We start from the raw sequence: 42,479 nt of genomic DNA, 5'->3' as shown, positions 1-42,479 counted from the left end.
TGGCATCATTTTCTGAATGATGGACTCTTTGAACTCTTCTGAATAGCGGGCCATTGATCACTCACTGGCCGCCCCCTGTTTAGGTTTTTAAATTCAGGAGAGGCGACAACTATGTTGGCACAGGGGGATTTTTATTTGCTTTATTTAGGTATTTGGGTGTCCTTCATTTCCTCAGGGTGTCCTTTCCTTTATTTCTTTTCTTTTTGGGTGTCCTTTATTTGCTTTATTTAGGTATTTGGGTGTCCTTCATTCTCTTCATTTCTCCTTGTGGGCTTTGCAGCAGTTTTTGAGAAATTACTTATTTCTCCCTTGGGTGACCAGTTTGATCAGACGGCTGGCGGTCAGGTGTGTGCAATTTTTTTGAACGGGCTTGACCATAGCGGAAGCGGATAAGATGATGGGTCTGAGGTCAAAAATAGTTGTTCAATCGTGCGGTTACAGTTTTTTTAACCTGCTGTGATGCTTGGGAGTTAAGGGCTTTTAATAAAGGGCGGGAATTGCTGCTTGCCAGCTCTAGCCTACAGATTTTTTGTCTCGTACATAAGTAAACATGTAAAGAGTCCGCTTTAACTGATAATGTTGCTCAAAACTCGATATTCTATGGTAAAAACCGGAGAAACTTCCTCCCGGTATTGTTACATTGAGCTGGCCTGAGAACTCTTATTGGACCCAATAATTGACCATGAAACCCATTCGTCTTCTTGATAACCGACTGGCTAACCAGATCGCTGCCGGTGAGGTGGTGGAACGTCCGGCTTCAGTCGTCAAAGAACTGCTGGAAAACAGTATTGATGCCGGTGCCAGGCGTCTGACGGTTGAAGTGGAAAATGGCGGTGTCAAATTGATCCGTATCCGTGACGATGGTCATGGCATACCCAGGGATGAGTTAGCACTGGCACTCTCCCGCCACGCCACCAGTAAGATATCTGAACTGGAAGACCTGGAAGGTGTGGCTACCCTCGGCTTTCGCGGGGAGGCACTTGCCTCCATCAGCTCAGTTTCCAGACTCACCCTGACGTCTAATGTGGCAGAACAGGCGTCAGGCTGGCAGGCCAGAGTGGAAGGACGGGATATGGAAGCGCAGGTTATGCCCGCACCGCATCCGGTGGGCACCACCATAGAAGTCAAAGACCTGTTTTTTAATACGCCGGCCCGCCGCAAGTTTCTCCGTACTGAAAAGACCGAATTTTCTCACCTTGAAGAGGTGGTTAAGCGCCTGGCTCTGTCCCGCTTTGATGTGGGCTTTACCCTTCGCCACAATCAGCGCAGTGTCCATCAGCTTCGTCCTGCGGTGACCCAGGCGGAAAAAGACCGCCGGGTAGCTGCACTTTGCAGTCCCAAATTTATTGAACATGCAGTCATTATTGATGTTGCCGCCTCTGGCCTGAAACTGTACGGCTGGGTGGGGCTGCCTACGTTCTCCAGAGCCAGCGCTGATCTGCAGTACTTCTTCGTTAATGGTCGTGTTATTCGGGATAAGCTGGTGGCTCACGCTGTCCGTCAGGCCTACCGTGATGTACTTTACAGCGGGCGTCATCCGACATTCGTCCTCTACCTGGAGTTGGATCCGGCCATGGTGGATGTCAATGTGCATCCTACCAAACATGAAGTCCGTTTTCGGGATGGCAGAACGGTTCATAACTTTCTGTTCAGTACTTTAAATCGTGCCCTGGGTGAAGTTCGCCCGGAAGATCAGCTACCACCCACGGTTTTGACCAATCCGCCTCAACCCCCGGCATCGGGTATTGATGCCGGTGAGTTTCAGGGGCAGGAAGCCATCCAGCTTGCAACCACCCCGACAGCATCCGGCAGTTCCGTGCATTATGCCAATCAAAGCCCCGGCGGTAGTGGCAATCATGACCGACGCCCTGCTTTATCAGAATCGCCATCGCCCGGGCAGGTTAAACGACAGATAGAAGCCTATAGCCAGCTATATGCCACCTCTGCAGAGCCTGTAAATGCCAGTCAGGCTAAAGCTGTGGGTGACCATGCGGTACAGGAACCAGGCGTAGCATTTTCCGCTCAGGTGCCGGCGCAGCCGTTGCCGGAACATGATTCTCTGGCACCGCCTCTTGGCTATGCCATTGCCCAGCTGAAAGGAATATATATTCTCTCGGAAAATGACCAGGGGATGATTCTGGTGGATATGCATGCCGCTCACGAACGGATTACCTATGAGCGCATGAAGCAGTCCTATCAGGAGCAAGGGATTCGTGCCCAACCATTGCTGGTACCTAAATCCGTATCGGTGAGTGAACGTGAGGCAGACTGCGCAGAAGAAAACAGCGAATACTTTTCCCGTCTGGGACTGACCCTGGAGCGGATGGGGCCGGAAACTCTGCTGGTGCGTCAGATACCGGTGATGCTGCAGAATGCCGATGTTGAGAAGCTATTGAGAGATGTACTCTCAGACTTGATGCAACACGGTACCAGCGACCGCATTGAAGCCCATATCAATGAAATACTGGCCACCATGGCCTGTCATGGGTCGGTGCGGGCCAACAGAAAACTGTCCATTGAAGAGATGAACGCCCTGCTTCGGGATATGGAGCAGACAGAGCGCAGCGGACAATGCAACCATGGTCGTCCAACCTGGACCATGCTCACCATGGATCAATTGGATAAGTTGTTTTTGAGGGGGCGTTAGGAGGCTTTGGCCATTACCAATACACGACTGTAGCAGTCCAGAGCACACTCGCCGCAGCCACTGCAGAGACCGAGGTCTATCACCGGCTTATTATCCGCAGCAAAGCTGATTGCCTGTTCAGGGCAGGTTTCCTCACAGAGGTTACAGTACATCCCCAGTTCTGCCTGGCAACTGCCAGCAAGTTGGGGAATCACCTGCCGCTTTTTCCCTTGTTCACGGCTCAAGGCTCCCGATGGGCAGGCATCAACGCACTGTCCACAAAAGTCACAACGACCGTAAGAAAGGTCCATTACAGGACGACCAGAAAGAATCTCTTCTTGCTCATCGGATTGTCCCAGCACTCGCATTGGGCATTGCTCAATACACTGATCACACTGGGTACACAGTGCCAGAAACAGTGTGTTATCTACTGCCCATGGCGGCCGTGGGTAGCGGCTATTGGGGATCACCTGCTCGGGTTCAGGGGCGAAACGCCGGAAAAAAGCCCGCCTTGCCGGGGATACCAACTCGTCTTCTGTTCTCTGTATATCGGGCACGACTTAACCAGAAGCCTGTATGCTTGAAAATTGTGACCCAACATACGCTGTTTGAAGAATGATTAAACCGGTATTTATACGTGACACTTTGCGTTCCGTTGCCTTGTTTGGCTCACATTGACAGCGTGTCCATTTGTCAGCTATTGCAGTGATAAATCGGGCCAATTGATCATCTTGCAAGTTTAAGGTGAGGCTTTGTTATTCCAGACAGTCTTATACTTCCCATTGGGAGAAGTGACTACATCAAAGTCCGGTGATGAAAATAATGCGGGCAAATATAATTCTTTGATGATCTTATTATAAATAAAATTACCTTCATATATAGAAAAGAAAGAACAGTTTTCTCCATAAAGGGTAATGTTGTCAGGTTTTATGCCTCTGTCTTGCAAGTCTTTGTAAATTCCATAGGCAGCACAAAAACAATCAGGATGAATGCTACTTGGTCGATTAGTTTTTATATTTTGTGGTCTCAGTTCTACTTTACCAACTTGTTTTGAATTAAAAAGACATGTAACTCTTACGCCTTGAACCGGGTTTTCAAGGTTTAACGGCTGAAAATTATATTGATGGCCAATATCATTATTAATGATAACTCCACTAAGCATAAATAACTCCTGCACCTATTGATTATTGCTCAATTATTTTAACCAGTTATTTACCGACGCTGCGTCAGTCGACGAGTGAGAATATCCGGCGGGCATTTTCTGTGGTTGCAGCAGCAATCTCTTCTCCATCCACACCCAGCACCTGGCTCAGCGCATGGATCACATAGGGCAGATTGGCCGGTTCATTATCACTTTGTCCTTTGCCACGACCACCACTGCGGTGATCTGGCTGTCGGGGCATAACCAGATAAGGTTTTAAAAACGGTGCATCGGTCTCAACCATCAGCCGGTCACGCAGAGCCTCCCAACCGACAGAGCGCAGCGCACCCACCAGATCTTTATTACGCGTGTTGCCGATCCAACCGGTAATCCCGATGGAACAGCCCAGATCAAGATAGGCCTGCAGCTGCTCACTGTTACCGGTGAAGCAATGAACGCAGGCCATGGCTGGAGAAGGCAGTTGATTTATGTGGTCTGTCAGAATTTCAATGAATTGCTTATGGGCACCCCGCTCATGCAAAAACAGCGGTTTTTTCAGTTTTACCGCAAGCTCCAACTGCTCCCTGAACACGTCTCTTTGGACATTTTTGGGAGACCACTCTCGCACAAAGTCCAATCCACACTCCCCTACTGCAATACAGTGGTTGCCACCCCGTGCAATTATTTTTTCCATTTCCGGCATGCCACCATCTTGCTTAAAATTACTGGCTTTGTGTGGATGGCATCCCACTGTGTAATACAAAGAGCATCGGGAGGAATCGGCAGACGCACAGGCTCCAGTGGCTCTGGTAGAATGCGGAGATTGCTTCAGCCATTTACCCACTGCTCTCTGCGCCTCTTTTGATAAAGAAATAGAAGTGCCCGTTATCATGATGCGACCTACGCCTGACCGGAAAGCATCGGCAATAACCCGGGACAAGTCATCAAACCTGTGTCCGACGAGATTGGCTCCGATATCAACCAATGGCGTCTTATATCGGGGCCTGAACTCCGCACGCGTCAAATTCGCCTTGCTCAACTCTGGTCGGGCAGCTAGCTGAAAATCAGAAGAATCACGGCCTCTGGCAGTGACATCAGGTGATGCAGCTGTCTTGGTTGAGCGCTGGCAATGACGGGACTTCAGGCCCTTGTCGGGCCTGACCTGCTGCTCCTGGACGGCATGATAGTGCGGTTTGTCCAGGTATCGGGATGCACCTGAAAAAGGCTTATCAGAAGCACCTGAACGCCTCTTCTTTTTGTTATTTTTCCGGGCTTTTGACGCACATCCTTCTTGCCAGACTTTCAGATCCGGTTCGTCTGCAGCCACCTGCTTACCTTTGCCGCTAACGTCATGAGAGGAAACGGGATTGGATGACGTGATCTTGGCCGGAAACATATTAGTCAGCTCGCTCCTGTCTTACATCATTAGACGTTACCGTCAGCATTTTCACGGCACACAGGCACTTTTAACTTGAACGATCAGGCTAGTGAACGGATACGACAATTGCCACTGTACACGACAATATTCATGGTGTGTTATCCCATCTGGCCAGGCTAAGAAAACGGCAGTATCAGTATGGAACTGGTTAATGCTGATAATAGTTCAAACGGTATTGATACCTGTTTAACCCAATAAGCACTGCGCATTATGGAGTCATGAATCCATGAATATCTGCTCTGGTGTGTATCGTTGCAGTGCAGATATCCCCGATTTCCGGCTTACCCGCATAGAATAACGCCTTACAAGCATCGCTTTTTTTCTATAAATAATTGAATTATCAATTTAAAAAACCTTGGCACTAACTTTGCTGAAGCATCAATGGAATATCTATTAACTGACCTCAAGGAAAGGGATTTATGGCTTACTTAGAGCCCAGCGAGTTTGTGACCAAAATGGTGGACTCTGGAGAGTCCAAAGTGTTCATGTCCAATAAAGACACCCTGATCCGTGCATTTATGGCAGGGGCTATCCTGGCACTGGCGGCAATGTTTGCTATCACCGTGACCATTAAAACCGGTTCACCGCTGGTCGGTGCCATGCTGTTTCCGGTGGGCTTCATTATGTTGTACCTGATGAAGTTTGATCTATTGACGGGTGTATTTACCCTGGTGCCATTGGCTTATCTGGATAAGCGTCCGGGTGTTACAGCACAACGGGTTTTTAGAAACTGGGGAATGGTGTTTGTTGGCAACTTTGCGGGTGCACTGACGGTTGCTTTCTTTATGTCGTTTATCCTCACTTACGGCTATAGCATTGACGGAGGGGCTATTGCAGAAAAGGTCAGCAGCATCGGCGAGTCACGCACCGTCGGTTATAAAGAACATGGTGTTTCAGGCTGGATCACTATTTTTATCCGGGGCATGCTCTGCAACTGGATGGTATCCATGGGTGTTGTTGGTGCCATGATCTCCACCTCAGCGACCAGTAAGATGATGGCCATGTGGATGCCCATCATGCTGTTCTTTTTCATGGGCTTCGAGCATTCCATTGTCAATATGTTCCTGTTCCCCTTCTCCATGATTATGGGCGGTGATTTCACGGTGTCGGAGTACCTGATCTGGAATGAACTGCCAACCGCACTGGGTAACCTGTTTGGTGGCCTGTTTCTGGTTGGCTTGCCACTCTATTTTACCCATGTGAAAACCGGCTCTGCCCATCAGCCAGTATAAATAGTTAACCAACTACTCAGACCCTCAAAACCTGCCGCTTTCAGAGCTGGAAGCGGTGCTCATCATTCAGTTTTAATGGCAAATACAGTTTTGAACTTATAGTTAATTAAAAGGTCTTAATATTAAGGTACTATTACAAATTCAGGGTAGTTTCAGGGCATGTTTAATTCTCATATATCAATGAGCAATGGTTTTCCTCCTTCTTTACATTTTAACAGAGGAGAAAGTACTTTAATCACAGGTCCAACCCAGACCGGTGTTTTCAATACGCCAACTCCGGGTTTATGTCAGTCTGGACCAATGCCAATGGTGCCAGGGCAGAGTATCACTACTCAATTACAACAAAGGAATATCAGCGCAACAGAAACAACACACTGCAATATGAATCCGTTAATGCATTCCGCCCCTGCGGATGACAGGCAATTCACGAATCACCCCCAGCTCCGTAAAGAAACGCCCCCCATGCTGACGATTGCCGGGATACCGTATAGTCCAAATTCACAGTGTTCCCCAGGGTATCCATTCAGTTGCCCAGATCAAAGTGCGTCATTTTTGCCATCACAACCAGTTTCCGGCCTGCGCCCTGATAGTCAGGACCCTTTATTGTCGTCCGGTGTATTCATCAGATCCAATCGTCCCCCATTAATGCCAGACGCCTCTCCAAAAGCAACGGCTCCCCGTTTACCAAGTCAACGACTGGCTCATTTCTCACCCCCCCCTGTAGAGGCTAATCTGCCCCAACAGGTTTCCCGGGTTTCGCTTCAGCTGCCTCTGCCTCCAAACCACCCTCTGGTTGCGCGGCTCAATGCTGCAGTGTCAAGTGCACCAGCGAGTCCCGCTTTGACCTTCAGACCGACCCTGAATATCGGTAACCCCGATGCATCAGCGGTGCCCCCCCGCAACCCTGCAAGAAAATCCCCGCGGCTATTGTCATCTGTAGCACAAGCCATTTCTAACAGCGTCATTCCTCAGCTTAAAACGCAGATAACCAGCACGGTCAATACTATAATGCCTAAAGTAATGCAGGAACTACTGGGGGAACAAATCAAAAGAGAGGTAACCAATGCTGTCAAAGCTATGGTCCCTGAATTACAGCAACAAATAAATCAAGTTGTTTCATCATCCATAACAGCAACTATTCCAGGCATGCAAACCCGTCTTGTAGAATCGGTTTCAGAAGCAATCAGGTCATCATTGGAAACCAGGCTGGAGGAAGCAAAACAGCAACTTCGCGAACATACCGATAAAATGCTGGCAGAAACCACTGAAAAGCACATTAAGAAGGCATTTGAAGAAAATTTTGCTCAATACCAGGCACAGCAGAAAAAAACTAAAGCAAGTTCTTCAAATTCATCAAGCCGGGTTCTGGAAAACCTGAATGGCCCTCCTCCTCTGAAAAAAATGCGTACTTCAGGTGAATCGATTCCTGTTGCTGATCTTCAAGTTAAGAGAGGCCAGATTGATGTAACAAAATTAAGCAGCGAAGTGAGTCAGGCCATGGGTATAAAACCACTGAACAACATTGAGTGTCCTGTCGGAAAGGTTCTACAACTGGCAGCTCGGTTAATTGATGGTGATAAAGAATCACTGCTCCGGGCAGCAAAGCCAAAAGCAAAAAGACCACGCTCCAACCTGAATCATCAGGAACGAATAAAATTAGAAAAAGATAGAAAAAAAAGAATGCAGAAACAAATCGATTCAGGGATACAGGAGCTTGGAAACAGCGTTAGACAATTTTCACATCTTAAAGAAACAAGACTGGGTTACGATAACACCCCTGGTGAAATTATTAAAGAAGCATGCTCTATCCTGCGTGATAAAAATAAAAATAAAAATACTTTGGAAGTGTCGTCTATTAAAAGGGAAGGTTTACGCAGTACCGGAAAAGGTATAACTCTCAGTGAATATCACAAAAACCTTAAGGCATTATTAGCTAAAGAAAAGAGTGAACGGGAAGATATCGGTTCTTTGAAAAATAGTGAAGCAGATATACCGCTGGCATCAAAAGAATCGTCATAAAAGAATAAACAGGGAAATAAACAATAAATTTTCTGAATTTCAGCCTTAACCCAAATTTTCTGCCAAACCCCGAAGGGTTGACTATAACCCTGTGCAGCGACTCTTTCGGGATTTAATCCATGCAAAACACGCTAAATACGTCAAAAGTACCACTAACAGAGCCCCCCGGCATCAACGGAGCAACCGTTTGCCAACACTGCCACAATGACAAACTATCAATGTTTTTTCTACTCCGGTGGACCGGGCCTCACTGATGCCGGACACTCCCACAGCCAATGAACCAACACCTGTAGCAATACCCGGCAATCCCGATAGCCCCGCACACCGCCACAGGCATTTCTACCTCACACTCCCCCCGGGCTACCAGTATCTTTACCAAGCTCCCAGCCAGCAACGGGGTTAAGCCTTCAACCTCAAGCTTTGCTTTTTTTCCCGGCACCAGCATAACTTTCTCTTGCTGGCGATCATCGTCAGTAAAGTAGGGACGCGTCTCACTGATCACGTCAATACCCCGCTTTTTCAGCACCCTCAGGGCATCCGGAGAAGCCAGCGTTTCTTGCGTCAAGGTGCCAGTATTCATTTGTAACCCCCGGCGCTTCAACCGCTGCACCTCTTGCTTCAATGCTTGCTGTGTTGCCGGGCTCAGCAGCGACGGGTCGTGTTCGTATTGCATCTTTTCCAACAGCGTCATTCTCTGTGGAATCACCACCTGCCGGAGGTCATGCCAACTGTTATGAATACCATAAGTGACCCCCTTTTTCTGATCAGACCTGCAGGCTTGATGCCCGGGGTCTGAACAGACAATAATTCCGGCCTGCTGAGCAATTTTGCGCCGCACATTGTCATCAATAAAGCGTTTCATTCTCTGCACTGGCTCAGCTGTCCATTCAAAGCGCCCGGAGATCTTTGCGCCATTGAACAGACCGTAAACTTCGGTATATTTTCTTTTGCGCTGATCGTCGGGCTTCCCGGTTACCTGCACCAGATCAGCCGCACCATGCATGGCGGCTTCCAGGTGCCGTTGAAATTCAGTCTTGTTGCCAGACCCGGAGGTAAAATCACAGGACAACTGCGGCGGCAGGTCCAGACGTGTAGCATCAAAACTCCAGGGTTGAGCCTTCATCACTCTGGGAAACTCAGCACCAACCCCGAAAACACGGATAATATCCATACGATCCGCAAAGCGTAATATGCGCAGATACCAGCGCAGGTCCTCAGGCAGGCCCTGCTCATCTTTACCATTGACATCATTTTCCTTGCTGGCCATTGCCAGGGCCATAGTATCCAACAGCTGTTTCGGATAGTGCCGGGCCAGGTCCCTTGTGAAGTAATAAGCAGACCTTGTTTCTTCCGCTGATTTGCCGACATCCTCGGCAGCAGCGTCATGATAGATAATCGCCAGGGACAGGAGTTCTTTTTCTTCCGGGCTAAGGTAACGCTGCTCAAATTTCTCCAGCAATTCCATATACCACTGCCCATTATTCCTGGCCCGCAGGACATGACTGCAGCTGTGCAAGGGTTTCCACACGGTTGGAATGGTCTTTCTGCCAAGGCTCTGGATTACCCGTTCCGGTCCGGGACGGCGGTAATAGTGCTGCAATACCGTCAGGATGGTTTTTTCATTATCGCCGACATCATCAGGCAAGACCGGCGGTTGGTTGAACGCGTTCACCATAAACTGTAATGCCGCTGGTGTTTCAGCTACCGCAGGTGTTTCGGCTATCGATGTTGTCACCGTTGTACTGACATGGTCCGGCAGATCGAGAGATTGTTTAAGCTCAGCGATTTCCAGATGGGCTTTTTGGACATGTTCTGGCCAATTCTGGTAGAAAGAATACGTTTCCCGTTGCTGCCAAAGTTGTTCAAGCCATTGGATATAATCATCCATAGAAAAATCATCAATCACCTTCATGCCGTCACGGTAGCTGGTAGAATACCCCTTTATATTGTCCAGAACGTCTTGGCCAAGGTATGCCTCGTAATGAAACAGGACCAGTAAGTGGGACTGGATGATGTCGAGAGTTGGAGAGTTAAAACCAAACACATAATTTACTACCTCTTCCAGTTGGCTCTGCCGCTGCTGTGGACTGTATCCCCGGCAGATTCGGTCAAATTCAACGACACTTCCCGGGCAGCCAGTTAAAGGTATTCTCCTGAGATGTTTCAGGGTCAGATATTCAAATGGACCAAAGGCAGCCACCAGATAATTCAGTATGCCCGCTGGCACTATCGGTGCTAAATTACTATTACCCATCTGGTAAATGAGAGGGAAATACCCCTCCAGACTGGTGCCGCTTTGCAGAAGCAGCCGAAGAAAGCGATATACCTCTGCTTCATGTTCCCGATTTTGTTCCTGCCCCGTCTGATCGTATCTGATCACTTCGGAAACCAGCAGCTCGCCCAGCAAAGATTGAGATTCTCCTTTATGAAAAAAATGCTGGTGAATTGGGAATCCACTTTTTTTTAATTCCAACAGCTCACGGTAACTGTCATCACAGGGATCCCTCACCAACTTTAAGGCCCGTTGCCATTTGCTTTTAACATCCCATGAGACGGTTAATTTTGCTGACCTGAGCACCTCTGCGTGCACAGGCATTGGTAGCAAATTCAATATGGGTTACGCACAACATAAAAGCATTTGATATCTGCTACGTCATAGTTGATGGTCACCAGTTCCGGGAAAGATAAGGGACCTGAATCATAGTGTTTCTGTTTCGGCAAACTGAACAACCCGTCTTTCCCCTGATGTCCTGAGGTAAAGCAAGGATCATAAACCCGCCAGAAGACTTGTTCAGCATCCTCCAGGCATTTTTCCAAAAGTGATCTGAGATCCGGCAGCAGTTTTGCCTCCAGTTCATCAGGATCTACACCATGCAGCACGTCGTCAGTATTGGCATCACGTTTGTAGGTATAAAGACAAGTTGGATTAATAATGCCCACTGTCATTTCACCAAACCTGTATGGCAAATCACCGGTAGGCACACCCGGCAGGACGAGGCTAAATGGCCTTGGTTTACAGCGAGGTCAAAGGAGTACACACCCACCCTGCTGGTTATCCCTGAGCCGTGAGAAACCGGGACCGAGAAACCGGGACAGCCATCTGTTTCTGGAAAGTTTGGTCAACCTGTATGCCTTGAGGACATCATAACCCGAATCGCAGCAGAACATGATGAAGGTGGGGTGTGCCCGAACCTCAGGTCCGGGTGATGTTTAGCCCCTCCCCAAACGACAGTGTTGCCAGGGTATGAACAACGGCTTGAGTGGCATTTGAAATCACATCAAGGTCAATTGCGTCAAATTTATCGCCCGGCCGGTGAAAGTAGAATGCATCTTTCCCGGTAGTGACGGTCACCGCCGGTATATTGTTTTTGTAAAACGCACCGACATCGGTAACGCCCGGGCTTGGCTCATCCCGGTAATAGGACAAACCACGGTCCTTGAGATAATCGACGTACAGCTCTGTCAGCTGTCCGGTACCCTTGGGGCTTGTCCCTGAGATGGCTTTTTCAGGATCGCTGATGGTGAGGAATTCTGGATGTACATCCCATTTGTGATCCGCTCTGGTGCCCACCATCTCCAGGTTCAGATAGCATTCAATACGAAACGGGTCCGCTTGCTGATGGCAAGGATCTTGTGCGGTCAGGTTCCCCGTCACATCTTTGTACCCCTCATTGTGCAAAAAGTAATGGGACCCAAAGGCAAGACCACTGCTAGTACGGCGACTGTCGTAGTTGCGCGGTGATTGCTCTTCACTGCCCCAGAAACAAAAGAGCACCGGGTTATTGGGCTTTAGTCCGGACTTTTTGAAAATCCGAATCGCTTCCAGAAGCGCCACAACACTGGAGCCATTGTCATTGGCACCAGGACTTTGCCAGACAGTATCCAGATGAGCACCAGCCACCACAACGTTACTGGATTTGCCGGGAATCAGGGCGCATAGATTACAGCTGTTATTGTTCGCAGGATTACAGCCTTTATCCAGGGCAGATTTTGGGGTCGCAGAATTTAAATCAAACGTTCTGCGAAAATCGCGTTTCCTGGTGCCGTAAGAGAAATCCTGTCGGAAAGAAGCGACCCCCATCCTGTCGAGAAAACGCTCCAACTGTTTGACCACTTTTTTGTATTGCCCTTTGGAGAACTTATGAACATTATCTCTGGGTCCAAACATCAGTATTCGCTTTAACCGCCGCCCCAGATGCCGGGTATCGACCTCTGCGGTAAACTTGTTGGCAATGTCGGCAATGGCATCAGTGGGGGTTTGTTCTTGGTGGCATGAGGGCTTTGCTGTTGTCGCACTTTCCGTTGCTATCGTTGTCGTTGCCGTTGTCTTTGCGTGATCAGTGACAGAAGTGGTCGTTGCCGTGGTTACGGGATCAACGGCCGGGGTGGTCGTTGCCACTGTAGTTGTCGGATCAGTGGGAGAGATAGTCGATTCGCACGAGGCTGGCCCTTCGGCTTTGTTCTGCCCGTTGAGTTCACACTCGCCCGAGGCATAGGAGAAAGGAAAGGAGTGTTGGGTATCTGTCAGCTTGATCTGATACGCAGGCGCAATATCCACCCCCTTGAACTTGACCTCCATGGAATCAGAACCATCAGCGATGCCAAACTGGGCATGATAACCGCCACCACCGTATAAGACCCGGTTATTATTCCCGATCCTGGTGAACGTTTTTGCCACCAACTGGCCATCTTTCCAAACCTTGACCACACTGTTACCGGGCACTTTGTCGGAAAAATCATTTAACTCAGTTTCAAAACCCATATGCAGCCATTCGCCTCTGGAGTAGGGCGTTGCATAAATATACTTGACGTCCTGATTGCCATCGCAGCAAAGGGCCCGATTGAACACGTGGCATCACCGGCAAAAGGAGCGTCACAGGGGCTGTTATCATCAAACGCGTCGTAAGAAGCGCGCACCTTGACGGTAAAATAGAGCTGGCCGTCATGAGGCTCAATATTCATGGTAAAGGGTGAATGACCAGCCTGCTCAAACTCCATGCCATCGTCCACCAGCGATTGATAGGTGCGTGCCGAACTCCCGGGCTGTATACACGACATGGTATTATTTTCATTGCGGTACAACCGTCCATCATGGTGTGGCACCAGCCGGAAAACCGTTGCACTGACCGGCTTGTCGGCCTTGATCTTGATGCTCATGGACCCGGAGTAGATTGATTCGCTGAGCCCGGCGCACAGATTACTGTGCTCACCGGTGAGTTTCGACAATTCAGGATTGAGCCCAGGCATCGAAGGCAGACCATTTTCTCTATAAAAACAGTTGCTCAGCTCCAGGTTCTGCTCGGGCTACCCGGCACTCTTGGTGGTGTCTAAGGCAAACCGGTACATCACCTGTCCATCTTTGGCCATTTTTGCCTGAACACCTCCCGGCTGAGGGTTGCCCACTCTGGCAAAATCACCGCCACCGGTCAGTTGGTCGGAGCGCTGTGCCTGGTCAAGGCTCCCGGCCATATTTACCTCTGTCAATTTTCGGGAAATCTTGGCTGCCGAACGCCGCTGTCAGCCACTGATACTGGGAGCATCTGCCCCGGACTCTTCCAGGCTTGCCACCAGGCGCTGAAAAGCGGACTCACCGCCATCCTTTGAGATCTGCCTGAGCAGCTCTGCCCGCCCGGGGTCACCACTGGCGATGTGTTTGGCAGGATCGCAGGCGGCATCGCCAACACGAGGGCCGTGTGCTACCGACCTCGTGCCAAAGGCACTGACAGCTTTGCTCAGACCATTAAAGCCATTAGCGCGTTCATAGGCCTGTGGCGGCATTGGGGGAGTAAAGGCGTGATGAATCATCATTGTCTACCAGGCTGTAATTAAGGAATCGTCCTGAAATAACTTCCTGATTTCCGGCTGCGCTCTTCGACAGAATCAGAACCCAGCCCGAATGGATTTCGTCGTGGAAAACAAGAAATTCATTTTCCCGACCTGCCTGTGGGACACAGAAATAGTCATGCAGTTCCTTGAATTTTCAGACATTTTAAAAATAAAAATAACTTTTATAGAAGATTAGTCTTAACTGGTTCATTAAATAATTTTCAACAAGAGAGTACTCCTATGGATAGTTCAAATAACTTACTTCAATTCAGTGCTGCTTTTTTAAAACCTTATCCTTGCCAATCAAACTCAGCGGATCGAACAAAACCATCTGAGGTCAGTGAACGACTACAGTCGTATCATGGCATGACTGTGGAGACGGCAGACCTTCCTCATCTTTTTACCAATACTCAGTCAAACCAGATACACCAGGGCAACGGTACTTTAGATAGGTTAGATGAATATGCCATAGCAGCTCTGACACTGGATGAGCCCGAAGACATTTCCGGAACTGATTGTCCTGTGAGACCACCATCAGGTGACAAAGAGCGAACCGTCAGCGATGCGATCAATCATATCGACTTCTACAGCATGGTTGAGGCTGAACTGCGTGCCCGTCAACAGCAGGCGTGTCAGACCGAAGCCAGCCAGGTAGCAGAAACCGTGGGGGCCGAGCCGATCAAATGGGCAAATAAACGGAATGAACTGCTGGAACAACTCAACGTAGTCCGTCGCAACGGGGCCGATGACAAAACCGTTGCTGATCTGTTTACTGAAGTACTCGCCGCAGGCCATCTTGCCAGACGACAGGCTCAGTTAGAAGAAATAAAAGCCTGCATGGACTCGGGATATGTCACCAGGGAGCATTACCATCGTTCGCAACAGGCTTTTACCGCTGAGCTCGAAAGGGTGTTTCGCAGAGAGTCCGCTGAGCCCGATTATCAGGAGCTACTTAGAGAGAGAGCCAAGTATTGCCAGCAAATTTACAGAAAACCAGACATTATAGGGTGAGTTCCCAGAACTGCTTTGGATCTCTATTTTGTGACAGCCTCCGGAGCGTGGGAGGGAGGCTGTGCTGGTAAGGGGATTAGTGCTTTCTATACGCCAAAGGCTGTTGATCGCCTGTCGATTGAAAGGGCGAGTTGTTTAGAAAGCCCTTTAAACAGACACAAAGTTGCTCTGTTCGCTGCCGATCAGCACTGGGCTGCTCCGTCAGTTTCCTTGTTGCCAAATTAAGCGCCGACTTGATAATAACCCGGGGATTTCTGTTCGCTTTCCCTGACCAATAGTTCACCACCATTTTGGCAATATCCGGATGCTCAAGAGCTACATCATACAGAAATACCTCCGGTTCGGAGTTGATATCAACATCAATGTTGATCAGTTCACAGACCACCTTGCGGTGGCCACGGCGTGCCGCATCGCTCAGGCATCGGCCAAGGGGACCCGCCATCTTCTGGTTGCCCGCGAGTGTCTCGAAAAGTCGCTGATTTCCTCCATCAGCAGCACGAACCAGCACACTCATTATGCGGTCATGCTGTTCAGCCACAATTTGCCAAAGCCTTAACCGCACCGATTCTTGTGCTGTCAGTTGCTGGTCACAAATAACGTCGTCAACATTGTCAGTGATCGAGACAATGGAACGCACCAATTGTGCAAAGCTATTTTCAGCGAACAGAACGGCGGCCAGCAGCAACGGATGCACATCTCCGCCAACATCCGCAGCGTTCAGTTTAATCCCGGCCCTGACAAACTGTTGCAACTTGTTACGGTCTGCACGCTCCACAATCTGGATCAGACTCGGAGTAGCCCGGACACCCAGTTGCCAGAGTTCTCGCAACAGATCGGTATTTCCCGTTTGTGCAACACCAAGCAGGAGGTCGTTACTGCCATTGAGCCGGGAGAGATCCCATTGAACATGTTTCATCCCACGCACAGCGTCCAGCAGCAGCTTGACCATTGGCTGCCGATCCAGACCAATGGCCAACACCAAAGCATCGGTCAATACCCTTGAAAGATCTCTGTTGATGTAACCACCGGACTGTTGGCTCGATGCAGCAGGGCTGTTGGCAGTCGGGCCTGAACGTATCAGGAAATCCAGAATGGACCGGACACTGTCATGGCAGTTCCCCTGTATCGCCTGAGAGAGGAGAGAGCCCCTGGTGTCTTCTGTGATATCAAGATCAGCTCCGGCGCGAATCAATGCCCGGATAACAGCTTCATTCCTTTCCAGATGAGCCCGATGCTCCTTGGTAGCATCATCACAGGATTTTATCCTCAAATCACCATGACCCGGCGGCTCCTCAACACGATCCCGCTGCCAGCCTCCCTGTCGGTTAAGGGCGGGGGAACCTTCCGGCTTTCCCTTTCTGTTCTCATCCAAAATGATCTGTTTTACTGTCAGCACGCTCTCCAGATCATTACGGACTTGTTTGCTCATGGCCAAAATCGACAACAGGATAGTCCTGAGACCAGCAGCTCCGGACTCACGCTCAACATCCACCAGCGATGAGAGCACTGGCTGATTGTTCACCTCACTGAAAATCAGTGCCTTAACCTGACTGTTTCTTGCTTCAATATCATCAAAAGACGATAGCAGTACTGACAGGGCTTCCGTTTCCCGGGCTTGTGCCGCAAGTTTAATGTCATTAGCGGGATCAATACCATTGTGAATGAGCATTTTAACCTTCTCTTCTTCCTTGCGTGCTGCCGCTATGAGCAAACCCGACGCCGACCAGCAACGGCTTTTATCCATACCGGCCTTGAGAAATTCATCAACCACCTTCAACTCGTTATCGCCAAGCGCCATGGCAAAGGCAATCTCAACGCTGATGGTTTTTTGCATGGCGAAGACACTGACCACCTGACGCTGTTCGCTCACTGCGGCCTGATGGAACAGTTGCCGGAACTTTGTGCCACCAAGGTCCGCCATACCCAGCAAATGCCTGAGCATTTCAACGTCTGCCCGACCAACCGCTGCGGTTACTTCACTTTCAATATCTACGCCACCTGTCGCTTTGATCAGCTGGTCAGCGATCGATTTATAGCCTTTTCGGACAGCAATGGAAAAGGCGGTTTTCCCTTCCATATTCTGCAGATCAGCTATTGCCCCACTCTCCAGCAATAGCTGAACCATCTGCAGGTCTCCTCTGTCGGCAGCAGCGTGCAGCAAAGGCAAGCCATTGCAGTCAGTGATATTAGGATCGACCCCGACAGCCAGCAGCGTTGCCAGCATTTTGTCATCGTTATTCTTAAGGGCTTCAGAAAGAATGATCACTGTTTTACCGACATCCATTTTATCTAACAGCTGTCTGATAGCCGGTTCACCGTAGCCAGGTTGATCACGTAAATAATTGATGACCCGCTGCATCTCACGGAACATTTGTCCTGTTACCGGGTAGGAAGCCAGCAGTGATCGCAATTCCGTTTCAGTCCCTTCCCTGGCCGACCGGACAATAATATTGACTCGTTTGTCAGGCCCCAGGGCGTCATGTAAGATACTGACCACCCCGGCATGGCTATTGCGTGTGGCTATAACCAGTGGCGTGTCAGCCTGATCATCCCCGCCATTGGCATCAATGCCGGCATTGAGCAGGGCCAGTACCAGCCCTTCATCACCACTTTGCGCAGCCAGCCTTAAATAATGACCACCGTCATCTATATTCCTGGCCAGTAATTGTTCAAACAGTTCCAGTTGACTTTTAGAAACGGCCAGCACCATGGCGTCCAGCAAACTCGCCCCTGATTTGAGCAACGCAGCAATGGCAGGTTCATTATGCGCACGGACACAGATGCACAGCGCGTCTGCCAGCGTCACAAACGCTGTCAGTTCCTGCAAGGCGGCACGGTCTTCTTGTTGCGCAGCGAGGATTATGGCCTCAACGAAATGGCCATCCCTGATGATTTTGCGAAGCTCAGACGATTCCTTAAAATCACGGAGCAGCCTCCTGTTCCCTGCCTCTGCAGCCATGAGAACAATCTTGCCACCACTGAATCCGAGGTCGTACAGGAAGCCTATCGTTGCCGGGCTGTGGTCATCCTCAATGGCATTTTTGGCTGCCGAGTAGAGATCAACGCCAGCGTCCAGCAGCAATTTCGCCTTTGGCTTGTCCTTTCGTTCAATTGCCTGGAGCAGGTGCAAATCGGCAAGCCCCGATTTATCGCTCCTGACCAGCATTGCCAATGTGCTTTCATCCTTGTCTTTCAGGGCATGCGTCATTGACAGTCGAAACATGTTCTGGTCAACGGCAATCTTCTTAAAACACGTTTCATGATTATGTTCAGCAGCCACCAGAGCCGGAGGTACAGCTCCACAATAATAAACACTTTCCTGCGGAGTGCGAAGAGTAGCCGGGGCTTGCCGTGCGATCTCCTGAAGCATGTTCTGATCACCAATGACACAGGCCTGAACCGCCAGTGGCTCTTGAACTCCAGAATGCAAATCTTCGAGATTGCGTTTCAACCCCTGACGAACCAGAGTCGGCAAATCAGGAATATGGTCGTCACTGCCCCTGCTATTCGCACCATTTTCTGAGCTTGCTGACGAGCTCGTTGAGCCACTTGCCATTGTTGTTGTGCTGTAACTGCCCCCCCATTGTCCAGACTGATCGTTTCCAGATGAGCTTGATGAGCTTGCTTGCCCACTCTTAATATGCTTTTTCAGATAGGCAGCAATTTCCGGATTACAGTAATCGGTACTGCCGCTGTTGCTATAAACCAGGGTGTTCACATTAACGGCAGGCAGGGCATTCTGTTTGCAAAGCGCACAACTCACAAAAGCCCGGTTTGGTTTGACGGGAACCTCAGTGGCATTCCTGCCAGAACCGCTTCTACGATCTGATTTCCACTTTTGCATGCAACTGGAGTGAATGATTTTTTTGCAACAATGGGTCACGACAAAATCATTAAACTTACCTTCCAACTCTCCGAAGCATAAATGGCATTGTAGCTCCAGATTGGTAGCTCTAGTTTGTGGTGCACTGACTGGATCCACATATGACTCCACTGTTGTTGTTTAATTTGTATCAACGCACTTTGTGACAATTTCTAATATTCAAAGTTCATTATCCCTACCACTTTAGTTTCGTTTAAGCCTGAATGATTATTCCGCTTACCTTTAGGTACCATGGCACCCTGATTGAGGAGTTTGTCTTCCGGGAAAATATGGGCGTTTTCTTTCTGACTATCTTGGGTACCGATGATCAGGGCTTGATCAGGCGAAGCTGATAACAGTTATTGTGCGTTCAGGAGTCCGGAATTTATGAATAACCTATCACTCAGTCAGCAGGCAGCATCAAATGCAAATATTTCTACACCAATGCTGGATTCAATCAGGTGAGAAAGCGAAACCGGGTAAAGGACGTTAAAGGAAAGATAGCAAAAGCAGTGTCAGGTGCCAGAAAGCGGGCACAAGACAAGGGCAACACCAAAACAGAATCGTCAGCACTGAAACAGCCATTGAAACAACTCCGGGAGGCTGGTGAACAGGGACTCAAGAAACATGGAAGGAAAAGCTGGAGCAATGGGGTATTGAACGCATTGATAAACCCTCCCCAGCACTTCAGGAACAACCAGCAACGGGTCAACTGGCTGAATAAACAGGCCACCATAAGTAGTTAGCCAAATGGAATCGAATATTTCTGGCTAAGTGAGCAGTTACTATCCAAGGCGCAACGCAGGCAGCATAGTCGTAGCCCCGGTGCATGGCGTGGCACGGTTGCAGGTGGTTAATGGTGTTGTTTCCAGGGGGACTGCCGATATTGATCAGTACATGATGGCTACTGCCGTCAGTGGGAAGAAGCTGGTTTGGGGAATCAGTGTGCTGGTCTGATTTACCAGATAGAGAACAATGCCATCATTGAAATGGTGCCCGGTCAGGCCAGAGCATAGAGGTGATTTATGTTACTAAGCAAACACCATGATAGTCATGTCCGCTACTGGCTATTGGCTGCCATGACAGGAATATGGCTGTCATGCCAGGCGGTCCATGGCAACGCAGCGGGCAGGCAAGTTGACCAGGAGTTCAGCAAGATAGAAGTTGAATTTCGCAATGAGTCAAGTGGCCTGATCTGGGCCTACCCCTGTGAAACCTGTCTGCCAAAACGTTTGGTCTTTGACCAGCGGTTGCAAGTGGGCAGGCTTGGCGCTGGTAGTCAGAAGGCAAGCTTACAGGACTTGCGGGACTTGCCGGACTCCCGGGACTCCCCGGGGCAGCCTGCGTTGGTGATCTGGATTGAAAATACAGCTCAAGCCTTGCAGGTTCTGTTGATCACACCACCGCAGAGTTCGACACCGGAGTAAGGAACTGTCCTGGAAAAATTTTCCCGGTTCCGTTCGGACTGAGCCCGAAGAAGTTCGGTGTCTCTCCCCCTTCGACTGCTCAGGGTAAACGGAACAGGGAAGTTATCAAAGGGCAATTTCCATGTTAGTCAATTGTGGCTATTGCCTGAAAAAATATCACCCGTCGTATATATGAACATTGGCCAGAGCACGAGTTGGCATAACAGCAGAAACAGTGGATAACAATGTCAGGAATGTTAAGCAACGATCATTCAAAATATGAATGTTCAGAATACTCGCAGACAATCTCTCGATGGTTATGGGCGTCAGGGTGTTTTCTGCTCTCCTTGATTTTATCTTGTGAACTGGCGGCAAATGATATTGATCTGTTTGTTGCCGACCTTCCCACTGGAGCCCAGCCCAATGTGATGCTGATTATGGATACATCGGCGAGCATGGGCACGAGGAACTTGGAATGTGGTGGTGTTTTTGGGTTTTGTCAATATTCTGGCCCCTCCCGCATGGATATAGCCAAGCGAGTGGCCAAGGACTTTATCAGTGATGCACAGAATATCAACATCAGTGTAATGAGATTTAACTATGATGAGGGTGGTCGCGTTATATTCGCATCTGAAGATATTGACACTGGCCGACAGGGAGCTATGAATGCCATTGATAGTTTGAGTCCCAATGGCTTTTCACCAATGGCTGAAACGTTGTATGAAGCCTACCTTTATTTTTCGGGGCAGCAAACAAAATTCGCGTGGAACCCCCTGGGCATCGATTTCAATGCCTATTCGATTCCAGGCCTGCAGTATCGTTCCCCCATTGTCACAGAATGCCAAAAGAACAATATCATCTTGCTGACTGATGGCGCACCTTCCTATGATACCAGTGCTGATGTTGACATTGAGCGGAAGGTCGCGGGTAAGACCATGCCGGATCATTTGCACCACGATTGCCACCAATGCCTTAATGAAATTATCTGGTATATTGCCAATCAAGATATTCACAGCGGTTTTAATGGCGACCAGAACGTCTTCTTAAGCGTTATTGGCTTTGGTGAAATGGATCAATGGTCGTCAGATGTACTGGCCAATTCCGTCAGTGCCGGTAACGGGAAGTTTTACCGGGCCGAGGATGCCAGCCAGCTGAGTCAGGCGTTCGCCGATATTATGGTTCGGGTCAATTCGGAATCCACCTCATTTGCCGCACCGACCGTCCCCGTCAATGCTTTTAACTCCCTTGAGTCCACCGATGAGCTGTACTACACCGTTTTTGCCCCTAGCTCCGGGCCAGACTGGACGGGCAATCTGAAACGTTACCGTTTGGGTGATGATAATCAGATATACGATGCCAACGGGAATCTGGCCATTGATCCCGTGACTGGCTTTTTTTCTGACAATGCCCAGAGTTTCTGGAGCGCTGCCCCGGATGGTAAAGTCGTTACAGCCGGTGGGGCTGCGTCGCATTTGGATCCGGAGCGACCGGTTTATACCAATTTATCTGGCGACAGGGATGTAGAGCTGTCAAGCGGTTCGAATAGGGTCCACGAACACAATGTTCCTTCTTTTCCTGACGGAACTCTGGGCGTCGCTGGTGTATTTAAGAAGATGACGCTGCTGCAGTGGGCACGGGGCCTTGATATGGATGACGACGATGGCGATGGTGTATTTTTTGAACCACGGTTCAGTATGGGTGACCCTATTCATACTCAGCCGGTCATTGTTACTTATAACCCCTGGGGGGGGAACGGTAATGTGGATCAAACCGTTTTTTTTACCACCAATGATGGTTTTCTCCATGCTGTGGATGCCTCCAGTGGGTACACTGCTTTCTCGTTCATTCCCAAGAAATTGCTGGGCAACCTGCGAATGTACCGGGAGGGGACGGTTCGCCCGGCGATATCCGGTGCGCCAACATCGGATTCACAGTGTGTGTGGAATTACCAGGTACCCGGTGCCTGTGTGCCGGCCCGTTATTGTGAATACAGGTTTCAGTGGGGAGATTTAAACCTGAGCGAGAGTTGTCGTGTTATCCCCCCGACACCCACGAACGATGATGAATGCGATTGGGATTGGTCAAAATCAAGGTGTGCACATCCTGAGTATTGTAAATGGCATTACAACGGTAACTTAGTTGGCGACTCTGTTTGTGATATCAGACCCAGGCATGAATGGCCACCTCCACCACCGGAGCCCGACCCTGGCAGAGCCAAAGTATATGGCATGGATGGACCGATAACTGCCTTTTTCAGGGACTGGAACGGCGATGGCAACATAACGGATGGTCATGGGCATGCCTACTTATTCCTGACCATGCGCAGGGGGGGCAGTAATATCTATTCTCTGGACGTCACTAACCGGAATGCCCCGAAGCTTAGATGGGTTATCAAAGGGGATGTGGATTCCAATAACAAGGCTGACGACGATCCATCCAGGAATCCCGACTTTCCGGAGCTGGGGCAAACCTGGTCAAAGGCACAGTTAACAAAGGTCAAGTGGCAGGGGTCTGAACGGTACGTGTTACTGTTTGGCGGTGGCTATGACGAAGATGCTGACCAGCAAGTGAAAATTGAGGAAAACGACATAGGCCGGGCAATATATATGGTCGATGCCTATACCGGTGAAATGCTTTGGCATGCCGGCAAAAACGGTAAGCTGAGCATCCCGGAAATGAAATACAGTATTCCGGCAGATCTGACATTGGTTGATATTAACCAGGATGGCCTGACCGATTACTTTTATGCGGTGGATATTGGCGGTCAGGTGTTCCGTGTTGATATCAATCACGATAACGCCGGGTCCTGGAATTTCGCCAATGGTGGTCTGATCGCCCAATTGGCAGGCCAGTCTGAAGTGGATGCCCGGCGGTTTTTTGAGGCACCCACCGTGGCCATTGACAGCAAACGCGAATATCTCAATATCGCCATCGGCAGCGGTACCCGCCCCGACCCCATGAATACGGTGGTGGAGGATCGTATGTATGTGCTTCGTGACCGCAATATCTTTAACAAGCCGACCACTTACCGGTATGTCAACGGTGGGGTCATTACTGAGTGGTCACTGTACGATGCGACCTCCAACATCATTCAACACGGTAAACAGTGGGATAAAAATGCGGCACTGGGCTCTTTGAGTGGAGCTGCTGGCTGGTTTATGAGACTGGAAGATCCCGGCGAGAAAATCCTGGGCCGGGCCTCACTGATCAATGGCATGCTGTTGTTTACCTCTTTTGTTCCGCAAGTTTCCTCGAACAGCTGTAGTCCGGGAGTCGGGCTCAATTATTTTTATGCCGTGAATATTGAGGATGGTACTAGCGTATTGAATGTATCCGTTATTGAGAATATGGGTTCGCACGGTCGAAGAATGATACTGAGCAATCGTTCAATGTCCCCTCAGCCCTCTGTGATCTCCAAGGGCGGAGAAATGAAGGTGTGCATCGGTTCTGAATGCCTTGTCGGTCAAGACCGGCGTTTGGAACCGGCCAACTTGAAACGTATAAAGCGAAGTTTCTGGAGAGAAAACCGGTGAACAGTAGAGGGTGTACACTGACTGTTTAGTACGAACAAACCATAAAAAAACTCACCAGAGCAGCCATATACAGCGGGCTTCTTCAGCGGGTAACAAGAACCAGCAAAACCTGAAAAGCCCTGTATAGGGATTTTCAGGCTATTATGCATATAACTTCAGGTGTCCTGCATTTACTCGCCTACACAATAATTATATTGATCACATAGGCGAGATAAGCAGGTCATAGAAGAAGATACGACCACACAGTTCAGCCGTGAGCACCAGGACGGTACTCAACCCTGCCAGACCTGCCGCTGAGTTATTACCACGAGTGGCAGCCATCACCCAAACACCCAGACCGGCAAACAGCAGAGCGAGACGGGCCAGAATCAGACGACCGTGGTAGTCAAACAGACCCAGCGGGTTAGCAGGCAGGTCAACCTGACCCAGCCAGAACAGGTACAGCGGGTAACCCACCAGCACCAGACCCAGGGTGATAAAGCCCAGGGTGGCCAGTGCACGATCAGCGTTTTTCTGGAAAGCACCCAAAGAGGCCGACTGACTTCTCAGCATCAGTGCCGCTGCCGGGATACCCACCACAAAAGCGGTCATAACAAACTGGAAGATGGTCCAGCCGCTGTTCCAGGCGGGCACCGTGGCCAGGGTGTAAACATTGGCAATGGCCAACAGTAACAGCACGCCCAATACCATGGCTCCGGCCAGTACCAGCTTCTGCAACTTTGCCAGGATACCGAAGTGCACCATGGCCGCATAAGTGAAGACAGCACCACCAAACAGCGAAGTGGTGATGATCTCAACACTCAGTGCAGACAGATGTTCCAGACCAAAAATGACATTCATGGCTCGCAATGGCTGACCCAGGTGGGTCATGGCCGCAGCGCCGGAGACACCCAGCAGCACCAGAACCACCATCAGCAGTTTATTCAACAGCTGCTGACGGTTGGCATCACTGTTCGCCATCAGCAGGCAGGCCAGTACCAGGAACAGGCCAACGGTGCCCTGTGCCAGCACCGTAAAAAATACCAGTGACAACTCATGCATGGTTATACCTCCCGTGTGTTCATAATGCGTCCGGTCTTGTCGCCGGAAGGTTTGGCATGACGGCTCGCCTTCATCACCAGCGATGGCTCAGTCAGAGAAGAGTCCGGCAGTGGCGCAATATCCGCTTCCGTGCCGTATTTGGCACGCAGTTCTTCGATCGGACCAAAATCCAGGGCACGCAGCGGGCAGGATTCGATACAGATCGGCTGCTTGCCCTGCTCAACCCGGTCGAAACAGCCATCACACTTGGTCATGACTTTCTTCTCGGCATCAAACTGCGGTGCGCCGTAGGGGCAGGCCATTTCACAGTAACGGCAGCCAACACAAACGTCGGCGTTAACCACCACCAGGCCGTCCTGGTCACGCTTATGCATGGCTCCGGTTGGGCAGGCCTTGGTACAGGCGGGCTTGGCACAGTGGTTACAGCTGATGGAGGTGTAATAGGCAAACACATCCTGGGCATAGGTGCCGTCTTCGTTCTGAAGCCAGCTACCACCGCCGTATTCATAGACCCGGCGCCAGTTCACGCCGACTTTCAGGTCATTCTCATCTTTGCACGACAGTTGACAGGTTTTGCAGCCCGTACACTTGGCCGTATCGACATAAAATCCCAACTGTTTCATCGAACTTTATTCCTATCCTGCTATGCTTTCTTGCCGCTATGGCATTTGGCAATTTCAACCAGATTGGTGTGCATCGGGTTACCCTTGGACAGCGGCGTACTGCGCTGAGTGGTCAGCACGTTGAATGAGCCACCACGGTCAACACCGTCTTTACCCGGTGCGTACCAGGCACCTTCTGCCAGGGCAGCAACACCCGGCATAATCCGGGGGCTGACTTTAGCCGGAATCCGGGTCTCGCCACGGTCATTCCAGACTTTCAGCATGTCGCCATCTTTGATTCCCCGGGCCTGTGCATCTGCCGGGTTCAGCCATACGGCATCCGTCACTGCTTCACGCAGGAAAGCGACGTTATGGTATGTGGAGTGCACACGGCCCTTGGTGTGAAAACCAATCAGCTGCAACGGATACTTCTCAGTCAAAGGATCCAGATGGCTTTCCCAGGTGGTGACATACTGTGGCAACGGTGTCACCACATCCCCTTCCGGCAGCTCCCATTCAGCGGCAATGGTCGCCAGTTGTTCGGAGTAAATTTCGATTTTTCCGGATGGGGTACCCAGAGGATTGTTCACAGGATCCTTACGGAAATCTTCCAGAGCGATACGAATATGCTTCGGTGCCAGCTGTTTGTAGGGTCCGTCACGACGCAGGTCTTCCAGTGTTGGCACCTGAGGCTGTTCTTTACGCATCTGTTCGTACAGTTCCGCCACCCACTGCTCATGGGTCTTGCCTTCTGTGTACTGAGCTTCCAGACCAAAGCGCCTGGCAATACCTGCACAGATGTCGTATGCACTGCGGCACTCGTACATCGGGGCAATAGCAGGCACCAGCGGAATCACCGCCCCCAGACTGCCCGAGGCATAGCCGTTGCTGGCCACTTCATAATTTTCAATGGTGGTGATATCCGGCAGCAGAATGTCCGCGAACCGTGCGGTGGGTGTCATATGGTTTTCAAACACCAGGATAAACTCACACAGGCTCTCATCAGACAGGATCTCTTTGGTCCGGTTGATATCAGAGTGCTGGTTAACCGTGATATTGCCCGCATATTGCCAGATGAATTTGATCGGATTCTTCAGTGACGTGCCGCCCTGCAGAGCATCGGTCTTATCCGTCATTTCATGGTGACGATGAATCGCATCCGTCCATTTGAAGAATGGAATCGCCGTCTTAATCGGGTTGGTACCCATGGGCAGGGTTTTCACCGGGAAGCCATAGTTGCCTGGCATTTCGCCGGTGTTGGTGCCGGCAAGGCCAATATTGCCGGTCAGAATTGGCAGCATGCAGATGGCACGGCTCGCCTGTTCACCGTTGGCCTGACGCTGAATACCGGTACCCTGAATAATGTAGGCAGGTTTGGCCCTGCCAATTTCCCGGGCCAGCTGAATGATTTTTTTCGCTGGAATACCGGTAATTTTTGCCGCCCACTCCGGGGTTTTCTCGATGCCATCCGCACCCTGGCCCAGAATGTGCGCTTTGTAGTGGCCATTCTTCGGTGCACTGGCTGGCAGCGTTTTTTCATCGTAGCCAACACAGAACTTCTCGAGGAATGCTTCATCCACCATCTTCTCGTTGATCAGCACCCAGGCCATGGCTTCTACCAGGGCAGCATCGGTCCCCGGGCGGATTGGAATCCACTCAGACTCTTTGCCCAGCATGGTGTCGGTATAACGCGGGTCAATGATAATGGTGCGCACATTTTTGCTGTTCACCGAGTTGATGTGCTCGTAGATTTCCCCACCGCCACTCATGCGGGTCTCTGCCGGGTTGTAACCAAACATGACCAGCAATTCTGCATTGGCGATTTCACTGGTAAAACTACCGAACGCCGCTGGACGTCCACCGCCGTAAGTAAACGGCAGAGCACGTTGAATCTGTCCCCAGCTGTAATTACCGTAGTAAGGCAGAAAGCCACCGAGCATATTCAGCAGGCGCTTGGAGGCAAAAGGACCGTCGGTTTTATAGCCCTGGGTTCCGGAGCCATACTGATAATAGATCGCATCGTTTCCGTAAGTATCGATGGTGTACTGCAACTGTCTGGCGATGGTATCCAGCGCCTCATCCCAGCTGATGCGCTCAAAGCGGCCTTCCCCACGCTTGCCAACCCGCTTCATGGGGTATTTCAGACGATCAGGGTTGTATACCCGTTGCTTGATGGAGCGACCGCGCAGACAGGCGCGAATCTGATGATCACCGTATACGTCATCGCCCCGGTTATCCGACTCAACATGGGTGATAATGCCATCTTTGGTATGCACCTGGAGAGGACAGCGGCTGCCACAGTTCACCATACAGGCAGACCAGGTCACCTTGTCTTCAGCGGCTTTTGCCTGCGTTGAATCCGTTGCCATGGCTTTCAGAGGCAGTGCATTGCCAGCGACAACAGCGGCACTGCCCGCAGCAGTTCCCCACTTGATAAACGTTCTTCGCTTGATGACAGACGACAGCGCACTATCGAGAAGTTTCTTCATTTATTTTACCGTTATCACTAAAACCGGAAACCAGCACACAAACAGGTAGTGTTACCCCTGACAAAATGCATATCTGTACAAATAATGAACTGGCGAAATAGTGATGATAATACGAGCTGGTCAACAAACAACCGATTGACCTGGATCAATTTTTTGCAGGGTTTGAGGCAATTACTGAAGAGGGTAGGAACTTATTCGAGCACGCTACAGAGCACAGCGCACCATGTAATTGATAATGATTATTGAGGACAAAACTGTGCTGCACTGCAACTTCAGTGACATGGCTGCGGCGGTACTTCCTCCGCTGCACCTTACATGGCACCTGCCCGGGCTGCCAGATTACGGGGAACCTTTCGATATTTTCGGTGTCTTAAGTTTGTGTTCATTTCGCTCAGGCGGAGCCTTACCCCCGTGCAGTCAGATATACGATTTTAAATTCAGTGAGACCCTTGACATGTCCATACCTCAGGCGGAAGCAAGCATTGGTTCGTCAGGATTTCAACCACCAACGGCAGGCGGCAAAAAAGAGGAATACAATCCTGTTGCCGCATTCAGTCAGTTTGGCGGGTTGATGGTTCGTGTTGTCAATGCATTACAAGCTGCCGGTTCAGGCGATCAATACAGGCCAGTGAGTTTACTGTCACCCGGTGCCCAATATGCAATAGAAGCCAGGCGACCGGATCAATTTGGAACCAGGCCAGACCAGGTCATTACGGTTCTGAAACCTGCACCCGGCTGCCATATGCTCTGGGCTTTTAAAAAAGATGTCTGTTCGAATGCCTCGGGGGAACCGTGCAGCAAGTTCACATACACCAAGAAAATTACCAGCTGGCGTGTTTTGGAAGAGAAAATAGTAGAGAGTTATCGCAGAAAGCATTCCCTGTTTAGCGGATCACCTTTAACCTCAGGACACCTTGGTGTGAATGGCTATTTACTGCACCAACCGACTGAACGGTTCATTACAGGAGCAGGCAAATATCCGGAAATTCTCTGTCACATTAATTTTGACCGCATGCACTATGGCTATCTTCTGGACTTTACCAGGGAGTTTTCTTTTCGCCGTCTTGAAGAGGTCATGGGCAATATTCTGACGCTTGAGCAAAATAAAGGTAACGCGTCCGGTGATGAGTTCCGTGAGCCTGTAAAACTGTGCCTGTACAACAGTCATCAGGGGGTGTTGTCTCCCCCGGTGGAAATCAGCCGCACACAAGCGCTAATGCTGCGGCGAAACATTCGTGCCTTCTCTCAATACGGCAACTTCACTGGTCAGGAACTCAGGCTTTACCAGTTATTGAGTCAGTCCGGTGGTGAACGATTTCTGCAGCTGCTGAAAAATATTCCGGAGCAGGTCAGCACGGTATCAGCCAGTGTCAAGGCGCTTGGTACCGACATCAAAGCCATCCTGACAGCCATCGAGAACTGTGATTCAGCAACATTCTTAAGCGAACTTCCATCCCGGGCGGACGGGGTCAACAGTAAAGTGGGTTTACCGAAGATATTACTGGAAGCCTTGCTTGAGCAGACCCCGTTTCATAAACACTTTCCCTGGCTATATTATGATTTCGAGATACACGACAAGGACTCTAGCTGGGACTACATTTTCGAGCAGGTTAGACCCACCTTTGCCGCACAAGCGGTCATCTGCCGGGAGCTATTAAATAACAAATTGTTTGTTCCCTATTTATTAGGGTACAAGGAATCAACACCTATCCACTATAATCCACTGGTGTGCTGCCTGCTCATCGCTTACGGCGCAAGAATCTATCTCAATTATCAAACATCAACCCAGCTTGCAGAGCATCTTGAAATATTAACATCTGCCAATCATTTTCTCCGGGCGAATCTGTTGACCAACGATGAAGCCAATGCCATTCGTAACGAGGTGCTGTGGGAACTTCTTTGCAATGAAGGGGACGGCCCCGTTGCTAAACATTATATGATAGCAAACAGGGTATCGATCCTGAAAAAAGCATTGCACGAGCATTTGAATCACCGGCAGCTGGCTGGTTCAGATCTACATCGGGAGGCTGTTGGACTGCTTGGCAAGGAGTTTTATCATTGCTTTTTTACCAATGAACCGGTTTATGGGCATGCAGTTAAAGAATTTCTGGAAAATAGATTTTCACCCCTTCGATACAGTGATGAACAGTTACGTGAGCATTTAAAGAGTACAGCGACTCTCAATCGAACCATTGATCAAAGGCTGAGTATTTTTCTGGGGAAATATTACACTTGCAAGCCTGCCGTTGTGGTCCGGCGAAAGGAACAAGGAGAATGCCAGCCGGACTGGCTGGTGAATTTTCTGGCATCACCACCAACCTTTGAAGGCATGGAAATACTGCCTGATGGCCGTTATAAGTCACTTACCCAGATAATCGGTCAGTATTATTACCAGTTTCCCCATCCCAACAGGGCACAAGCCATCCTGGCGAACGGCACAAAACCCTATTACCGCAAATGGCACGGACTGGATCACGCCCTGCGCACACAGCTGGCCACCGAATTCCTCATGGATAGTAAAGTTTTGCCCGACTTTCATAAGCCATTCCGGGAATTACTACTGAAGCATCCCGAGTTGCAAGAGTTACTGCCCATCGCCGAACTCTACCACGATGCTGTCGCTGAAGATGAGCATAAAGATGTTGAAGAGCTGCGGGCAGCAGAACTGTTTCAGCGTGATATGTCCAGGCTGCAACAGTACCCCGGGCAGCTGGTTACCCTGGTAGCCAGCGCCCTGAGAAACAAAAACTGCAAGATGATGGATGCTGAAAATCCGTCGTTCACTCCTGACCACCAATGCTCGGAGGAAGAATTACTGCTGCGTCAGGTGCTGCGCTTTGGGGATATTGTGGATAACCTGCGGGTAAAACCACCACGGGAGGACTTTCCGGCGATCAGGCTGACACCAGACTCAGCAGAAATTGACACCAGTGACATGATCCATGATGGCTATTTTCAGCCAGAAAAGATTGAACTGCTGTCCGTGGTCAACAACCCGGACTTCACCCTGCTGATCCAGTCAGTCATGTTGAGCTTTCGGGATCTGGCCAGCATTACCGGGGGATGGCATCACCAAATGCCCAATCCGTTCACCAGTCAATACCATCTCCCGGTTGATAACCATGAACGACGATTACTGATTGAGCAGGCACCTGATCCCTATCAGTGTTTGCGTGAGTGCCTGAACGATCTGGTCCGGTTCGTTATCGCTGAGAGAGCCGGTATTTCACCTTGCTTCGCAGAACACCACCGGCAGAGTACAGATCCCCCACAGCCTGATTGCTGGGATCCGGATACCGGGTCCGGTGGCGCTTATCGTCGCCTGCACAATGAAGGGGAACTTCGACAAGTCAGGTTACCCGAAGCAATGACCCTGGCAGAAAAGATGATCGTGGTGGCTAATGAACCCGGGCTGGAAAAACGTATGTCGGCTGACATCCGGGGTGCCCTGGAAACTGAGACGAGGCGGCTGCAGGAGAAGGCGATCCTGCCCTCTGTTGGTACCTTGGAACAATCTGAACTGGAGCAGATGCTCCGGCAGCCGGACTCTCCGGGTGCCCGACTGCTCAGTGAGCGCGGCTATTTTGTGAAGTCGAGCGTACATGACGGGAAAATTTTTTACCAAATGATACCCAATTCCACACTTGCAAGGAACTTTTTGCTGCTGCCACCAGAGTATAATGACGAGGCTTAATTAGAAAGAGCATTTTCTATTGAAGTAGTAAATTTCTCCATTGAATGGAAATAACTGGCATGCCTCACAATGTGAGATGATCTTGGCCTTCCGGCTTTTAACTTTTCACTAACTGCCAGGAGAAATGCTTTATCTGTATCTTCTGAGTAATGACCATACTCCGCATTTGAATGAACTTCTGTTCTGCATTCATCACAAGGAGGTGATGCCTCAGGCAGCCCCCCTACATCAGAGTTGATTACATGCAGCCCCATAGAATTACATTCACCGGCAATCAAGCCTAAAGATTCAGCCAGAGAAGGAATAACGGCATAGTCCGCAACAGCCATTAAGAGTTGCTTATGCTCTTGATTTTTAGTAAGTAAAACGAGGTTATTTCTTGCTGCTTTGGTTTCCTGAATAGATTGAATAAATGGATCTTTTTCTGTTCCGTTAGAAACAATAAAAAATAGACAATCCAGTTTTTTTACCATATTCAGTACATGCTCTGTCCCTTTTTCAAAATGAGGCCTGCCCATAAAAAAAACAATTGGTAAGTTTTTAGTGACTGGGTTCACACATCCTTTGCTATTTAACGGGGGCTTTAAAGGCAATTTTCCAGCAAAGAACAGGTCTCTGAGTTTTGATTTGATATTTTTTTCCGGAGTTCCTTCTAACCCGTATTTTTTGGCGGTAGCACTCAGGCTAAATTTTGATAAATCTGAGCAGCTTTTGATTGAGCTGATTTCCTTTTTGTGAATCCTCAAGAACTTTGATATGAGAGGATGTTTAAATGTCAGAAAAGATTGGGCATATTTCGATACTGTTAAAATTACATCAGCATGTTTAATTGCCCTCTCTCTTGCAGGTTTTTCATAATCCGGTAGCTTGCATAACTTGCTCTCATCCATCTTCATATAGCTCTGGGTTGTATAAACAGGCTTTTTATTGGCCATACAGTCGCTAAAACCCGTGTGGGGACTTAAGCAATGCACCCAGTTGACTTTTTTAACATTTTCGAAGTGATTAATGTATTGAAGGGATCCTCCAAAAAAATGATCATGAATATATACTTTTTCGTTTCCCATTGTTGGTAAAAGCACTTCGTTGACAAATTTTGCAGCTATCTGGTTAAATACACACATTTTTAGAGATATAGCACCACAAGATATCAATCTTTCATCAGAATCATTAATTCCTTGTTCTTTGAAGTAAAGATCCTCTGCCAAAGAGTCTTTGTGTTCTTGCTCTATATTGTATGAATTAATATGCTTTTCAAAATACCTTTTCTGCCTCCCTGTTGGCTGGACTCTATAGACATCACATTCAGGCATATCACTGCACCTTTCAACCAATATTAATTCACCAGAAGAAAGCTGACAGCCAGATGTGATTGATTTTTTTATATCCGTATCCTCTACGAATTCAAGCAGTGGAAGAACCATGATATTTCTACAACTACGCTCGTGAAATGCCTTACAAAAGGTGTTTACAAAAACGCCGTTACCGCCAACAGTGTATCGGCAACCTTCTGTAGAAATGTGTATGTGGTTTTGTTTAACTTTCTGATCATCACCTGGCAGGCATAAACTTGTAACTTGAGTTGATGAAATTGGCTTCATTTAACACTCACTAAATATGCAAGTTTTTATCTTTAGGATTAAACAGTAGGTTATTCATTCGATAGTAATCAAATATTTTTATTGCTCAACTCTCGTATTTTAATTTACGAGTGTTTGATAATAAGGAAATGGTCATATAGTAATACAACAAACGTCGCTTTTATTTTCTTTCCCTCTACGCCATTATAGCTTTTAAACGTCCCTGCTTAAAAAATTATATTTATCCGAGTTTGACTCTGTAGACGAACCAGACCAGACGACCATATCAGTCAAACAGGCCCAGTGGGGGCAGGCAGGCCAGTACCGGGAGCAAGTCAACGGTTCCTTGAGCCAGTACCGTACAAGAGGTGGTATTTATTCAATAGTCCTTTTAATGTATTTTGTCGTGTAATATTCAATCCTGTGTTAATTTCTCGATGAAACACCTCCTGATAACGTTTCTGGCACTCTTGAGCACCTCTGTAAATAGTGCAGAACTGGTAAAAAAGAGCAATTCAGGCATCTGTCACGATATCTCTAGCTCCAGCTATGAGAGAACAAAAAACTATACTGCCTTCTACTCTCTCAATGATTGCCTCAGTTCCGGCGGCAGACTTCCTAAAGGATCAGGCTTAAAAAAGTCGAATGCGGCAACGTACCGTCAGAGTCCGGCAAAATATGACCGTTCATATTTTGGTGATTGGGCTGATGAAGACAGGAACTGTATGAACACTCGCCACGAGCTTCTGATGAAGCAGAGTACCAGCGCGATAGATACAGCCGGTAACCAGTGCGCTGTATATCGGGGCAGATGGCTTGATCCCTACACGGGAAAGACGTTTTATGAAGCTCGCCAGGTTGATATCGACCATTTAGTGCCTCTGAGATGGGCCTGGGATCGTGGGGCTAATCAGTGGTCGAAGGCAAAAAGAGTGCAGTTTGCCAATGATGAAGTGAACCTTTTTGCCGTCCAGGCCAGTGTCAACCGCCAGAAAGGGGCATCAGGTGTCCTTGAGTGGTTACCACCTTCGAAGTCTTTCCACTGCCAGTATGTTGCCAGATTCACTCGTGTGGTAAAAAGCTATGGTCTTGTGCTGTCAGACTATGAGCAACGGAAATTCAGGGAATTAGAAGAGGAGAAGTGCCGCGGATAACTTATATTATGTATTTGTCGTTTATTCTCACCATCGCTTAACTGCCTGTGGGCAAGTGAGGTTGCCGTAAAATCCTGAACAACACTTTCCGAAGGTCGGTTCCGATGCACACCCGCAGGGCATAAAAGCCGACTCGAGTCCCTCACCGCCATACCCGGTATAAACCAGAGATCATGGTGCATGGCGGTTAGTTCGGATGTGCATGGTGCTGGCAATTCCCGGGGGGGCATTACGCGGTTATTATAATGATTGGTCCCTTATCACGTGGAATTTCTTTCAATTCGACAGTTAATACAGGGGCATGAGAGATAATCGAGGGCATCCCGGGCTGTTGTGTGATTATTCTTGAGCCAATGGAAGGTTGATGATCGGTATCATCCTTCCGAATCAAGTGGTAACAGCACGCGCCTGCAGCAATTGCTGCAAGACCTGAAACACCTCCTGCTGCCGCGCCTCCCAAAGAGATGAGAGTACTTACCTCGAGAGGTTTTGTACAACATGAACCAAGCATGCCAAGACTACCACCTATCGCTGCACCTGAAAAACCACAAAGCTTGTAGCTAGCGTGAGCGTCGGGGGGGCATAAGCAATCTTTAGTAGCAGTACATGAGCCTAAAGTGTTCATATTTATTACCTTTTTAGAAATTTATTAGAATATTCCACTATGTGAAATTCCGACATCCGTTGCTTCAGACACTTCTGCTTTTCAACATAGGAAAGTGTCAGATCATCGGGCGTGGCCGAGGACTCTTTTGGTAACGCCCGGTCCGACAAGTACCAATCTCTGGTGAAAGCCGACTCGAGTCCCTCACCGCCATACCCTGTAAAACCCTGAGTTCATGGTGCATGGCGGTTAGTTCGGGTGTGCATGGTGCAGGCAATTCCCGGGGGGCATTACACGGCTATTTTATCCATTGGTTCCTTTTCATCTGGAGTTACTGCCCATTCGACAGTTGTTAGTACAGGAGTCTGAGAAATAATCAAGGGCATCCCGGGCTGTTTGGGCTGTTGTGTGATCACTCTGGAGCCAATGGGAGGTGGACAACGAGTACAACCAGTAAATAACAAGTTGTCACAGACCACGGCTGTAGCCATAGTTGAAAGGCTTGAAATAACCCCTCCTGCCCCGAATTCCAGAGCGCTGAGAAGAGCTGGACCGAGAGGTCCTTTCGCCGCACAAAGCAGACCACAAAAACAACCTATCGCTCCACCTGCACCAGCACCAAACTTGTATGCAAGGTGAGTGTCAGGGGGGGGTATAAGCAATCTTTAGTAGCAGCACATTGGCCTAATGAGATCATATTTTTTACCTTTTCAGAAATTTATCAGGATTCTTCACTGCTTAGACTTCACTTTTTCTAAAAAGTTTTTGCAAATTCTCTTAATCTGTAAATTAATTCCCTACTCTGTAACCACAATTCCTGTACGATAGAACTACAAGCACCGCAATACCACGAAAAGACTGCCAGTATGTCGTCAGATTCACTCGTGTGGATAGAAGCTATGGTCTTGTGCTGTCAGACTATGAGCAACGGAAGTTCAGGGAATTAGAAGAGCAGAAATGTCGCGGATAATTCATGCTATTTATCTGTCGTTTAATCCCGCCATTGTTTAACTGCCTGTGGGTAAATGAGGTTGTCTAAAAATCCTGAACAACACTTCACGAAGGTCAATTCCCATGCGCACCCACAGGGGATAACAGCCGACTCGAGTCACCACCGCCATACTCCATGAAACTCAGAAATCATGGTGCATGGTGCTGGCAATTCCCGAGGGGGGCATAACACGGTTTAGTTATTGATTGATCCAACTTCACCTTGAATTTCTGTCGGTACGACAGTTACTTCAGGAGCATGAGAGATAATCAAGGGCGAACCGGGCTGTTGTGTGATCACCTTGGGGTCAATGGAAGGTTGGAGAGCAATTCGACGCTCTCCTAAATTGCAACAGGTAACGACTCCACACATTGCTGCAAGGCCTACAACACCTCCTGCTGCCCCGCCCCCAAAAGCGCCGAGACAAAAATGACCGAGAGAATAACCGGCAGTTTCTACCACACTGGAACAGGCACCAAACCCACCACCAATAGCACCTACCGTTGCACATCCAATGGAAGAAAATACGTATGGTTTTTCAGTGCCGGGGGGGCAGAAAAAACTTTTAGCAGTTGAGCATGATACGTCCATAAAAATTACCTCTATAAAAGTTTATCGGAATATTTCACTTTAATAGACTTCATTTTTACTAAAAAGTTTCAACACTGTTCTTAAGGTGTACGTTACTTATCTACCCCGCCCAACAAAAATGATACGAAAGCACTAAATTTACCTCAGCACCAGGAAAAAACGACAAAGTAAATATTGCAAAAACCTTGTGATTTTCGTGCTTATTATTACGTTAGTTCCAAAAAATAGTTCCTGTTTCTTCCAGTAAATATGGCTGTCTTCTTCCTGTGCCAGTGGCGCACTTCAGGATTGTCCGGAAGTGGTCAAACTTGCCCTGCAACAAAATCCGCTGGCGCTGGAGTTTGCCAGTGACAAATGCCGTAATGATCCAGAACTGGTCAATATCGCCTTGCAGAACAATGGTAATGCCCTGCGGTACTTTGGTGATTCTTTACAAAACAAACCCGAAATCATTAAGGTAGCCATTGATAGTATCGGGCCTGTTGCGGTGAGGTATATTCAACAATTCAGTTAATTTAACAGAGCCTCTCATACCAATTCCGCCTTCTGAATATGAGATGGAATAAGCCATTTTGGGCAGCAGGGCAAGGCGGAATGACGAATAATAGCAGGGCTACTTGTGCCTTGGGAGGCAGTCCGGGAATAGCGCTCGTCCAGGCGACCCCGTAGCGAGGACGACAGAAAATTGAGGATAAAAATTCGGTTTTGTGAGGTGAATAGCGGTGCTATTTGCCGAACAAAAGCGGAAGTGCCGCGGATAACTCATGCCATGTGCTTATCGTTTAATCTCACCATCGCTTAACTGCCTGTGGATAAGTGAGATTGTCGTAAAATCCTGAACAACACTCCCTGAAGGTCTGTTCCCATGCACACCCACAGGGCATAAAAGCCGACTCGAGTCCCTCACCTCCATACCCTGTAAAACTCAGAGATCATGGTGCATGGCGGTTAGTTCGGGTGTGCATGGTGCAGGCAATTCCCGGAGGCATTACACGGTTGTTTTATTGACTGGTTCCTTTTCACCTGGAGTTTCTGTCCATTCGACAGTTAGTACAGGAGCCTGAGAGATAATCGAGGGCAACCCGGGCTGTTGTGTGATCACGTTGGAGTCAATGGTAGGTTGACAAAGAATACACTCAGTAATTAAGGATTTGTCGCGAAATAACTTCCTCTTTTTGCCACGGAGACACGGAGTCACAGAGGAAAAGATTTTTTCTTTTCTCCGTGCCTCCGTGTCTCCGTGGCAAGGTTTTTCTCTTTACCGGGCAACATTGGAAATGTGGAAATTATTTCAGGACAATTCCTAAGTGGCAACAGGCCACGCATGTGGCCACTGATGAAAAGCCTGAAACAACTCCTGCTGCCGTGCCTCCAAAAGCGCCGAGAATAAATGTACCGAGAGGTTCTCTCGCCGCACAAACCATACCACCAAAACAACCTACCACTCCACCTGCACCAGCGCCCCACTTGTATGCAAGGTGAATTTCGGGGGGGCATAAACAATCTTTAGTAGCAGCACATGGGCCTAAAGAGTTCATATTTTTACCTTTTTAGGAATTTATTAGATTTTTTCACTCTGATTGGACATCATTTTTTCTAAAAAGTTTCTGTAACTTCTCTTAATCTGTAAATATTAATTCCCTACTCTGTAACCACAATTCCTGTACGATAGAACTACAAGCACCGCAATACCACGAAAAGACTGCCAGTATGTCGTCAGATTCACTCGTGTGGATAGAAGCTATGGTCTTGTGCTGTCAGACTATGAGCAACGGAAGTTCAGGGAATTAGAAGAGCAGAAATGTCGCGGATAATTCATGCTATTTATCTGTCGTTTAATCCCGCCATTGTTTAACTGCCTGTGGGTAAATGAGGTTGTCTCAAAATCCTGAACAACACTCCCCGAAGGTCTGTTCCCATGCGTACCCACAGGGGATAACAGCCGACTCGAGTAACCACCGCCATTCCCCATGAAACTCAGAAATCATGGTGCATGGTGCTGGCAATTCCCGGGGAGGCATAACACGGTTTAGTTATTGATTGATCCAACTTCACCTTGAATTTCTGTCGGTACAACAGTTACTTCAGGAGCATGAGAGATAATCAAGGGCGAACCGGGCTGTTGTGTGATCACCTTGGGGTCAATGGAAGATTGGAGATCGATTTTACGCTCTACTAAATGGCAACAGGCAACGACTCCACCCATTGCTGCAAGGCCTACAGCACCTCCTGCTACCGCCCCCCCAGCAGCGCCGAGACAAAAATAAGCGAAATCTTTTGACACCGTAGCACAGGTACAAAACCCACCTAGAAGATAACCTTCCGTTGCACATCCTGCGCAAGACAATGCGTAAAGTTCTTTACTGCCGGGGGTGCAGAAAAAACTTTTAGCAGTTGAGCATGATACGTCCATAAAAATTACCTCTATAAAAGTTTATCGGAATATTTCGCTTTAATAGACTTCATTTTTACTAAAAAGTTCCAACAACTGTTCTTAAGGTGTACGTTACTTATCTACCCCGCCCCACAAAAATGATACAAAAGTACTAAATCTACCGCAGCACCAGGAAAAAACGAAAAAGTAAATATTGCAAAAACCTTGTGATTTTCGTGCTTATTATTACGTTAGTTCCAAAAATAGCTCCTGTTTCTTCCAGTGAAATATGGGCGTCTTCTTCCTGACTATCCTGAGTAGCTATGACCAGGGCCTGATCAGGCAAAGCTGGTAATAGCTGTTGTGCGTTCACGCGTCCGGAGTTTTTGAATAGTTCCTCCTTTTATTTATGAAGGAGGAACTTTGTACTTATTTACATGCCACTGGCAAACATATGCAGGTCATAGAAGAAGATACGACCACACAGTTCAGCCGTGAGCACCAGGACAGTGCTCACCCCTGCCAGACCTGCCGCTGAGTTATTACCACGAGTGGCAGCCATCACCCAAACGCCCAGACCAGCAAACAGCAGACCGAGACGGGCCAGCATCAGACGACCGTGGTAGTCAAACAGACCCAGCGGGTTAGCAGGCAGGTCAACCTGACCCAGCCAGAACAGGTACAGCGGGTATCCCACCAGCACCAGACCCAGGGTGATAAAACCCAGGGTGGCCAGTGCACGATCAGCGTTTTTCTGGAATGCACCCAAAGAGGCCGACTGACTTCTCAGCATCAGTGCCGCCGCAGGGATACCCACCACAAAAGCAGTCATAACAAACTGGAAGATGGTCCAGCCGCTGTTCCAGGCGGGCACCGTGGCCAGGGTGTAAACATTGGCAATGGCCAGCAGTAACAGAATGCCCAGAACCATGGCTCCGGCCAGTACCAGCTTCTGCAACTTTGCCAGGATACCGAAGTGCACCATGGCCGCATAAGTGAAGACAGCACCACCAAACAGCGCAGTGGTGATGATCTCAACACTCAGCGCCGACAGATGCTCCAGACCAAAGATCACGTTTATGGCACGCAACGGCTGACCCAGGTGAGTCATGGCCGCAGCGCCGGAGACACCCAGCAGCACCAGAACCACCATCAGCAGTTTATTCAACAGCTGCTGACGGTTGGCATCGCTGTTCGCCATCAGCAGGCAGGCCAGTACCAGGAACAGGCCAACGGTGCCCTGTGCCAGCACCGTAAAAAATACCAGTGGCAACTCATGCATGGTTATACCTCCCGTGTGTTCATAATGCGTCCGGTTTTGTCGCCGGAAGGTTTGGCATGACGGCTCGCCTTCATCACCAGCGACGGTTCAGTCAGAGAAGAGTCCGGCAGTGGCGCGATATCCGCTTCCGTGCCGTATTTGGCACGCAGTTCTTCGATCGGACCAAAATCCAGGGCACGCAGCGGGCAGGATTCGATACAGATCGGCTGCTTGCCCTGCTCAACACAGTCGAAACAGCCATCACACTTGGTCATGACTTTCTTCTCGGCATCAAACTGCGGTGCACCGTAGGGGCAGGCCATTTCACAGTAACGGCAGCCAATACAGACATCAGCATTGACAACCACCAGACCATCCTGGTCACGCTTGTGCATGGCACCGGTTGGGCAGGCCCTGGTACAGGCGGGCTTGGCACAGTGATTGCAGCTGATGGAGGTGTAATAGGCAAACACGTCCTGGGCATAAGTGCCGTCTTCGTTCTGAAACCAGCTACCACCGCCGTATTCATAAACCCGACGCCAGTTCACGCCGACTTTCAGGTCATTCTCATCTTTGCACGACAATTGACAGGTTTTGCAGCCCGTACACTTGGCCGTGTCGACGTAAAATCCCAGTTGTTTTATCGAGGGTTGCTTCATCGAACTTTATTCCTGTTATGCCTTGGCAATTTCAACCAGGTTACTGTGCTGGGGATTGCCCTTGGCCAATGGTGACGGGCGCTGGGTGGTCAGGGTATTCATACACGCGCCACGGTCCACGCCGCTTCGGTCTGGTGCGTACCAGCTGCCCTGCCCCATGGCGACCACGCCAGGCATAATGCGCTCGGTCACTTTCGCGGCAACACGGATCTCGCCACGGTCATTCCAGACCTTCAGCATGTCGCCGTCTTTTATCTTGCGCTTGTGGGCATCAACCGGGTTGATCCACACTTCCTGGCGGTTGGTTTCCCGCAGCACATCGACGTTGCCATAAGTGGAGTGAGTACGGGCTTTAAAGTGGAAACCAAACATCTGCAGCGGATACTGTTCAGTGTGGTCTGCCTCATGCCCCTCCCAGGAAGAAACGTATTCAGGCAGTGCCCGAATAATATCGCTCTCCCCCAGTGTCCAGCTGGAGGCAATATTTGCCAGGCGTTCAGAATAGATCTCAATTTTACCGGAGGGGGTATCCAGTGGATGCTTTTCAGGGTTTTCCCGGAACTCACGGAATTGAACATGAGGTTCACCGGGGTTCTTCTGCTTGACAATGCCCTGCTCACGGAAGGCCTGAAAGTCCAAGTCCACCAGTGTCGGATTCATTCTCTGGGATTCTGCATAAATATGACGCAACCAGGCTTCCTGGTCCCGACCTTCGGTGAACTGCGCTTCTACCCCAAGACGTTTGGCAATACCTGTACACATGTCGTAGACCGAACGGCATTCATACAACGGCTCAACCGCAGTATCACAGAAAATGGTGTAACCCATATTGCCGCAGAACCCGTTAGGGGCGAAATCCGGTTGTTCAGCCGCAGTCAAATCAGGCAGCAGAATATCCGCATAGCGTGCACTGGGCGTCATGTGGTTGTCGATCACCACAATCATTTCACACTGGCTGTCATCCTGAAGAATGTCATGGGTGCGATTGGTGTCCGAATGCTGGTTGATGATGCAGTTACCCGCATAGTTCCAGATAAACTTGATGGGCTGGGTCAGCTTTTCGGCACCACGAATACCGGCGGTCAACGCGGTCATTTCATCATGACGGTAAATGGCATCCGTCCAGAGGAACATGGGAATAGAGGTTGATACCGGGTTGGTCAGTGTCGGAAAGACCGCAAAGGGCATGGAGTAGCTGCCTTCACGGGCACCGGTACCACCACCGGGAATACCCACATTACCGGTCATCACCGCCAGCATACAGATCGCCCGGCTGGCCTGCTCTCCATTGGCAGTGCGCTGCAGACCCCAGCCCTGCATAATGTTGCAGGGTTTGGTCATGGCA

General features: G+C 49.2%; 30 protein-coding genes (1 of these 30 cut by a window edge). 11 read left to right on the top strand and 19 right to left on the bottom strand.

The genetic code is table 11. The features are described 5' to 3' along the window. Window positions 1–682 precede the first annotated feature (682 nt). On the top strand, window positions 683–2,647 hold the full coding sequence (gene mutL, locus J7439_RS04875) for a DNA mismatch repair endonuclease MutL (RefSeq protein ID WP_209200707.1): 1,965 nt from the start codon (window positions 683–685) through the stop codon (window positions 2,645–2,647). Here the strand turns inward: mutL and napF are convergent. From napF to J7439_RS04860, 3 genes are all read right to left on the bottom strand, one after another. Next, entirely contained in the window at window positions 2,644–3,183 is a 540-nt protein-coding gene (gene napF / locus J7439_RS04870) for a ferredoxin-type protein NapF (protein ID WP_209200706.1), read from the bottom strand. The two genes, mutL and napF, sit on opposite strands and share 4 nt — an antisense overlap. 182 nt (window positions 3,184–3,365) lie before the next feature. Further along, window positions 3,366–3,788, bottom strand: coding sequence for a hypothetical protein (locus J7439_RS04865; RefSeq protein ID WP_209200705.1), 423 nt, complete (start codon window positions 3,786–3,788; stop codon window positions 3,366–3,368). A 64-nt stretch (window positions 3,789–3,852) separates the two neighbouring features. Next, a complete protein-coding gene (locus tag J7439_RS04860; protein WP_209200704.1) occupies window positions 3,853–5,163 on the bottom strand; it encodes a TatD family hydrolase in 1,311 nt (436 codons plus the stop codon). Between the two features lie 461 nt (window positions 5,164–5,624). On the opposite strand from J7439_RS04860, the gene J7439_RS04855 reads away from it, so the two are divergent. Together J7439_RS04855 and J7439_RS04850 are read left to right on the top strand one after the other, a co-directional pair. Continuing rightward, window positions 5,625–6,437 carry a formate/nitrite transporter family protein gene (locus tag J7439_RS04855; RefSeq protein ID WP_209200703.1) on the top strand — a complete coding sequence of 271 codons (813 nt, stop codon included), beginning with the start codon at window positions 5,625–5,627 and terminating at the stop codon, window positions 6,435–6,437. Window positions 6,438–6,617: 180 nt separating this feature from the next. After that, the gene (locus J7439_RS04850) at window positions 6,618–8,456 is read left to right on the top strand and encodes a hypothetical protein (RefSeq protein WP_209200702.1); all 1,839 of its coding nucleotides are present in this window, start codon (window positions 6,618–6,620) and stop codon (window positions 8,454–8,456) included. A gap of 247 nt (window positions 8,457–8,703) precedes the next feature. Here the strand turns inward: J7439_RS04850 and J7439_RS04845 are convergent, their stop codons facing one another. From J7439_RS04845 to J7439_RS04820, 6 genes are all read right to left on the bottom strand, one after another. Then, window positions 8,704–10,863, bottom strand: a complete 2,160-nt coding sequence (locus J7439_RS04845) for a hypothetical protein (RefSeq protein ID WP_209200701.1) — start codon at window positions 10,861–10,863, stop codon at window positions 8,704–8,706. A gap of 200 nt (window positions 10,864–11,063) precedes the next feature. Continuing rightward, a complete protein-coding gene (locus J7439_RS04840; protein ID WP_209200700.1) occupies window positions 11,064–11,402 on the bottom strand; it encodes a hypothetical protein in 339 nt (112 codons plus the stop codon). Between the two features lie 247 nt (window positions 11,403–11,649). Next, window positions 11,650–13,218 carry a M28 family metallopeptidase gene (locus J7439_RS04835; RefSeq protein ID WP_209200699.1) on the bottom strand — a complete coding sequence of 523 codons (1,569 nt, stop codon included), beginning with the start codon at window positions 13,216–13,218 and terminating at the stop codon, window positions 11,650–11,652. Continuing rightward, window positions 13,197–13,703 carry a hypothetical protein gene (locus tag J7439_RS04830; RefSeq protein ID WP_209200698.1) on the bottom strand — a complete coding sequence of 169 codons (507 nt, stop codon included), beginning with the start codon at window positions 13,701–13,703 and terminating at the stop codon, window positions 13,197–13,199. Before J7439_RS04830 ends, J7439_RS04835 begins: the two co-directional genes overlap by 22 nt. 57 nt (window positions 13,704–13,760) lie before the next feature. Continuing rightward, window positions 13,761–13,940 (bottom strand): hypothetical protein, encoded by a 180-nt coding sequence (locus J7439_RS04825; RefSeq protein ID WP_209200697.1) that lies wholly within the window; start codon window positions 13,938–13,940, stop codon window positions 13,761–13,763. A gap of 33 nt (window positions 13,941–13,973) precedes the next feature. Further along, window positions 13,974–14,264, bottom strand: coding sequence for a hypothetical protein (locus tag J7439_RS04820; protein ID WP_209200696.1), 291 nt, complete (start codon window positions 14,262–14,264; stop codon window positions 13,974–13,976). Window positions 14,265–14,804: 540 nt separating this feature from the next. On the opposite strand from J7439_RS04820, the gene J7439_RS04815 reads away from it, so the two are divergent. Further along, complete coding sequence (locus tag J7439_RS04815) at window positions 14,805–15,293, top strand: hypothetical protein (protein WP_209200695.1); 489 nt, start codon at window positions 14,805–14,807, stop codon at window positions 15,291–15,293. A 76-nt stretch (window positions 15,294–15,369) separates the two neighbouring features. Here the strand turns inward: J7439_RS04815 and J7439_RS04810 are convergent, their stop codons facing one another. Next, window positions 15,370–19,137 (bottom strand): ankyrin repeat domain-containing protein, encoded by a 3,768-nt coding sequence (locus tag J7439_RS04810; RefSeq protein WP_209200694.1) that lies wholly within the window; start codon window positions 19,135–19,137, stop codon window positions 15,370–15,372. Between the two features lie 479 nt (window positions 19,138–19,616). Here J7439_RS04810 and J7439_RS04805 point away from each other — a divergent pair, with 479 nt between their 5' ends. The 4 genes from J7439_RS04805 to J7439_RS04790 all read left to right on the top strand — a co-directional run bounded on the left by J7439_RS04805 (window position 19,617) and on the right by J7439_RS04790 (window position 24,094). Then, complete coding sequence (locus J7439_RS04805) at window positions 19,617–19,901, top strand: hypothetical protein (protein ID WP_209200693.1); 285 nt, start codon at window positions 19,617–19,619, stop codon at window positions 19,899–19,901. A 28-nt stretch (window positions 19,902–19,929) separates the two neighbouring features. Next, on the top strand, window positions 19,930–20,112 hold the full coding sequence (locus tag J7439_RS04800; RefSeq protein ID WP_209200692.1) for a hypothetical protein: 183 nt from the start codon (window positions 19,930–19,932) through the stop codon (window positions 20,110–20,112). 68 nt (window positions 20,113–20,180) lie between these two features. Beyond that, a complete protein-coding gene (locus J7439_RS04795) occupies window positions 20,181–20,582 on the top strand; it encodes a hypothetical protein (protein ID WP_209200691.1) in 402 nt (133 codons plus the stop codon). Window positions 20,583–20,908: 326 nt separating this feature from the next. Further along, window positions 20,909–24,094 carry a PilC/PilY family type IV pilus protein gene (locus J7439_RS04790; RefSeq protein ID WP_209200690.1) on the top strand — a complete coding sequence of 1,062 codons (3,186 nt, stop codon included), beginning with the start codon at window positions 20,909–20,911 and terminating at the stop codon, window positions 24,092–24,094. 198 nt (window positions 24,095–24,292) lie between these two features. Here the strand turns inward: J7439_RS04790 and J7439_RS04785 are convergent, their stop codons facing one another. The 3 genes from J7439_RS04785 to J7439_RS04775 are packed head-to-tail and all read right to left on the bottom strand — an operon-like array spanning window position 24,293 to window position 28,226. Beyond that, on the bottom strand, window positions 24,293–25,135 hold the full coding sequence (locus tag J7439_RS04785) for a dimethyl sulfoxide reductase anchor subunit family protein (protein ID WP_209200689.1): 843 nt from the start codon (window positions 25,133–25,135) through the stop codon (window positions 24,293–24,295). Between the two features lie 2 nt (window positions 25,136–25,137). Beyond that, window positions 25,138–25,758 (bottom strand): DMSO/selenate family reductase complex B subunit, encoded by a 621-nt coding sequence (locus J7439_RS04780; RefSeq protein ID WP_209200688.1) that lies wholly within the window; start codon window positions 25,756–25,758, stop codon window positions 25,138–25,140. 20 nt (window positions 25,759–25,778) lie between these two features. Then, window positions 25,779–28,226 (bottom strand): DMSO/selenate family reductase complex A subunit, encoded by a 2,448-nt coding sequence (locus tag J7439_RS04775; protein ID WP_209200687.1) that lies wholly within the window; start codon window positions 28,224–28,226, stop codon window positions 25,779–25,781. A 454-nt stretch (window positions 28,227–28,680) separates the two neighbouring features. Here J7439_RS04775 and J7439_RS04770 point away from each other — a divergent pair, with 454 nt between their 5' ends. Beyond that, on the top strand, window positions 28,681–31,920 hold the full coding sequence (locus tag J7439_RS04770) for a hypothetical protein (RefSeq protein ID WP_209200686.1): 3,240 nt from the start codon (window positions 28,681–28,683) through the stop codon (window positions 31,918–31,920). On the opposite strand, the gene J7439_RS04765 is transcribed toward J7439_RS04770, so the two are convergent. Then, window positions 31,917–33,521 carry a glycosyltransferase gene (locus J7439_RS04765; protein WP_209200685.1) on the bottom strand — a complete coding sequence of 535 codons (1,605 nt, stop codon included), beginning with the start codon at window positions 33,519–33,521 and terminating at the stop codon, window positions 31,917–31,919. The genes J7439_RS04770 and J7439_RS04765 overlap by 4 nt on opposite strands. A 704-nt stretch (window positions 33,522–34,225) precedes the next feature. Between J7439_RS04765 and J7439_RS04760 the strand changes: the two genes are divergently transcribed. Next, window positions 34,226–34,654 carry an HNH endonuclease family protein gene (locus tag J7439_RS04760; protein WP_209200684.1) on the top strand — a complete coding sequence of 143 codons (429 nt, stop codon included), beginning with the start codon at window positions 34,226–34,228 and terminating at the stop codon, window positions 34,652–34,654. Window positions 34,655–36,444: 1,790 nt separating this feature from the next. Here the strand turns inward: J7439_RS04760 and J7439_RS04755 are convergent. Beyond that, window positions 36,445–36,840 (bottom strand): hypothetical protein, encoded by a 396-nt coding sequence (locus tag J7439_RS04755; protein ID WP_209200683.1) that lies wholly within the window; start codon window positions 36,838–36,840, stop codon window positions 36,445–36,447. 298 nt (window positions 36,841–37,138) lie between these two features. Between J7439_RS04755 and J7439_RS04750 the strand changes: the two genes are divergently transcribed. Next, window positions 37,139–37,354: a DUF4116 domain-containing protein gene (locus tag J7439_RS04750; RefSeq protein WP_209200682.1), complete on the top strand. Its 216-nt coding sequence runs from the start codon at window positions 37,139–37,141 to the stop codon at window positions 37,352–37,354. A 1,515-nt stretch (window positions 37,355–38,869) separates the two neighbouring features. Here the strand turns inward: J7439_RS04750 and J7439_RS04745 are convergent. The 4 genes from J7439_RS04745 to J7439_RS04730 form a co-directional block, all read right to left on the bottom strand. Further along, on the bottom strand, window positions 38,870–39,253 hold the full coding sequence (locus J7439_RS04745; protein ID WP_209200681.1) for a hypothetical protein: 384 nt from the start codon (window positions 39,251–39,253) through the stop codon (window positions 38,870–38,872). A 394-nt stretch (window positions 39,254–39,647) separates the two neighbouring features. After that, the gene (locus J7439_RS04740; RefSeq protein WP_209200680.1) at window positions 39,648–40,496 is read right to left on the bottom strand and encodes a dimethyl sulfoxide reductase anchor subunit family protein; all 849 of its coding nucleotides are present in this window, start codon (window positions 40,494–40,496) and stop codon (window positions 39,648–39,650) included. Window positions 40,497–40,498: 2 nt separating this feature from the next. Beyond that, window positions 40,499–41,119, bottom strand: a complete 621-nt coding sequence (locus tag J7439_RS04735; RefSeq protein ID WP_353623000.1) for a DMSO/selenate family reductase complex B subunit — start codon at window positions 41,117–41,119, stop codon at window positions 40,499–40,501. Between the two features lie 30 nt (window positions 41,120–41,149). Continuing rightward, a protein-coding gene (locus J7439_RS04730; RefSeq protein ID WP_353622999.1) for a DMSO/selenate family reductase complex A subunit crosses the window boundary here: on the bottom strand, window positions 41,150–42,479 show its 3' portion. 1,109 nt of this gene lie beyond the right edge of the window; 1,330 of the gene's 2,439 nt are visible here — the last part of the coding sequence; its start codon lies off the right edge, out of view; the stop codon is at window positions 41,150–41,152.

Origin of the sequence: Salinisphaera sp. G21_0 (genome assembly GCF_017744115.1) — a bacterium.
Classification (GTDB): domain Bacteria; phylum Pseudomonadota; class Gammaproteobacteria; order Pseudomonadales; family Endozoicomonadaceae; genus Endozoicomonas.
This window is presented reverse-complemented; position numbering and strand designations above follow the sequence as displayed.

Bases quoted from the DNA above. Each gene is read 5' to 3' on its own strand.
- J7439_RS04770 (WP_209200686.1), top strand. From the start codon at position 28,681: ATGTCCATACCTCAGGCGGAAGCAAGCATTGGTTCGTCAGGATTTCAA.
- J7439_RS04765 (WP_209200685.1), bottom strand. From the start codon at position 33,521: ATGAAGCCAATTTCATCAACTCAAGTTACAAGTTTATGCCTGCCAGGT.
- J7439_RS04865 (WP_209200705.1), bottom strand. From the start codon at position 3,788: ATGCTTAGTGGAGTTATCATTAATAATGATATTGGCCATCAATATAAT.
- J7439_RS04855 (WP_209200703.1), top strand. From the start codon at position 5,625: ATGGCTTACTTAGAGCCCAGCGAGTTTGTGACCAAAATGGTGGACTCT.
- J7439_RS04760 (WP_209200684.1), top strand. From the start codon at position 34,226: ATGAACACTCGCCACGAGCTTCTGATGAAGCAGAGTACCAGCGCGATA.
- J7439_RS04745 (WP_209200681.1), bottom strand. From the start codon at position 39,253: ATGGACGTATCATGCTCAACTGCTAAAAGTTTTTTCTGCACCCCCGGC.
- J7439_RS04810 (WP_209200694.1), bottom strand. From the start codon at position 19,137: ATGCAAAAGTGGAAATCAGATCGTAGAAGCGGTTCTGGCAGGAATGCC.
- mutL (WP_209200707.1), top strand. From the start codon at position 683: ATGAAACCCATTCGTCTTCTTGATAACCGACTGGCTAACCAGATCGCT.
- J7439_RS04840 (WP_209200700.1), bottom strand. From the start codon at position 11,402: ATGACAGTGGGCATTATTAATCCAACTTGTCTTTATACCTACAAACGT.
- J7439_RS04850 (WP_209200702.1), top strand. From the start codon at position 6,618: ATGAGCAATGGTTTTCCTCCTTCTTTACATTTTAACAGAGGAGAAAGT.
- J7439_RS04785 (WP_209200689.1), bottom strand. From the start codon at position 25,135: ATGCATGAGTTGTCACTGGTATTTTTTACGGTGCTGGCACAGGGCACC.
- J7439_RS04755 (WP_209200683.1), bottom strand. From the start codon at position 36,840: ATGGACGTATCATGCTCAACTGCTAAAAGTTTTTTCTGCCCCCCCGGC.
- J7439_RS04820 (WP_209200696.1), bottom strand. From the start codon at position 14,264: ATGATGATTCATCACGCCTTTACTCCCCCAATGCCGCCACAGGCCTAT.
- J7439_RS04860 (WP_209200704.1), bottom strand. From the start codon at position 5,163: ATGTTTCCGGCCAAGATCACGTCATCCAATCCCGTTTCCTCTCATGAC.
- J7439_RS04740 (WP_209200680.1), bottom strand. From the start codon at position 40,496: ATGCATGAGTTGCCACTGGTATTTTTTACGGTGCTGGCACAGGGCACC.
- J7439_RS04780 (WP_209200688.1), bottom strand. From the start codon at position 25,758: ATGAAACAGTTGGGATTTTATGTCGATACGGCCAAGTGTACGGGCTGC.
- J7439_RS04795 (WP_209200691.1), top strand. From the start codon at position 20,181: ATGTTACTAAGCAAACACCATGATAGTCATGTCCGCTACTGGCTATTG.
- J7439_RS04775 (WP_209200687.1), bottom strand. From the start codon at position 28,226: ATGAAGAAACTTCTCGATAGTGCGCTGTCGTCTGTCATCAAGCGAAGA.
- J7439_RS04830 (WP_209200698.1), bottom strand. From the start codon at position 13,703: ATGCCTGGGCTCAATCCTGAATTGTCGAAACTCACCGGTGAGCACAGT.
- J7439_RS04835 (WP_209200699.1), bottom strand. From the start codon at position 13,218: ATGGGTTTTGAAACTGAGTTAAATGATTTTTCCGACAAAGTGCCCGGT.